The organism is Pseudomonas sp. BN515 (assembly GCF_029873155.1).
In the GTDB taxonomy this organism is placed as follows: Bacteria; Pseudomonadota; Gammaproteobacteria; order Pseudomonadales; family Pseudomonadaceae; genus Metapseudomonas.
Window position 1 is genome coordinate 1 of record NZ_SSOH01000018.1, and the last position, 56677, is coordinate 56677.

50 protein-coding genes and 1 pseudogene (1 of these 51 cut by a window edge) are annotated in these 56677 nt (G+C 64.5%); 28 read left to right on the forward strand and 23 right to left on the reverse strand.

Annotated features, from left to right (window positions below; genetic code table 11):
* Positions 1 to 60 precede the first annotated feature (60 nt).
* Positions 61 to 1236 (forward strand): annotated as a pseudogene (locus tag E8E91_RS04260) (IS3 family transposase).
* A gap of 49 nt (positions 1237 to 1285) precedes the next feature.
* Here E8E91_RS04260 and E8E91_RS04265 read toward each other — a convergent pair.
* On the reverse strand, positions 1286 to 2146 hold the full coding sequence (locus E8E91_RS04265; protein ID WP_190827877.1) for a MurR/RpiR family transcriptional regulator: 861 nt from the start codon (positions 2144 to 2146) through the stop codon (positions 1286 to 1288).
* Positions 2147 to 2328: 182 nt separating this feature from the next.
* Here E8E91_RS04265 and zwf point away from each other — a divergent pair, with 182 nt between their 5' ends.
* The 5 genes from zwf to E8E91_RS04290 all read left to right on the forward strand — a co-directional run bounded on the left by zwf (position 2329) and on the right by E8E91_RS04290 (position 8050).
* A complete protein-coding gene (gene zwf / locus E8E91_RS04270) occupies positions 2329 to 3798 on the forward strand; it encodes a glucose-6-phosphate dehydrogenase (protein WP_280374742.1) in 1470 nt (489 codons plus the stop codon).
* Complete coding sequence (gene pgl, locus E8E91_RS04275; protein ID WP_280374743.1) at positions 3785 to 4498, forward strand: 6-phosphogluconolactonase; 714 nt, start codon at positions 3785 to 3787, stop codon at positions 4496 to 4498. Before zwf ends, pgl begins: the two co-directional genes overlap by 14 nt.
* 16 nt (positions 4499 to 4514) lie before the next feature.
* Positions 4515 to 5204, forward strand: coding sequence for a bifunctional 4-hydroxy-2-oxoglutarate aldolase/2-dehydro-3-deoxy-phosphogluconate aldolase (locus E8E91_RS04280; protein WP_280374744.1), 690 nt, complete (start codon positions 4515 to 4517; stop codon positions 5202 to 5204).
* A 278-nt stretch (positions 5205 to 5482) separates the two neighbouring features.
* On the forward strand, positions 5483 to 7105 hold the full coding sequence (locus E8E91_RS04285; RefSeq protein ID WP_280374745.1) for an NADP-dependent glyceraldehyde-3-phosphate dehydrogenase: 1623 nt from the start codon (positions 5483 to 5485) through the stop codon (positions 7103 to 7105).
* 126 nt (positions 7106 to 7231) lie between these two features.
* The gene (locus tag E8E91_RS04290; protein WP_280374746.1) at positions 7232 to 8050 is read left to right on the forward strand and encodes a shikimate 5-dehydrogenase; all 819 of its coding nucleotides are present in this window, start codon (positions 7232 to 7234) and stop codon (positions 8048 to 8050) included.
* 179 nt (positions 8051 to 8229) lie between these two features.
* Here E8E91_RS04290 and E8E91_RS04295 read toward each other — a convergent pair whose 3' ends face one another.
* The 7 genes from E8E91_RS04295 to E8E91_RS04325 form a co-directional block, all read right to left on the reverse strand.
* Positions 8230 to 10662, reverse strand: coding sequence for an autotransporter domain-containing protein (locus E8E91_RS04295; RefSeq protein ID WP_280374747.1), 2433 nt, complete (start codon positions 10660 to 10662; stop codon positions 8230 to 8232).
* A gap of 210 nt (positions 10663 to 10872) precedes the next feature.
* Positions 10873 to 11349 (reverse strand): MarR family transcriptional regulator, encoded by a 477-nt coding sequence (locus E8E91_RS04300; RefSeq protein WP_077523620.1) that lies wholly within the window; start codon positions 11347 to 11349, stop codon positions 10873 to 10875.
* A gap of 131 nt (positions 11350 to 11480) precedes the next feature.
* Positions 11481 to 13031, reverse strand: a complete 1551-nt coding sequence (locus tag E8E91_RS04305) for a methyl-accepting chemotaxis protein (protein ID WP_280374748.1) — start codon at positions 13029 to 13031, stop codon at positions 11481 to 11483.
* Positions 13032 to 13080: 49 nt separating this feature from the next.
* Positions 13081 to 13872, reverse strand: coding sequence for an ABC transporter ATP-binding protein (locus tag E8E91_RS04310; protein WP_280374749.1), 792 nt, complete (start codon positions 13870 to 13872; stop codon positions 13081 to 13083).
* The gene (locus tag E8E91_RS04315) at positions 13872 to 15671 is read right to left on the reverse strand and encodes a branched-chain amino acid ABC transporter ATP-binding protein/permease (RefSeq protein WP_280374750.1); all 1800 of its coding nucleotides are present in this window, start codon (positions 15669 to 15671) and stop codon (positions 13872 to 13874) included. The genes E8E91_RS04310 and E8E91_RS04315 overlap by 1 nt, the downstream gene beginning before the upstream one ends.
* Positions 15668 to 16705 (reverse strand): branched-chain amino acid ABC transporter permease, encoded by a 1038-nt coding sequence (locus tag E8E91_RS04320; RefSeq protein WP_280374751.1) that lies wholly within the window; start codon positions 16703 to 16705, stop codon positions 15668 to 15670. Before E8E91_RS04320 ends, E8E91_RS04315 begins: the two co-directional genes overlap by 4 nt.
* A gap of 119 nt (positions 16706 to 16824) precedes the next feature.
* A complete protein-coding gene (locus E8E91_RS04325) occupies positions 16825 to 17976 on the reverse strand; it encodes an ABC transporter substrate-binding protein (protein WP_280374752.1) in 1152 nt (383 codons plus the stop codon).
* A gap of 738 nt (positions 17977 to 18714) precedes the next feature.
* Here E8E91_RS04325 and E8E91_RS04330 point away from each other — a divergent pair.
* The 11 genes from E8E91_RS04330 (at position 18715) to E8E91_RS04380 (ending at position 28879) form a co-directional block, all read left to right on the forward strand.
* Positions 18715 to 19827, forward strand: coding sequence for an amidase (locus E8E91_RS04330; RefSeq protein ID WP_280374753.1), 1113 nt, complete (start codon positions 18715 to 18717; stop codon positions 19825 to 19827).
* 25 nt (positions 19828 to 19852) lie between these two features.
* Positions 19853 to 21025: an acyl-CoA dehydrogenase family protein gene (locus E8E91_RS04335; RefSeq protein WP_077523627.1), complete on the forward strand. Its 1173-nt coding sequence runs from the start codon at positions 19853 to 19855 to the stop codon at positions 21023 to 21025.
* Positions 21026 to 21052: 27 nt separating this feature from the next.
* The gene (locus E8E91_RS04340; protein ID WP_280374754.1) at positions 21053 to 21415 is read left to right on the forward strand and encodes an IacB protein; all 363 of its coding nucleotides are present in this window, start codon (positions 21053 to 21055) and stop codon (positions 21413 to 21415) included.
* Between the two features lie 5 nt (positions 21416 to 21420).
* On the forward strand, positions 21421 to 21927 hold the full coding sequence (locus E8E91_RS04345) for a nuclear transport factor 2 family protein (protein ID WP_280353052.1): 507 nt from the start codon (positions 21421 to 21423) through the stop codon (positions 21925 to 21927).
* A 154-nt stretch (positions 21928 to 22081) separates the two neighbouring features.
* A complete protein-coding gene (locus E8E91_RS04350) occupies positions 22082 to 23356 on the forward strand; it encodes an aromatic ring-hydroxylating dioxygenase subunit alpha (RefSeq protein WP_280374755.1) in 1275 nt (424 codons plus the stop codon).
* Between the two features lie 88 nt (positions 23357 to 23444).
* Positions 23445 to 23921: an aromatic-ring-hydroxylating dioxygenase subunit beta gene (locus E8E91_RS04355; RefSeq protein ID WP_179059314.1), complete on the forward strand. Its 477-nt coding sequence runs from the start codon at positions 23445 to 23447 to the stop codon at positions 23919 to 23921.
* A gap of 153 nt (positions 23922 to 24074) precedes the next feature.
* Entirely contained in the window at positions 24075 to 24815 is a 741-nt protein-coding gene (locus E8E91_RS04360) for an SDR family NAD(P)-dependent oxidoreductase (RefSeq protein ID WP_280374756.1), read from the forward strand.
* Positions 24816 to 25038: 223 nt separating this feature from the next.
* On the forward strand, positions 25039 to 25998 hold the full coding sequence (locus E8E91_RS04365; RefSeq protein ID WP_280374757.1) for a PDR/VanB family oxidoreductase: 960 nt from the start codon (positions 25039 to 25041) through the stop codon (positions 25996 to 25998).
* A gap of 18 nt (positions 25999 to 26016) precedes the next feature.
* Complete coding sequence (locus E8E91_RS04370) at positions 26017 to 26517, forward strand: flavin reductase (RefSeq protein WP_280374758.1); 501 nt, start codon at positions 26017 to 26019, stop codon at positions 26515 to 26517.
* 401 nt (positions 26518 to 26918) lie between these two features.
* Positions 26919 to 28196, forward strand: coding sequence for an OprD family porin (locus tag E8E91_RS04375; protein WP_280374759.1), 1278 nt, complete (start codon positions 26919 to 26921; stop codon positions 28194 to 28196).
* A 59-nt stretch (positions 28197 to 28255) separates the two neighbouring features.
* On the forward strand, positions 28256 to 28879 hold the full coding sequence (locus E8E91_RS04380) for an NIPSNAP family protein (RefSeq protein WP_280353035.1): 624 nt from the start codon (positions 28256 to 28258) through the stop codon (positions 28877 to 28879).
* Positions 28880 to 29132: 253 nt separating this feature from the next.
* Here E8E91_RS04380 and E8E91_RS04385 read toward each other — a convergent pair whose 3' ends face one another.
* Positions 29133 to 30017, reverse strand: coding sequence for a LysR family transcriptional regulator (locus E8E91_RS04385; protein WP_151132313.1), 885 nt, complete (start codon positions 30015 to 30017; stop codon positions 29133 to 29135).
* 135 nt (positions 30018 to 30152) lie between these two features.
* On the opposite strand from E8E91_RS04385, the gene E8E91_RS04390 reads away from it, so the two are divergent.
* From E8E91_RS04390 to E8E91_RS04405, 4 genes are all read left to right on the forward strand, one after another.
* Positions 30153 to 31274: a muconate cycloisomerase family protein gene (locus E8E91_RS04390; RefSeq protein WP_280374760.1), complete on the forward strand. Its 1122-nt coding sequence runs from the start codon at positions 30153 to 30155 to the stop codon at positions 31272 to 31274.
* A 15-nt stretch (positions 31275 to 31289) separates the two neighbouring features.
* Positions 31290 to 31580, forward strand: a complete 291-nt coding sequence (gene catC, locus E8E91_RS04395; RefSeq protein ID WP_028628792.1) for a muconolactone Delta-isomerase — start codon at positions 31290 to 31292, stop codon at positions 31578 to 31580.
* A 39-nt stretch (positions 31581 to 31619) separates the two neighbouring features.
* Positions 31620 to 32546, forward strand: coding sequence for a catechol 1,2-dioxygenase (gene catA, locus E8E91_RS04400; RefSeq protein ID WP_280374761.1), 927 nt, complete (start codon positions 31620 to 31622; stop codon positions 32544 to 32546).
* 375 nt (positions 32547 to 32921) lie between these two features.
* Positions 32922 to 33785 carry an alpha/beta hydrolase gene (locus tag E8E91_RS04405; RefSeq protein ID WP_280374762.1) on the forward strand — a complete coding sequence of 288 codons (864 nt, stop codon included), beginning with the start codon at positions 32922 to 32924 and terminating at the stop codon, positions 33783 to 33785.
* Positions 33786 to 33986: 201 nt separating this feature from the next.
* Here E8E91_RS04405 and E8E91_RS04410 read toward each other — a convergent pair whose 3' ends face one another.
* The 9 genes from E8E91_RS04410 to antA all read right to left on the reverse strand — a co-directional run bounded on the left by E8E91_RS04410 (position 33987) and on the right by antA (position 43149).
* Positions 33987 to 35240, reverse strand: coding sequence for an OprD family porin (locus tag E8E91_RS04410; RefSeq protein ID WP_280374763.1), 1254 nt, complete (start codon positions 35238 to 35240; stop codon positions 33987 to 33989).
* A gap of 133 nt (positions 35241 to 35373) precedes the next feature.
* Positions 35374 to 36063 (reverse strand): ABC transporter ATP-binding protein, encoded by a 690-nt coding sequence (locus E8E91_RS04415; protein WP_271470408.1) that lies wholly within the window; start codon positions 36061 to 36063, stop codon positions 35374 to 35376.
* The gene (locus E8E91_RS04420) at positions 36056 to 36805 is read right to left on the reverse strand and encodes an ABC transporter ATP-binding protein (RefSeq protein ID WP_280374764.1); all 750 of its coding nucleotides are present in this window, start codon (positions 36803 to 36805) and stop codon (positions 36056 to 36058) included. Before E8E91_RS04420 ends, E8E91_RS04415 begins: the two co-directional genes overlap by 8 nt.
* Entirely contained in the window at positions 36802 to 37821 is a 1020-nt protein-coding gene (locus tag E8E91_RS04425) for a branched-chain amino acid ABC transporter permease (RefSeq protein ID WP_280374765.1), read from the reverse strand. Before E8E91_RS04425 ends, E8E91_RS04420 begins: the two co-directional genes overlap by 4 nt.
* Before the next feature lie 10 nt (positions 37822 to 37831).
* Positions 37832 to 38743: a branched-chain amino acid ABC transporter permease gene (locus E8E91_RS04430; protein WP_190827747.1), complete on the reverse strand. Its 912-nt coding sequence runs from the start codon at positions 38741 to 38743 to the stop codon at positions 37832 to 37834.
* Positions 38744 to 38804: 61 nt separating this feature from the next.
* Positions 38805 to 39968 carry an ABC transporter substrate-binding protein gene (locus E8E91_RS04435; RefSeq protein ID WP_280374766.1) on the reverse strand — a complete coding sequence of 388 codons (1164 nt, stop codon included), beginning with the start codon at positions 39966 to 39968 and terminating at the stop codon, positions 38805 to 38807.
* Positions 39969 to 40221: 253 nt separating this feature from the next.
* A complete protein-coding gene (gene antC / locus E8E91_RS04440) occupies positions 40222 to 41247 on the reverse strand; it encodes an anthranilate 1,2-dioxygenase electron transfer component AntC (protein ID WP_280374767.1) in 1026 nt (341 codons plus the stop codon).
* 19 nt (positions 41248 to 41266) lie between these two features.
* Complete coding sequence (gene antB / locus E8E91_RS04445; protein ID WP_190827751.1) at positions 41267 to 41758, reverse strand: anthranilate 1,2-dioxygenase small subunit; 492 nt, start codon at positions 41756 to 41758, stop codon at positions 41267 to 41269.
* Positions 41755 to 43149 (reverse strand): anthranilate 1,2-dioxygenase large subunit, encoded by a 1395-nt coding sequence (gene antA / locus E8E91_RS04450; RefSeq protein WP_280374768.1) that lies wholly within the window; start codon positions 43147 to 43149, stop codon positions 41755 to 41757. The genes antB and antA overlap by 4 nt, the downstream gene beginning before the upstream one ends.
* 702 nt (positions 43150 to 43851) lie before the next feature.
* On the opposite strand from antA, the gene E8E91_RS04455 reads away from it, so the two are divergent.
* Both E8E91_RS04455 and E8E91_RS04460 read left to right on the forward strand, forming a co-directional pair.
* On the forward strand, positions 43852 to 44865 hold the full coding sequence (locus E8E91_RS04455) for an AraC family transcriptional regulator (RefSeq protein ID WP_280374769.1): 1014 nt from the start codon (positions 43852 to 43854) through the stop codon (positions 44863 to 44865).
* A gap of 108 nt (positions 44866 to 44973) precedes the next feature.
* The gene (locus tag E8E91_RS04460) at positions 44974 to 45714 is read left to right on the forward strand and encodes a thioredoxin family protein (RefSeq protein WP_280374770.1); all 741 of its coding nucleotides are present in this window, start codon (positions 44974 to 44976) and stop codon (positions 45712 to 45714) included.
* 325 nt (positions 45715 to 46039) lie between these two features.
* On the opposite strand, the gene E8E91_RS04465 is transcribed toward E8E91_RS04460, so the two are convergent.
* Entirely contained in the window at positions 46040 to 49123 is a 3084-nt protein-coding gene (locus tag E8E91_RS04465) for an efflux RND transporter permease subunit (RefSeq protein ID WP_280374771.1), read from the reverse strand.
* A gap of 1 nt (position 49124) precedes the next feature.
* Positions 49125 to 50222, reverse strand: coding sequence for an efflux RND transporter periplasmic adaptor subunit (locus tag E8E91_RS04470; protein ID WP_280374772.1), 1098 nt, complete (start codon positions 50220 to 50222; stop codon positions 49125 to 49127).
* A gap of 143 nt (positions 50223 to 50365) precedes the next feature.
* Here E8E91_RS04470 and E8E91_RS04475 point away from each other — a divergent pair, with 143 nt between their 5' ends.
* The gene (locus E8E91_RS04475; protein ID WP_280374773.1) at positions 50366 to 50506 is read left to right on the forward strand and encodes a hypothetical protein; all 141 of its coding nucleotides are present in this window, start codon (positions 50366 to 50368) and stop codon (positions 50504 to 50506) included.
* Positions 50503 to 51702, forward strand: a complete 1200-nt coding sequence (locus E8E91_RS04480) for an MFS transporter (RefSeq protein WP_280374774.1) — start codon at positions 50503 to 50505, stop codon at positions 51700 to 51702. Before E8E91_RS04475 ends, E8E91_RS04480 begins: the two co-directional genes overlap by 4 nt.
* A 234-nt stretch (positions 51703 to 51936) precedes the next feature.
* Here E8E91_RS04480 and E8E91_RS04485 read toward each other — a convergent pair whose 3' ends face one another.
* Positions 51937 to 52809 (reverse strand): WYL domain-containing protein, encoded by an 873-nt coding sequence (locus E8E91_RS04485; RefSeq protein ID WP_280374775.1) that lies wholly within the window; start codon positions 52807 to 52809, stop codon positions 51937 to 51939.
* Between the two features lie 115 nt (positions 52810 to 52924).
* On the opposite strand from E8E91_RS04485, the gene E8E91_RS04490 reads away from it, so the two are divergent.
* A complete protein-coding gene (locus E8E91_RS04490; RefSeq protein WP_280374776.1) occupies positions 52925 to 53173 on the forward strand; it encodes a hypothetical protein in 249 nt (82 codons plus the stop codon).
* Between the two features lie 152 nt (positions 53174 to 53325).
* Here the strand turns inward: E8E91_RS04490 and E8E91_RS04495 are convergent, their stop codons facing one another.
* A complete protein-coding gene (locus tag E8E91_RS04495) occupies positions 53326 to 53889 on the reverse strand; it encodes a carboxymuconolactone decarboxylase family protein (protein ID WP_280374777.1) in 564 nt (187 codons plus the stop codon).
* Positions 53890 to 53899: 10 nt separating this feature from the next.
* Positions 53900 to 55228, reverse strand: coding sequence for an aspartate aminotransferase family protein (locus E8E91_RS04500; RefSeq protein WP_280374778.1), 1329 nt, complete (start codon positions 55226 to 55228; stop codon positions 53900 to 53902).
* 388 nt (positions 55229 to 55616) lie between these two features.
* Between E8E91_RS04500 and glnH the strand changes: the two genes are divergently transcribed.
* Both glnH and glnP read left to right on the forward strand, forming a co-directional pair.
* On the forward strand, positions 55617 to 56360 hold the full coding sequence (glnH, locus tag E8E91_RS04505) for a glutamine ABC transporter substrate-binding protein GlnH (RefSeq protein WP_280374779.1): 744 nt from the start codon (positions 55617 to 55619) through the stop codon (positions 56358 to 56360).
* A 30-nt stretch (positions 56361 to 56390) separates the two neighbouring features.
* Positions 56391 to 56677: the start of a glutamine ABC transporter permease GlnP gene (gene glnP, locus E8E91_RS04510; protein ID WP_280374780.1), read on the forward strand. The gene runs 370 nt beyond the window's last position; only the first 287 of its 657 coding nucleotides appear in the window; it begins with the start codon at positions 56391 to 56393; the stop codon falls past the right edge of the window.

The following is a 56677-nucleotide window of genomic DNA, read 5'->3' on the forward strand; positions in this document are numbered from 1 at the left end:
TGAAGTGGCCTAATGATTCTGGACACCCCGATAGGGCGTTAAGCTGCGCCCAAGCAAGAGGTGTTCATGAGCAGAAGATCATTCAGTCCGGAATTCAAACTCGAGGCCGCCAGCCTGGTGGTCGATCAAGGCTATTCCATACCGGCAGCCTGCAAGGCGATGGGGGTAGGCCCAACTGCCATGCGGCGCTGGGTCGAGCAATTGACCCTGGAGCGCCATGGCAAGACGCCGGAGCACAGCAAGGCCATGACGCCGGAGCAGCGGCGAATCCAGGAGCTGGAGGCCCAGGTGCGGCGGCTGGAGCGGGAGAAAGAGATCTTAAAAAAGGCTACCGCTCTCTTGATGTCAGACGCCCTCGATTAGTGCGCTTAGTCGAGTCATTGGGTGAGCACTATCCACGGGCAGAGCTTTGCCGGCTGTTCGGCATCAATCGCAGCAGTGTCTATGCCGCCGCTAAGTCAGCAGCTCGCGGTAATCAGCCGCACGCCAGGTTGCGACAGCGCTTGGTGGAGCTGCATGTCCAGAGTCGGCGTTCGGCAGGCGCCCGGACGCTCGCGGCGGCTTTGCGCCAGGAAGGCTGGGCAGTGGGTCGATTCCTGGCCGGCCGTCTGATGAAAGAGGCCCAGTTGTTCAGCTCGCAACGCCGTCGACACCGTTACCGCCCAACTGAGGGTGAGAGTGCCAAAGCGTCGAACGAACTGGACCGGCAATTCCGCACCCACGGCCCCAATCAGGTGTGGTGCGGTGACGTGACGTACATCTGGGCCGGCGGGCGCTGGATCTACTTGGCCGCGATCATGGACCTGTATGCGCGGCGGATTGTGGGTTGGGCAATGTCCGATCGTCCGGACTCGCAGCTTACCGGACGTGCTTTGCGCGTGGCCTATGAGGCTCGCGGTTGCCCCGCCGGCGTGCTGTTTCACTCCGACCAGGGCAGCCACTACAGCAGTCAGGAATTTCGACAATTGCTCTGGCGGCATCGAATCCGCCAGAGCATGAGTCGTCGCGGCAATTGCTGGGACAACGCCCCGATGGAGCGTTTCTTCCGGAGCCTCAAATCCGAATGGATACCGGCTTCGGGTTACGCCAGCCAAGCCGAAGCAGAGGCTGATGTACTGCGCTACCTGACCGACTACTACAACCACCGACGGCCACACAGCTACAACAGCTACCAGACACCGGCACAGCGCGAAGCGCTGGCTGGATAGACCTAAACCGGTGTCCAGTTTTACTTGACCACTTCACCCTCTCCTCTTCAGGGAGAGGGGACGGGGGTGAGGGGGCGTCAGGACGGCTCCTCATCCGCCGGATACCGGCTGGCATTGAGGCTTTCCTTGATCTTGCGCAGGTGCGGCTGGAAATCGACGCCACGGCGCAGGGTCATGCCGGTAGCGAGCACGTCGAGCACGGTCAGCTGGATGATGCGCGAGGTCATCGGCATGTAGATGTCGGTGTCTTCCGGCAGCGGGATGTCGAGGCTCAGGGTGCTGGCTTTGGCCAGCGGCGAACCTGCGGCGGTAAGGCCGAGCACCGAGGCGCCGTTCTGTCGCGCCAGGCGCGCCACTTCCACCAGTTCGCGGGTGCGGCCGGTGTAGGAAATGATCACGAAGAGGTCGCCCGTATGGGCCACCGAGGCCAGCATCCGCTGCATCAGGACATCGGAATGGGCGGATACGGCGAGGTTGAAGCGGAAGAACTTGTGCTGGGCGTCCAGGGCCACCGAGGCCGAGGCGCCGAGTCCGAAGAAATGGATCTGCCGGGCCTGGATCATCAGGTCCACCGCGCGGCTGATCAATTGCGGGTCGAGGCTCTGCAGGGCGCTGTCCAGGGAGGCGATGGCGCTGCCGAAGATCTTCCGGGTGTAGGCCTCGGGACCATCGTCGGCGGCGACCGCCTGGCTCACGTAGGCGGCACCGCTGGCCAGGCTTTGCGCCAGCTGCATCTTCAGTTCCGGGTAGCCGTTGACGCCGAACGAGCGGCAGAAGCGGTTCACTGTCGGCTCGCTGACCTGAGCCGCCTGGGCCAGGGCCGCGATGCTGTAGCGGGTGGCCTGCTGCGGGTCGCGCAGGATGACTTCGGCGACCTTGCGCTCGGCCTTGTTGAGTTCGTCGAGGCGGTTCTGGATCTGCTCCAGCAGATTGTGCACGCGGTCCATTGGAATTCCTGGGAAGGGGCCTGCAATCGGTGGCCTATCGTACTGAGCGCACCCAGGCTGGGCCACCGTAATCTCGTATGTCGGTAAATGTAGTTTTATTACTACATTTTGTCTTGCTGTAACGGCTAACTGGGTGTATTCATAAGCTTATGTTTGATAGAAGAACAAATATCATGGCCTCACAACCTGTCGAACCCTGCACTCTGGCCCTGTTCGGCGGCCTCGGTGACCTGGCACTGCGCAAGCTGTTCCCCGCGCTCTATCAACTGGACCGTGCCGGCCTGCTGGCCGCCGATACGCGCATCCTCGCCCTGGGCCGTGAAAGCGGCGAGCCCGCCACCCATATCGCCGACATCGGCGAGCACCTGCGCCGCTACGTGCCGGCCGGGGAGGTGGAGGAGGGCGCCATGCAGCGCTTCCTGGCCCGGCTCGACTACCTCGCCATGGACTTCCTCGACGCCAATGCCTACCCGGCCCTGGCCGACAAGCTGGGGCCGGTGGCCAGGCTGATCGCCTACTTCGCCACGCCGGCCGCCGTGTACGGCGCCATTTGCGAGGGGCTCGCCGCCACGGGACTGGCCGAGCGCACCCGTGTGGTGCTGGAAAAACCCATCGGCCATGACCTGGATTCCTCCCGCGCGGTGAACGAAGCGGTGGCGGCGCACTTCCCGGAGAACCGCACCTACCGGATCGACCACTACCTGGGCAAGGAGACGGTGCAGAACCTGATTGCCCTGCGCTTCGCCAACAGCCTGTTCGAGACGCAGTGGAACCAGCACCACATCTCCCACGTGGAAATCACCGTGGCCGAGCAGGTGGGCATCGAGGGCCGCTGGGGCTATTTCGACCAGGCCGGCCAACTGCGCGACATGATCCAGAACCACCTGCTGCAACTGCTCTGCCTGATCGCCATGGACCCGCCCAGCGACCTCTCCGCCGACAGCATCCGCGACGAAAAGGTGAAGGTGCTGAAAGCCCTGGCGCCCATCGCCCCGGAACAGCTCGCGCAGCAAGTAGTGCGTGGCCAGTACGTGGCCGGCAACATCCTCGGCAAGACGGTGCCCGGCTACCTGGAGGAAGAACACGCCAATACCCACAGCGACACCGAGACCTTCGTCGCCCTGCGTGCGGAGATCCGCAACTGGCGCTGGTCCGGCGTGCCCTTCTACCTGCGTACCGGTAAGCGCATGCCGCAGAAGCTCTCGCAGATCGTCATACACTTCAAGGAACCGCCGCACTACATCTTCGCCCCCGAGCAGCGGCCGTTGATCAGCAATCGCCTGGTCATCCGTCTCCAGCCGGACGAAGGCATTTCCCTGCAGGTGATGACCAAGGAACAGGGCCTGGACAAGGGCATGCAGCTGCGCAGCGACCCGCTGCAGCTGAGCTTTTCCAACACCTATCGCAGCGCGCGGATTCCAGACGCCTACGAGCGTCTGCTGCTGGAAGTGATGAAGGGCAACCAGAATCTCTTCGTGCGCAAGGACGAAATCGAATACGCCTGGAAATGGTGCGACCAGCTGATCGCCGGGTGGCGGCAGCAGGGCGACGCGCCCAGACCCTACGCGGCGGGAACCTGGGGGCCGACGGCCTCCATTGCATTGATCACCCGTGATGGCAGGAGCTGGTATGGCGATCTTTAATCTCGACCTGCCGACGCAGGTCACCGGGCTCAGCCTCAGTAGCCCCGAACAACTGGCCGGTGAACTGGCCATCACCGTTGCCAACGCGCTGCGCGCGGCCATCGAGGCCCGCGGTTCGGCCGTGCTGGTGGTGTCCGGCGGGCGCAGCCCGATCACCTTCTTCGAGCGCCTTTGCGGCCAGACCCTGGACTGGTCGAAGGTCACCATCAGCCTGGCCGACGAACGCTTCGTGCCGGTCCGCCACGCCGACAGCAATGAAGGCCTGGTGCGCCACCATCTGTTGAAGGGCGAGGCCGCCAGCGCGCGCTTCCTCGGCCTCTACCACAGCGCGCCGAGCCTGGATGAGGCTGCCCGCCTGGCCCATGTGGCCCTGGCCGAACTGGGCGCTATCGACGTGCTGGTGCTGGGCATGGGTGAGGACGGCCACACCGCTTCGCTGTTCCCCGGCAGCCCGAACCTCGAACAGGCGCTGAGTGCCGACTGCGAACGCCGCTGCCTGCCGATGCAGGCCCCCAGCGTGCCGCGCCAGCGCCTCACCCTGACCCTGCCGCTGCTGGCCAGTGCGCAGCTGACCCTGCTGGCCGTGCAAGGCCAGGCCAAGCTGGCCACCCTGGCCGCCGCCCTGGCGGGAGAAGACGTGTCGGCCATGCCGATTCGCGCCTTCCTCCGCCGTCCCCTGGAAATCCACTGGTGCCCCTGAGCCCGAAGGAACGCCCATGACCAGCCTCCCCACCAATCGGGCCACCAGTCGCGAAGCCGTGCCGAGCATGGCCGACAAGGCTGCCCTGATCGACATTCTCTGCGGTGCGGCACGCATCCTTCCGGTGATCACCATCGAGCGCGAGCAGGACGCCCTGCCGCTGGCCGATGCCCTGGCCGCCGGTGGCCTGCGTACCCTGGAAATCACTCTGCGCTCCGAGCACGGCCTGTCCGCGATCCGCACCCTGCGTGAGCAGCGCCCGGAGCTGTGCGTCGGCGCCGGTACCGTGCTCGACGAGTGGATGCTCGCCGAGGCCGAAGCCGCCGGTTCGCAATTCATCGTTACCCCCGGCTGCACCGCCGAACTGCTGCGGGCCGGCGTCTACAGCCCGCTGCCGTTGCTGCCGGGCATCAGCAGTGCCTCGGAAATCATGCTGGGCTACGCCCTGGGCTATCGCCGCTTCAAGCTGTTCCCGGCGGAAGTCTGCGGCGGCATCAAGGCTCTCAAGGCCTTCGGCGGCCCCTTCCCGGGCATCCGCTTCTGCCCGACCGGCGGGGTCAATCCCGACAACCTGCGCGACTACATGGCCCTGCCCAACGTGATGTGCGTGGGCGGCACCTGGATGATGGACAAGGAATGGATCCGCAACGGCGACTGGCAGCGCATCCAGGAAGCCACGGCAGCGGCGTTGGAGCTGTTGCACTGACGTCGGGCAATGCATTCCTGCTTCACCTGTGGGAGCGAATTCATTCGCGATTGGACACGCAGTGTCCCGGCTACCTTCCCGGCAGGCCTTCGGCCTGCTTCGCGAATGAATTCGCTCCTACAAGGGCGTTTCTCTGGCCTTTTCGTGCCGTGACCCTGAACTCCCGCCACGCAATCACTCGCAAGGGATTCCGCCAAACGGTTTGCTGAAACGATTTACCAAGTAACGAAACCGCGTTAAAACCGACTTTCAGTGGTCCCGATCCTGAGGAAAGCGCAATGACCAACAACAACCTCGAAGCCCTGTTCCCCACTGCCGACCAGATTCCCGAGCGTTACCGCCCCGGCGCGCCCATCGAGCAGCGCGAGTACCTGGTGAATGGCGAACTGCTGAGTTGGCAGGGCCCGCTGGCGGCCGTGCGCAGTCCGGTGTTCCTGGCGGGCGAGAAGGGCGATGAACAGGTGGTGCTGGGCAGCACGCCGCTGCTGGATGCCGATGCCGCGTTGGCGGCACTGGATGCCGCCGTCGCCGCCTATGACCACGGGCAGGGTGCCTGGCCGACCATGCGCGTGGCCGAGCGCATCCAGCATGTAGAGAAGTTCCTCGCCCGCATGCGCGAGCAGCGTGAGGCGGTGGTCAGGCTGCTGATGTGGGAGATCGGCAAGAACCTCAAGGATTCCGAGAAGGAGTTCGACCGCACCTGCGACTACATCGTCGACACCATCGAAGCGCTCAAGGAGCTGGATCGCCGTTCCAGCCGTTTCGAGCTGGAGCAGGGTACCCTCGGCCAGATCCGCCGCGTGCCGCTTGGCGTGGCGCTGTGCATGGGGCCGTACAACTACCCGCTGAATGAAACCTTCACCACCCTGATCCCGGCGCTGATCATGGGCAACACCGTGGTCTTCAAGCCGGCCAAGTTCGGGGTGCTGCTGATCCGGCCGCTGCTGGAAGCCTTCCGCGACAGCTTCCCGGCTGGCGTCATCAACGTCATCTACGGCCGTGGCCGTGAGACCGTCAGCGCCATCATGGCCAGCGGCAAGGTGGATGTGTTCGCCTTCATCGGCACCCATTCCGGCGCCGCCGACCTGAAGAAGCTGCACCCGCGCCCGCACCGCCTGCGCGCGGCACTGGGCCTGGACGCCAAGAACCCCGGCATCGTCCTGCCCAAGGTTGACCTGGACAACGCGGTCAACGAAGCCATCACCGGCGCCCTGTCGTTCAACGGCCAGCGCTGCACCGCGCTGAAGATCCTCTTCGTCCATGAAGACGTGCTCGAACCCTTCCTCGACAAGTTCTGCGCCAAGCTGGCCGCGCTCAAGCCGGGCATGCCCTGGGAAGATGGCGTGGCCCTGACGCCCCTGCCTGAGCCGGGCAAGGTCGATTACCTCAATGCGCTGCTGGAAGACGCCGTGGCCAAGGGCGCCAAAGTGGTCAATGCGGGCGGCGGCAGCCACCGGCAGAGCTTCTTCTACCCCGCCGTGTTGAGTCCGGTGAGCCCGGCGATGCGCCTCTACAACGAAGAGCAGTTCGGTCCGCTGATTCCGGTGGTGCCGTATCGCGAGGTGGAGGAGGTGATCGACTACGTGCTGCATTCCGACTACGGCCAGCAGCTCAGCCTGTTCGGCAACGACCCGGCCCAGGTCGGCCGGCTGGTGGACGCCTTCGCCAATCAGGTGGGGCGCATCAACATCAACGCCCAGTGCCAGCGCGGCCCGGATACCTTCCCCTTCAACGGTCGCAAGAACTCGGCGGAAGGGACGCTGTCGGTACATGACGCCCTGCGGGTGTTCTCCATCCGCACCCTGGTGGCGACCAAGTTCCAGGCGGATAACAAGGAACTGGTCAGCGAGATCATCCGCAACCGCGAGTCGAACTTCCTGACCACGGATTACATTTTCTGAGGTAGGTGGGATAGCTGCTTTTCTGTGGGAGCGAATTCATTCGCGATTGGGGATTTCCCGGTCAGGCCGTTGGCCTGATTCGCGAATGAATTCGCTCCTACAAGGTTATTGATCGGAGATTTACCCATGCCTCGCCCCATTAGCCGTGACACCCGGCTCTGCATGTCGCTGTCCGGCCGCCCCGGCAATTTCGGCACGCGCTTTCACAACTACCTCTACGAAGCCCTCGACCTGGACTTCGTCTACAAGGCCTTCACCACCACCGACTTGCCGGCGGCCATCGGCGGCATTCGCGCCCTGGGCATTCGCGGTTGTGCGGTGTCCATGCCGTTCAAGGAGGCCTGCATTCCATTGCTGGATGAGCTGGACGCCTCGGCTTCGGCCATCGACTCGGTGAACACCATCGTCGCCGACAACGGCCGGCTGAAGGGCTACAACACCGATTACAGCGCCGTGGCCAGCCTGCTGGCGAGCCACGCAGTGCCGAGCGACATCCGCTTTGCCCTGCGGGGCAGCGGCGGCATGGCCAAGGCCGTGGCCAGCGCCTTTCGCGACAGTGGTTTCCGCCACGGCACGATAGTCGCTCGCAACCCGGAAACCGGCCCGGTGCTGGCTCGTGGCTGTGGATATCTGTGGCTGGCGGAGCTGGGCGACGAGAAACCGCGGATGCTGGTCAACGTCACCCCACTGGGCATGGAAGGCGGCCCGGAAGCTGACACCCTGGCCTTCACCCGCGAGCAGGTGGAAGCGGCCGATTGGGTTTTCGATGTGGTGGCCCTGCCGGTGGAAACCCCACTGATCCGCCTCGCCCGCGAGCTGGGCAAGCCGGTGATCACTGGCGCCGAAGTCATCGTGTTACAGGCCGTGGAGCAGTTCGTGCTCTACACCGGCGTGCGGCCTGACGCGGACTTGATCGAGAAGGCGGCGGAGTTCGCGCGGGGGTAGTGGGCGGAAGCTTTTGTAGGTTGGGCAGAGCGCAGCGAAGCCCAACAAGGCCGCCTCACATGGCGTCCTTTGTAGTTCGTCTTAAACGTGAATTCGAGGCGAAAGCATCTCGCGATGCAGTCGCCTCATAGGAAATGGATAGAAAAGCGAGGCCAGGCAAGCCTAGCCTCTCCGTTGCTTTAGAACGAGAAGCTCATAGAGGCGTAAGCGGTTCTCGCATTTGCGTCATTGCGTAAGGTGTAGCTGTATCCGGTACCCAAGGTCAGCGCGCCGCTCTGGTAGCGCAGTCCAAGCGTTCCTTCATAACTGTCCCGCCCTGGGAGCACACCACGAGTCGCGAAGCTGGTCCCGCCATTCAGGAATGTGCTGGTGACACTGGTGCGGTCACCGACATTGTCGTACCACCCCATAAGAGTTGCCTCTGGCAGCAAGGTACCTGGGCCTGCCGCGTAGCGGCCCGTCAGCTTCAGTCCGGCTCCTAGCTCGCCACTCTGATAGCGAGTTGAGTTCACTCGTAAAGCGGCGGAGCTGCCTTTCTCCGAGTAGCTGTCCAGCCGCACTTCCGAATACCGAGCGGCCACGCGAGGCTCCAACGTCATGCTGTCCTGCATGGGGAATCGATAGCCTGCCAGGAGGGTCGCGCCAAATTCGCGGCCGTCACCTTCACCTTTGGCACGGGTGCCAGCGATATAGCGACGGTGATCGTTTTCGAGCCAGCCGAGGGTCAGGTCGCCGGAGACGAAGAAGCGGCCCCAGTGGTGATTACCAAAAAGTCCGAAGAGATGTCCGCGGCTATCCAGTTTGTTTCCGTTGTGGCTGGAGGCATCGCCGCGGTAGTGACCGTAAGCCAGGCCGGCAACGCCGTTGGCGCCAATGCCCCAGTCGATGCCGAGCGCAATCCCGCGATTATCCAGGTCGAAGCCTCGGACGCCTTGGCGAGTGCCACTTTTCAGCTTGCTGCCGATCACCTGGACCCAGGGCTGGACGCCTTCCCTGACGAGGCTGCTGTCCGGGCGGTCGAGAAGGGCGGCTTCGAAGCGACGCAACCCATCCAGAGCGCCCAGAGACGCGGCGCCGTTGGCCTCCGGCGAGAGCTGCTCGGCGATGCGTGCGGTCTGCAGAGTGTCGCTGTTGGCCAGAGCCTGGAATACCGGGTCATTCGAATCGAGCTGACCCAGTTGAGTTGAAAAGGCCAGCATGGCGTTCTGGGCATTAAGAGAGGCGCCAGAGTAGGCCACCAGGTCGGCCGCGGCCTGGCCCTGTAGCGGGGCCACCTCAGCGCTGAGGATGCCATTGTCCAGGCTGTAGCGGTTGATCTGCAGCAGGCCTGAGGTACTGACAACCTGGAAATCCTCGGAAGTCAGCGAAGTGTCTTCAGTGTCCAGAGGCGAGGCGCCCAGGTGGTACCAATTGCTGGCTTGGACGAGTTGATAGCGCAGTGTGTCTGCCAAACTGAAGTCATTAGGCGTTGGGGTAACGAGCACGCTGGCACCCGCGCCGGCGTAGACGCTTCCCTGCACATCGAGATAGGGGCGAGCGGTATCTGTGTTGGTATTGAGCATCAGCTCCAGTTGACCGGCTTCTTCGATGTAGAGGCTTCCAGTAAGGGTTCCGTGGGGGCGAGTCAGAGTCAGCTTGCCGTCGATTATGTTGAAAAAGTTCGTATCGATTCGGGATGCGTCCAGCGTGCTGTTTCCATAGACCCGGACAGCTCGCAAGTGCTCCAGGTCGCCATTTACCGAACCGCCGATAAGGTCCAGTTGCTGAGTACCAGTGCCCCTGAAGGCCACGGGAGCTTCGATCAGGCCTTCGTGTTGCACTGTGGTGGCGAAGAGATCCGTCATTTCCACAGCGACCTTGTCGGAGCGGATCGTGCCGAAGTTGTTCAGTACTGCGCCGTTATCGATTCGGACCGCGATGGCACCCGCGCCGGTGGCGTCTGTGGCGCTGATGGTCCCCGTGTTGTCGATGCGTTGATTCTCCAGAATTACATCGTCCCAGACATGCAAACCAATCGAGTTGGAGCCGCTCGCTTGGATCAGTCCGCTGTTGCTGAGGCTACCGAGGCGGGAGTTAATGATTTCGATCGTCGCTGTATCAGGGCCGCTCGCGCTGATGGTCCCTTCGTTTGTGAATCCGCCCAGGATATTGGAGACGTACACCGAGACAGCGGGCAGGTCAGGGTAGCGCTGGTTGCTCTGCTCGATAAGGCCATTGTTGATGAATTGACCATCCACCTGCGCAAGAGAAATCGACACATTGGCGTCGTCGATGTTCGAGGTGATCAGGTTGGCATTGTTGAGGACATTACCGCCGACGTGACTGCCGTATTCGAGGAACAGGGTTCCATCAAGAATCTCCGAATGGCTGCCATCCAGAAACATATCTGCGTCGTTGATCAGGTTCCCTGCTACCGAGCCGTAGAGGACGGTGACGGCGTCTGCGTTCGACTCGACGGAGCCCACGAGCTGCAAGTCGCCGTCATAGTGCTGCGAAAGGATGTTCTTTTTGGCATTGCTGATATCCAGCACTGTCGATGCCTGCACCGCAGTGGGCAACAGGGCAGTGGCAATGGCTATCGCCAGGTAGTGTTGGGTAAATCTGTCGGGCATTTGAGCCTCCTTGCGAACGAACGGTGGTGTCGAACGCCGGGGAGGCTAGTGATCTTGCGAGGGGGCGGCCTAGAGGCCGGTGAGGGGGCTGATGCAAAAAGGAAGGTTCCCAACAGGAGGCGTCTTTTTTCTCAGAATCCGGTCATGAAGGGCTGACAGAGATTGGGCGGCGACCTACAAGCAAGAGTCGGACGCCCAATCCCGCCCGCCTCAACCCTCCGGCAGATTTGCGTAGATCTTTTCCAGCGTGCCGTTGAGCTTGGCGATCTGGGCTTCGGTGAGGTCCTTGAAGCTGTTGGTGAAGATGTGCGCAGTGTTCACCTGGATCTCTTCCACCATGTGCCGGCCCTTCTCGGTGATGGTCACCTGGGTCACCCGGCCATCGTTGCTGCAGGGGGCGGTGTCTACCAGGCCGTCATCCTTCATGCGGTAGACGATCTTGGTGACGGTGGAGAGCTTGGCGATGGCGTGCTCGGAGATCTCCGAGATGCTCGACTGGCCGTTCTCCTTGAGGATGAAGAGGATGCGCCAGCGCGGGATGTCCAGGTCGATCTTCTTCAGGGTCTTTTCCATGGCCATGTTGTAGCGGCCATAGACGCGGGCGATCCAGTAGAAGGGGAATTCCTCCTTCTTGAAATCGTCGCTGGCGGGGTTGTATCGGTTGAGGCGCTTTTTCGGGGTGCTCATGCGTGTGGGGCAAGATTCGTGCTGACAGGGGGAGAGTTATAGGGCGTTGCGCGTGGGCTGTCGACAGCCGCGTGGCGCCTCCTTGATCCCGGTCAGCCGGGCGGGCCGCTTCGGGGAGCGGCCCGCCGGTTTCAGCCGTGCAGGAACCGCTGGGCCAGGTCGAGCTGGGAGTGGGCCAGTTGGTGCAGTTCCTCGCCGATCTGGGTGCTGCGCTGGGCCTGGCCGGCGCTCTGTTCGGCGAGTCCGGCGATCCTCGCGATCTGCCGGCTGACCTCCTCGGCCACCTGGCCCTGTTCCTCGATGGCCGTGGCCATCTGCAGGCTCATGCCGCTGATCTGGCCGACCTCGCCGCTGATTCGCCGCAGGGCTTCGCGAACGTCCGCCACATCGGCGCTGGATTGCTGCGCCGCCTGTTCACCCCGTTGCGCGGTGGCCAGGGCCTGGGCGCTGCCGTTGCGCAGGCGTTCGATGGACTGCTGGATCTGTCCGGTGGAGTCGCGGGTGCGCGAGGCGAGGGTGCGCACTTCATCCGCTACCACGGCGAAGCCACGACCGGACTCGCCGGCGCGGGCCGCTTCGATGGCGGCGTTCAGCGCCAGCAGGTTGGTCTGCTCGGCGATGCTCTGGATCACCTCGGCGATACCGCTGATGGAGTCGATGGACTCGGCGAGGTGGCCGACGGCCTGACCGATATCCTCGACTGAGCCGCGCAATGCCTGCATCGACACCTGGCTCTGGCCGGCCAGCCGTTCGCCGTCGCGGGCCAGGTCGTCCACCGCCTGGGTGGCGCCGGCGCTGTGCTGGAGATTGCGCGACAGCTCCTGAATGGTGCTGCTCATCTGCTGGATGGCCGCTGCCGACTGTTCGGTTTCTTCCAGCTGGCGTTCCAGTTGACCGGCCTCGCTGGCCACCAGGGTCGAGGACTCTCCGGCGCGGCTGCGCAGGATGTCGCCGTTGATATGGATGCGCGCCATCACCGTGCGCAGGCGCAGTTGCAGGTTGCCCATGGCCATGTCCAGCAGGGCGTCAGCACCGCCGTGCGGGCTGTAGGCCGGTGCCAGCAGCGGATCGCTGTAGACCTGTGGATAACTCTCCAGGCTCCGGGTCACGCCGCGTTGGCGTACATGGGCGGCCTGCAGGCTGATGGCGCCAAGCCCACCGAGCAGGGCCAGGCCGAGACCGGTGCTAAGTTGTCCGGCCAGGGTGGCTGCGCCCAGCAGCAGGGCGCCGAGTGAGGCGATGCTGTGTTCGCCCAGCAGACGCCATACCCGTGTCGCGATGGGCTCGGCCGGCTTGCCCTGGCGCAGGCGCGCATAAAGGGCGTCTGCGCGCAGGCAACTGGCGCGGTCCATGGGGTGATAGACGGTGCCGAGCGCCACCAACTGGCCGCCCTCGAACAGCGGCACCACGTAGAGGTCGCTCCAGAACACACCGCCTTCCTGATGGCGGCCCATCAGCGGACCGTTCCACGGCACGCCGGCGCGCAGGGTTTGCCACATGCGCTCGATGACCACGGCGGGCATGCCGGGGTGGTTGATGAAGCTGAAGGGCTGGTTCAGCAGCGCTTCGCGACGGTAGCCGCACATGTCCAGGTAGGCGTCGTTGCAGTGCAGCAGTCGGCCTTCCGGGTCGAGGCGGGAAATCGGGGGCTCCGCAAAAACCGGGGCAGGGGATGGTTCCATGTTGTCCTCCGTGGACGGGGCCCGGCCTTGCGGCCGGGCCTAAGCATCGTCAGCTGGCGAGCATCTCCTGGTGCTTGCTGGCAAGGCCCAGGTAGGCCTCGATCACGCGCGGGTCATCGGCCAACCGCGCGGCGGGGCCCTGCATGGCGATCTGGCCGGTCTCCAGCACGTAGGCGTAGTCGGCCACACGCAGGGCGGCGCGGGCGTTCTGTTCCACCAGCAGGATGGAAACCCCCTGCTGGCGCAGGGTGGTGATGATGCGGAAGATCTCGCGGGTGATCAGCGGCGCCAGGCCCAGGCTGGGTTCGTCCAGCATCAGCAGCTTTGGCTTGGCCATCAGCGCACGGCCCACGGCGAGCATCTGCCGCTCACCGCCGGATAGGGTGGCGGCCAGTTGGTCGCGGCGTTCCCACAGGCGCGGGAACAGGTCGTAGACCTCCTTCAGCGTTTCGCCATGGTCGCGCTTGCCGCTGCGATGGCGCTGGAAGGCGCCCAGCAGCAGGTTGTCGGCCACCGTCATGCTGCCGAACAGCTCGCGCTTTTCCGGCACCAGGCCAAGCCCGCGCGACACCATCACTTCTACCTCCGGCACTGCCTCCAGGCTGCCGTCGAAGGCGACCCGGCCACGGGAGCCGAGCACGCCCATGATGGCGGAGAGCAGGGTGGTCTTGCCGGCGCCGTTGGGGCCGATCACGGTGACGATCTGCCCCTGGCCGACCCGCAGGCTGGCGTTGGACAGGGCTTCCACCTTGCCGTAGGCGACGCTCAGGTCGCTGACTTCCAGCACCGGGTTGGCGGCGAGGTTTTCCGGCTGCTTCAGGTCTTGAATCGGCATGTTCATCACTCAGCACCTCCGAGATAGGCTTCCAGCACCGCCGGGTCTTTCTGTACGTCGGCTGGCAGGCCGTAGGCGATGCGCTGGCCGAATTCCATCACCACGACCCGGTCCACCAGGCCCATGACGAAGTCCATGTCGTGTTCCACCAGGAGGATCGCCATGCCTTCGCTGCGCAGGCGGCTGAGGAGGATGCCGAGGGCTTCCTTCTCTTTGTGGCGCAGGCCGGCGGCCGGTTCGTCGAGCAGCAGCAGGCAGGGGTTGGCGCACAGGGCGCGGGCGATTTCGAGGATGCGCTGCTGACCCAGGGCCAGGCTGCCGGCTTCCACGTGCAGGTAGTCACCGAGGCCGACCCGTTCCAGCTGGCGGCGGGCTTCGGCGAGCAGTTCGGCTTCCTCGCTGCGGTCCAGGCGCAGGGCTGCACTGAGCACGCCCTTGTGGCCACGAAGGTGGGCGCCGATGGCGACGTTCTCCAGCACGCTCATTTCCGGCAGCAGCTTCACATGCTGGAAGGTGCGGCTCATGCCCATGCGGGCGATCGCGCGCGACGGGATACCGTTGATGCGCTGGCCACGGAACAGCACGTCGCCCGAGGTGGGGGTGTCCACGCCCGACAGCTGGTTGAACAGGGTGCTCTTGCCGGCACCGTTGGGGCCGATCAGGGCGAGGATTTCCCCGGCGCGCACATCCAGGTTCATCTCGTTGTTGGCCACCAGGCCACCGAAACGTCGGGTGACGTTGCGGGCTTCCAGCAGCACTTCGCCGGCTGTCGGCAGCTCGCGGCGCGGCAGTTCGGCTGCGTCGTCCAGATTGCGGGCGGCCTTGCGCGGTTTCCAGGCATCCGGCACCAGGCGCAGCAGCAGCGGCCAGAGACCGCCCGGCGCGCGCTGCATCAGCAGCACAATGACGATGCCGAAAACAATCACCTCGTAATTACCGGTGCTGCCCAGCAGCTGCGGCAGCAGGTCCTGCAGCCACTGCTTGAGCATGGTCAGCACGCCCGCACCGAGCAGGGCGCCCCAGACGCTGGCTACGCCGCCGATCAGCGCCATGAACAGGTAATCGATGCCCATGTGCAGACCGAAGGGGGTGGGGTTCACGAAGCGCTGGGTGTGGGCGTAGAGCCAGCCGGAGACGGCGGCGAACAGGGCGGAGATGAGGAAGATCACCATCTTTGCGCGGAAGGTGTTTACGCCCATCGACTCGGCCATCAGCTGGCCGCCCTTGAGGGCACGGATGGCGCGGCCTTCGCGGGAGTCCAGGAGGTTCTGGGTGATCAGCATGGCGCAGAGCATCACGGCCCAGATCAGGTAATAGATCTCCTCGCCTTTGTTCAGCTCCCAGCCGAACAGGGAGATGGACGGCAGGCCGCTGACGCCGGTGTGGCCGCCGAGGGATTCCAGGGTGCCGAACAGGTAATAGAGCGACAGGCCCCAGGCGATGGTGCCCAGCGGCAGGTAGTGCCCGGAGAGCTTGAGGGTCAGGGCGCCCAGCAACAGGGCCACCGCACCGGTCAGTACCAGGCCCACCAGCAGGGTCAGCCAGGGCGAGGCGCTGGCCCAGGCCAGCCAGCCCGGCAGGTCCTGCACCGTGGTCAGGTAGGCGCTGGTGTAGGCGCCCAGGCCGACGAAGGCTGCCTGGCCGAAGCTGGTCATGCCGCCGACGCCGGTCAGCAGCACCAGGCCGAGGACCACCAGCGTGTATAGGCCGATGTAGTTGAGCAGGGTGACGTAGTAGGGCGGCAGCACCAGCGGCGCAACGCCGAGCACGGCCACCAGGGCGAGGATCAGGTAACGCGGTTTCATTCATCGTCCTCCACGTGACGGCTGGTGAGGGAGCGCCAGAGCAGGAAGGGGATGATCAGCGTGAAGACGATGATTTCCTTGTAGGTGCTGGCCCAGAACATCGAGAACGCCTCGATCAGGCCCACGCCCAGCGCGCCGAGGGCAGCCACCGGGTAGCTCACCAGGCCGCCGATGATGGCGCCGACGAAACCCTTGAGGCTGATGACGAAGCCCGAGTCGAAGTAGAGGGTGGTGATGGGGGCGATGAGGATGCCCGACAGCGCACCGATGAAGGTGGCCAGGGCGAAGGTGGCCTTGCCCGCCAGGGTCGGCGAGATGCCCATCAGGCGTGCGCCCAGGCGATTCACCGCGGTGGCGCGCAGGGCCTTGCCGTAGAGGCTGCGTTCGAAGAACAGGAACAGGCTGATGATCAGCGCCAGGGACACGGCGATCACCCACAGGGTCTGGCTGTTGAAGGTCACAGGGCCGAGGGTCAGGCCGGCTTCGGAGAAGGGCGCGGTGCGTGCGCCTTCAGGGCCAAACATCAGCAGGCCGAGGCCGACCATGGCCACGTGCACGGCGATGGAGACGATCAGCAGTACCAGCGAACTGGCCGAGGCAATCGGCTGGAACACCAGGCGATAGAGCTGCGGACCGAGCGGTACCACCAGGGCGAGGGTGAGCAGCGCCTGGACCGCCATGGGCAGGTCGGCCAGCGGCAGGCTACGCACCAGGCCGAGCATGGCCAGGGCATAGGCGAGCTTGGGGAGTATCCGTTTCGGGAAGCGGAAGCCGCGGCTGGAGCGGGTCGCGTCAAACAGGTCCATGGCGCAGTCGGCCAGGGTCAGGGCGAGCAGCAGCCAGACCACGGCGGTGGGCTGGCCGGCCTGCAGACTGGCCATGGCCAGGGCGCCGTAGGTGACGAACTCGCCCTGGGGGATCAGCAGGATGCGCGTGACGGTGAAGACCAGCAGGAGCGACAGGGCCAGCAGCGCATAGATGGCGCCGTTGGTGATGCCGTCCTGGCCGAGCAGCAGGGCTATCTGGAGATTCATGGTGGGAACTCTTGTTGCGAGGTAGATAGCCCCGGCAGGCCCGGTAGGGTGGGCTTCAGCCCACCAGGCGGAGGTGGGCTGAAGCACCACCCTACGGAGCGGCGCGGGGCTTGCGGCGATCAGTTACGGCCGAGCAGGGTCCAGTTGCCGTTCTTCACCTGGATCAGCTCACGGCCGCGCTCGTCGAAGCCGCTGTGGTCTTCCGGGGTCATGTTGTAGACGCCCTGGGTGGCAGGCAGCTCGTGGCTCGCCTCAAGCGCGTCACGCAGGGCGGCGCGGAACTCCGGGGTGCCCGGTGCGGCTTTGGCGGCAGCTTGCGGAATGGCCTTCTGCAGCAGCAGGCCGGCGTCGTAGGTGTTGGCGCCGAAGGTGGCCGGCTTGCTGCCGTTCAACTTCTCGTAGGCGGCCACGTATTCACCGGCGACCTGCTTGGAGGGATGGCTGTCGGGGATCTCGTCCAGTACCAGCATCAGGCTGGCGGCGAGGATGGTGCCTTCCACCTTCTTGCCACCGAGCTTGAGGAAGTCCGGCAGGGCGGCGCCGTGGGTCTGGTACATCTGGCCGCGATAGCCCTGGTCGAACAGGGTGGTTTGCGGCAGCACCGCAGCACTGCCCGGCGCGGCGACCAGTACGGCGTCAGGACGGGAGGCCAGTACTTTCAGGCTCTGGCCGGTGACGGAGGTGTCCTGGCGCTGGAAGCGCTCGTTGGCCACCAGCTTGATGCCGTGCTCGGCGGCCAGCGCGCCCATCACCTTGGACCAGTTTTCACCATAGGGATCGGCGGTGCCGATGAAGCCCAGGGTCTTCACGCCGCGTGCGCTCATGTCCTCCACCAGGGCCTTGGCGATCAGGTCATCGTTCTGGGTGGTCTTGAACACCCACTTCTTCTGCTCGTTCATCGGCAGCACCACCGAAGCGGTACCCACCGGCGCCAGCAGCGGCACACCGGCTTCGGCGACGAACTGGATGACGCCCATCGCGTTGGGCGAACCGCTTGGGCCGATGATGGCATCGACGTTTTCTTCGCTGATCAGTTTCTTCAGCGCCTTCACGGTAGCGGTGGGATCGCTGCCGTCATCCAGGGCGATGTACTTCACCTGCTGGTCGCCAGCCTGGGTAGGCAGCAGCGGCGTCGAGTTCTTCTGGGGAAGCCCGACCAGGGCGAGAGGGCCGGTGGAGGAGGTAATGACACCGACTTTCACTTCGGCCTGGGCATTGGCCAGGACGGCGGCGCTGAGAAGCAGGGTGGACACGGCTTGTTTGAAGAGCATGACGTTCTCCGAGGGTTGCAAGGCTATTCGAGGGGCAGTGGTCCGCAGGGGGCTCCAGGTCCCGAAGGGCATGGATGTGCGGATGGCTTGCCGCCTTTTTGTTGTTCTGGCGCCTTGTGGCGCTACCGGCGGGTATCCCGCTCGGCGGGAAGCGAAATTGCAGCTCCCGTGCCAGAAAAACCTGCGCCATGCCGGTGCAGCGCCGAGGCGGCCCCGTTGAACCCTCCCGCTTTCCCCTCAAGTCAGTGCTTGCTGCTTTCCCATCGGACCTTTCTGCCAACCGACGTCATGCCAGTGGCAATCGGCTTTCCAGCGTCCTTTGCAGGGCGTTTTCCTGGCTGATTCTTGTGGTTTTTCAGGATAAAAAATCACCTATTTATCGCTAAAAAATCCGCAATAAATTTCAAATATTCCGTTCGATAATCGATCAGGTTTGAGGAGGGAATATGCGACTGAATTTTCTTTGTGTGCGATGTGAATAGTTCTTATCTGATGGATAAATGATTGAAAATAAAGAATTTATTTATGAGATTTTCATGAAATATCTAATTTCTGACTGTTACCTAAATGCACGCAAATGGTGCTCTGTTACGTGAAAATGCACCTAATCTACACACTCCTTTTCCAGTGATAATTCAATTGACATTTCACGTAATTCTTTCGATTCTGGATTTACGCAATCGACACCCCCCCGACGGGGCAGTCGAGCACCAACAAGAACGCCAATGGGTGATGCAGATGACGATAGTGGTCGAGCGACTGGAGCTGGGTGGCGCGGGGCGAACCGTGATGGTGAAAGACACCATCGATATCGCCGGCCATCCCACCCGCGCTTCCAGTCGCGCGCTGGAAGAAGCGCCGGATGCCCTGCGCCATGCCGATGTGGTCCAGGCGCTGCTGGATGCGGGCTGCCGCATCACCGGCAAGACCAGCCTGCATGAGCTGGCGTTCGGCACCACCGGCCTGAATGCCTGGATCGGCACGGCGGAAAACCCGCGTTATCCCGGCCGCGTGCCTGGTGGTTCCTCCAGCGGTTCGGCTGCTGCCGTCGCTGCCGGTCTCTGCGACTTTTCCCTGGGCACCGATACCGGTGGCTCGGTGCGCGTGCCGGCCGCTTGCTGCGGCGTGTTCGGCCTCAAGCCCACCTTCGGCCGTGTCAGCCGTAATGGTGTGATGCCGGCACAGACTTCCCTGGATTGCGTCGGCCCCTTCGCCGCCAGCATTCAGATGCTGATCGAGGCCATGGCTGCCATCGATCCTTCCTTTGATGCGCTACCGGCGGTGAGTGGCGTCCGTATCGGTGTCGTGCCGGTACAGGCCAATCCGGAAGTGCAGGCGGCGCTGGATGCCGTGCTGGAAGCCTCTGATTTCGAATTGCTCAGTGCGCCGCTGCCCGGCATGCAGGCCGCCTATGACGCGGGCCTGGCCATCATCAACCGGGAAACCTGGAACGCCTGCGGTCACCTGGTGGAAACCGGGCTGGTGGGCGCTGATGTCGCCTCGCGCCTGCTGGCTGCCAAGGACACCTCCGACGCCGCCGTGGCCGACGCCGAGGCCGTCCGCGCCGCCTTCACTGCTGAGGTGGATGCCGCCCTGGCGCGCTGCCCGATCCTCGCGCTGCCGACCATGCCGGACTACCCAGCGTTGGTGGCGGATGCCGCCGACACCCGCGCGGCCATCGGCATGACCGCCTTCGTGCGGCCTTTCAATCTCACTGGCCACCCGGCGCTGAGCATTCCATTCGAGGGCGCCTCGAAGCTGCCGGTGGGTCTGCAACTCGTTGCCGCCAAGGGCGCGGACGAACTGCTGCTGGCAGTCGCCCGCGAGCTTGTGCAGCGCCTCGAACAATAACCAAGAAGCCCACCTGGAGAGCCCCATGTCTTCGCTAAGCGAGCTGGATTACCAGCGCCCCACCCCGATTACCGCGAGTGAAGGATTCCAGGCGCTGCTCGCCGATATCCGCGAGCGTGCCCGGCGCGAGGAATTCGACCGGCAGAAATTCATTTCCCAGGACGTGATCGAGCGCTTCAAGGAGCTGGGCGTCTATCGCGCACTGGTGCCTACCCGCTTCGGTGGCGACCAGCGCTCGCCCATGGAGTTCTGCCAGATGGTGGAGGACATCTCCGCCGCCGACGGTTCGGCCGGCTGGGTTGCCAGCTTCGGCATGAACCCGGTGTACCTGGCCGCGCTGCCCCTGGCGACCCTGGAAAAGGTCTACGCCAATGGCCCGGACGTGGTGTTCGCCGGTGGCATCTTCCCGCCGCAGCCGGCCGCCTTCGTCGAGGGCGGGCTGGAAGTGAACGGGCGCTGGAAATTCTCCAGCGGCTGCATGGGCGCCAACCTGATCGGCGTCGGCATCAGCCCGAAGAACGGCGACACCGTCGGCCTGCCGCGCCTGGCCGTGATGCCGCGCGAGAAGGTGAAGATCGAGGAGACCTGGGACGTGATCGGCCTGATCGGCACCGGCAGCCACGACGTGGTGATCGAAGGCGTGGTCGTGCCCGAAGAGTGGACCTTCGTCCGCGGTGGCCCGGCCAACCTCGACGAGCCGATGTTCCGCTACCCGTCGCTGTCCTTCGCCACCCAGGTGCTCTCGGTGGTGGGCCTGGGCGTCGCCCGCGCCGCCCTGGATTACCTCTCCGGCATGGCCACTGGCCGTTTCTCCGTTACCGGTGCTCCGGCCCTGTCCGACCGTCCGCTGGCGCAGATGCAGATGGCCAAGGCCGAAGCCGAACTTCGCGCTGCCCGCGCCTGGTTCTACGAGGCGATGGAAAACGCCTGGGCCAGCCTGCTGGCCGGCGACCCGGTGAGCGTCGAGCAGACCAACCTGCTGCGCCTGTCCTCCACCCACGCCACCCGCGTGTCCGCCGAAGTGGCGCGTACCGCGCAAATGCTCTCCGGCATGACCGGCGTGTACCGGGACAACCCGTTGTCGCGCTTCGTCAACGACACCCTGGTGGTCACCCAGCACGCCTTCATGGGCGACATGACCTACCAGAACGCCGGCGCGATCTTCTTCGGCAACAAGCCGCTGCCCGGCTACCTGTGAATTCCAACTGACTGATCGGTGATTTCGATGAGCGATAAAAAAGCCCTGCGCGTCCTGTTCTGCATGGGTATCAACCAGAACTTCTTCGACGCCCCGCGCGAAGAACAACTGCAGGTCTGGGCCGCCTTCAGCCAGATGTGGAACGGCATCCACGACCTGCCTGGCGTGAAGGTGTTCGGCAACATGGACGACGACCAGAGCATGGTTGGACCAAGCACCGGCTACCCCTGGACCACCTACCTGCTGGCCGACGTACCGGATATCGAGACCGTGCACGCCGCCTGCAACCTGTTCCGCACCACGCCGGTGGGTGATGGCACCTACAAGCTGTGGCGCTACGCCAAGGTCGAGGCCCGCACCGGCCGCGAACTGATCATCCAGCGCGCGTGACCGCCATGACCGAAGCCCTTGAGCAACGCCTGCGCCAACTGGAAAGCGAACACGCCGTGCGCGCCTGCATGAACCGTTACATGGAGCTGTGCGACGCGCTCGACGCCCGTACGCCCCTGGACGAGTTGGCCGGCCTGTTCACCGCCGATGCGGTGTGGGAAGGCAAGGGCGCCAAGTACGCCAAGAGCTTCGGTGGCTACCAGGGCCGTGAGGCGATCCGCGCCATGTTCGCCACCTACATGGTGGAGCCGGCGCACTTCGCCCTGAACGTGCACTTCCTCTGCTCCGAGCTGATCCGCGTCGAAGGCGCGCAAGCGGTCGGCAGCTGGGTGATGTTGCAGACCTCCACCTTCGCCAGCGGCGCCTCGCACCTCAATGCGGCGCGCCTGACGGTGAAGTTCCGCGAGGAGGAGGGCGCCTGGCGCATGGCGCATTTCCAGACCGAGAACCTGTTCAGCCGTCCGGTGGAAGCGTGGAACAGCGACGCGCACCTGCCGGTTCCGGGCAAATGAAGACACCTGCCTGCCTTTGCGTAGGAGCGAGGGGGACGCCGAGTTCTTGCTCGCGAAAGGGGAGCGACCGGGGTTCGCGAGCAAGCTCGCTCCTACGGAAGCCGCCAACAAGAAATTTGAGTGAGTCGGCGCTTTGCGTCGACGAGGAGTGATCGTGACCAACCTGATCGAAACCGTGAACCTGGCCAGCTCGCCGGCCGACCTGGTGCTGCACGACCGCGTGCACACCTCCCTCTACACCGACGCCCGCATCTTCGACGAAGAGCTGGAGAAGGTCTTCTACAGCACCTGGATCTGGGTGGCGCACGCCAGCGAGATTCCGGAAGGCGGCAGCTACAAGAGCACCTACATCGGCAAGCAGCCGGTGATCGTCGTGCGCGACCGCAAGAAGGACGTGCACGTGCTGCTCAACCGTTGCCGCCACCGTGGCGCAACTGTTTGCGAACACAAGAAGGGCAAGGCCAACAGCTTCGTCTGCCCGTACCACGGCTGGAGCTACGCCCTGGATGGCAGCCTGCGCGGCGTGCCGCACCCGGAGAGCTACGCCGACTGCCTGGACAAGGGCGAGCTGCCGCTTGTGAGCCTGCGTGTCGAGGAATACAACGGCATGATCTTCGCCACCTTCAAGGACGACATCGAACCGCTGGTGGACTTCCTCGGCCCAGCCAGGAAGTGGATCGACCTGTTCATGAAGCAGGGTGCCGGTTACGGCGTGAAGGTTTCCGGTGAGCACCGTTTCCGCTTCCCCGGCAACTGGAAGATCCAGCTGGAAAACACCACCGACGCCTACCACTTCCCGCTGGTGCACAAGTCGTTCCTGTCCTCGGTGGACGAGCAGACCCTGGAACTCTTCGACTTCGTGAAGGGCCCGGGTTACGTCGAGGACCTCGGCAACGGCCACAGCGTGATGGTGATGATCCCCGAGCTGGTGGACCTGGAAGCCAACCTCGACCAGCCGATCCCCGAGCGTTTCGAGGCCCTGGCCGATGATCTGCGCGCCGAGGGCATCGAGGAGCAGCAGGTGCGCCGCATCGTCCGCGCCGTGGGCGGTTCCGGCTTCAACCTCAACCTGTTCCCCAACGTGGCCTGCTCCATGGCCTTCTTCCGCGTGCTGCAACCGATCTCGGTGAACGAGACCGAAATCCACCACGCCGTGATCACCATGGACGGTGGCCCGGCCGTGGCCAACCGCTACCGCCTGCGCCTGCACGAGCACTTCCAGGGCCCCATGGGCTTCGGCACCCCGGACGATTCCGAGGCCTGGGAGCGCGTGCAGAAGGGCGCCCAGGCGGGCACCGACCTCTGGATCATGCTTAACCGTGGCCTGCCCGGCGAGAAGCCGAGCGAGGACGGGCTGATCAGCGACGTGAGCGCCGAGACCGGCATGCGCGCTGCCTACCAGCAATGGAAAAAGATGATGTCGGTCTGACCCTCATCCGGCGCTTCGCGCCACCTTCTCCCGCAAGCGGGAGAAGGGAAAGGGTTGGCTACGCAACGCACTTTCTAAGAGACGAACCATGAACCTTGAATTGCTCAACCACGTCAGTGCCTTCATCTGGCAGGAAGCGGACATGCTCGACCACGGCGACTTCGACGCCTGGCTGAACCTGTGGACCGAGAAGGGCACCTACATCATCCCGATCGATCCGAACGAGACCGACTTCGAGAACACCCTGAACTACGCCTACGACGACCACCACATGCGCCAGCTGCGCGTGCAGCGTCTGATCGGCGGCGAGTCCATCTCCACCAGCCCGCGTGCGCGCACCGTGCGTGCCCTGTCGCGCTTCCGCGTGCTGGGTGAGGAAGACGGCGTGGTGACCGTGCGCTGCGCACAGAACCTGCGGGAGTTCCGCAAGGACGTGCTCAAGCACTACACCGCCGACATCACCTTCCAGCTCAAGCGCGAAGGCGACTGCTTCAAGATCCAGCGCAAGCTGATCCAGCTGATCAACTCCACCGATACCCTGGCAGGTATCGGCTACATCCTCTGAGGGTCGACCCATGAGCTGCTGCGCGTCGGCGATACCGCGTCATCAATGGCTTCGAGATGCTCATTTACGGCACGTAAACTCCGCTCTCTCAGCCATTTCTTCCTTGTCTCGCTCTAGCTCGCGAGCCCATGGATCGACCCTGGGGAGCGCGCCATGAGCCAGATTGCACTCGTCACCGGCGCCGCCCAGGGCCTCGGCCTCGCCATCGCCAGCCGCCTGTTCGCAGCCGGTTACGCCGTGGTGATCACCGACCTGTCGCTGGAAGGCGCCCAGGCCGCCGCCGACAGGCTCGACCCCAGCGGCGAGCGCAGTCTGGCGCTGAAGCTCGACGTAGCCAGCAAGGCCGACTTCGAGCTGGCCCTGGCGGCGACGCTGGAACGCTTTGGCGGCCTCCAAGTGGTGGTGAACAACGCCGCCATGACCATGACCACCCCAGTCATGCAGATCAGCCCCGAGGAGTTCGACCGCGTCCTCAGCCTCAACACCCGCAGCGTCTTCGTCGGCTGCCAGGTGTTCGGTGCGCACATGGCGGCGGCCGGCTACGGGCGCATCGTCAACATGGCCTCCCTGGCCGGACAGAACGGCGGCACCGCCACGGGCGCGCACTACGCCGCGTCCAAGGGCGCCATCGTCACCCTGACCAAGATCTTCGCCAAGGAGCTGGCGGCCGGCGGCGTCACCGTCAATGCCATCGCTCCGGGTCCGATCGAATCCCCGGCGGTGCGCGCGGCCGTGCCGGCCGAGCGCATGGAAGGGCTGCTGGCCAACATCCCGGTCAAGCGCCTGGGCGATGCCGATTTCCTCGGCGATCTGGTGGTGCAGCTGGCGCGTCCGGAAGCCTATTTCACGACCGGGGCGACCTGGGATGTCAACGGCGGGCTGTTCATGCGCTGATCGTCTGTCCAGGGTCAGCTGCGCGTCGGGGAAGCAGCGTTGAAAGTGCCTTCGAAATGCTCATTTACAGTCGTAAATTCCGCTTTCTCAGGCCCTTTCGCCTCGCTTCGACCTAGCTCGCAAGCCCCTGAATCAGACGATTCCAAATGATGTCGTGCGTGCAGTGCGGCAAGTAACAACGAAACAGAACAAGCAGCACCTCGAAAGGTGCGGGAAGGCCGGTATGAGTGAGCAAGTGTTGAATCTGGTGGTCCGCAAGCGGGTGGAGCAGGGCGAGGGCGTGGTGATCCTCGACCTCGCCGACCCGTCGGGCAAACTCCTGCCGGCGTTCGAGGCCGGCGCCCATGTGGATATCCACCTGAAATCCGGCCTGGTGCGCCAGTATTCCCTGTGCGGTGACCCGGCCAATGCCTCCGTCTATCGCCTGGGCGTGCTGCGTGATCCGGCTTCCCGTGGTGGTTCGGTCGCGGTCCACGAACTGCTGCAGGAAGGCAGCGAGGTCGCCATCGGCGCACCGCGCAACCTCTTCCCGCTGGCGGCCGGCGCGAGCCGTTCGATCCTCATCGGCGGCGGCATCGGCATCACTCCGATGATCGCCATGGCCCACGAGCTGACCGCGAAGGACAGCGCCTTCGAACTGCACTACTGCGGCCGTTCGCGCAGCCGTACTGCCTTCCTCGAAGAGCTGGAAAGCGCCGATTTCGCGGCCTGTGTGCGTACCCACTTCGACGACGAAGACGCCGCGCAGAAGCTCGACCTGCCCGCCGTGCTGGGTCAGCCGGCCGACGACGTTCACGTCTATGTCTGCGGCCCGGCCGGGTTCATGGACTGGGTGATCGCCGAGGCGCGCCAGGCCGGCTACGCCGACGATCACATCCACCGCGAGTACTTCCAGGTGGAAGTGGACGCCAGTGGCGAAAGCTTCGAAGTCGTCGCTTCGCGCAGCGGCAAGACCGTGCAGGTGGCCGAGGGTCAGAGCATCGTCGATGCGCTGGCCGGCGTGGGCATCAAGATCGAGATCTCCTGCGAGCAGGGCGTTTGCGGTACCTGCCTGTGCGATGTACTGGAAGGTGAGCCGGACCACCGCGACGTCTACCTGACCGATGAAGAGAAGGCCGCCAACGACCAGATCCTGGTCTGCTGCTCGCGTGCCAAGTCGAAAAAACTGGTGCTGGACATCTGACAGCAGAGGGGCAAGACCATGGTCGATACCAATGGATTCCGTAATGCCATGGCGCTGCTGGGCGGCGCCGTTTCCGTCATCACCACCGATGGCGCTGCAGGCCGCTGGGGCTTCACAGCTTCAGCGGTGTGCAGCGTCACCGACCAGCCGCCGACGCTGCTGGTGTGCATGAACCGCTCCTCGTTCGCCAACGGCCACTTCAAGCAGAACGGCGTGCTCAGCGTGAACGTGCTGACCGCCGAGCTGAAAGAGATTTCCGCCGTGTTCGCCAACCGCGAACTGGACTCCGAGCAGCGCTTCGCCCGTGCCAGCTGGAGCACCCTGGAGAGCGGCTCGCCACTGCTCGACGATGCCCTGGTGAGCTTCGATTGCCGCATCGCCCAGGCCCATGAAGTTGGCTCGCACACCATCTTCTACTGCGAGGTGCTGGGCATCCGCCACGGCAAGAACCAGGAAGGTCTGGTGTATTTCAACCGCGCCTATCACCGCCTGGGCGACGCCTCGCGTTCGGCCTGCTGATTTGGGTTGGTGGGCTGGGTTCATGTAGGAGCGAGGGGGACGCCGAGTTCTTGCTCGCGAAAGATCGTCGCAGGGGGTGTTCGCCAGCAAGCTGGCTCCTACGGCGAACTTCGTAGGTTGTGGCTGAGCTACGCGAAGCCCAACGCGCGGTGTTGAAAAGAATTTCGGAGTCATTCCGGAATATCGGATGAAGTTGTAATTCATCCGTTTAAAAGTTTTACCCATAACTAGAAATCGAGGGCGCCCGTACATGTTCGGGTGGCGGGCCTTGCTACAACTTTTTTGCAGTAAGTGGTTATAAAAACAACAGTGTGGATTAACTGCCGAAGTTGCACTTCTTGCTAATTAATCTGCTCCCACTCGATGTGCCTTGCATGCACGTGTAAGAAAGGATTACTTCCATGTTTCAGAAAAGCTGGCTGGCCAGCGGCGTAGCTGCCGCAGGCCTGATGGGGATGTTCATGCCGATGTCTGCCCAAGCGGACTTCGTGAAGGATCGGCAAATCAGCCTTGGCCTGCGTAACTTCTATATCGATCGTGACTTCAAACAGGAAGGTGCGCCGAAATCGCGTCTCGGAAGTTGGACCCAGGGTTTCGACTTCCGCGCTATCTCCGGATATACCGAAGGCACTGTGCAGTTCGGTCTGGATGTTTCCGGGCAATATGCTTTCCGCCTCGATGGCGGCGGTGGCCGCGGCCCGGACACCATCATTCCCTACGATGACAGCAAGGGAGAGCAGGCCCACGAATATGGCCGCGCCGCGCTGACCGGCAAGATGCGGTATTCGAAGACCGAACTGAAGGTGGGCGAGCACCGCCCGATGCTGCCGGTGGCCTTCTACGACGACACCCGCCAGCTGATCACCACCTACCACGGTTTCCTGCTGGAATCCCGCGAGGTGGACAAACTCACCCTCACCGGCGGGCGCTTCACCGAGATTAGCAGTCGCGAATCGTCCGGCCGCGAAAAGATGTACCTGTTCAACGGCCCGGACATCAAACGTCGCAGCGATGGCCTCAACTTCGGGGGCGCCACCTACGCGTTCAGCCCCGCGCTGAATGCCAGCTACTTCTACGGCCAGTTGGAAGACATCTACCAGCAGCACTACCTGGGCGTGACCCACAACGCCGATCTGGGGGGCGGTTACGGCCTGAAGACCGACCTGCGCTACTTCGACAACAGCGAAGACGGCAAGGCGCTCTACGGCGACATCGACAACCACTCCTACGGCGCCATGACCACCCTGCGCAAGGGCGCCCACGCCATCGGCGTCGGCTACCAGCGCATGCTCGGCGAGAGTGTCTTCCCGACGCTGAACGGATTCGCCCCCCAGCCCTACCTGGTGAACTGGTCCACCGTCGGCTTCGTGAAACCCAACGAAAGCTCCTGGCAGCTGCGCTACGACCTCGACTTCGCCGCCTACGGCGTGCCCGGCCTGAAACTGATGACGCGCTACCTGCGCGGCACCGGCATCGACCGTGGCAACAACGCCCTGGACCAGAACGTGGAGAGCGAACGCAACTTCTTCCTCAGCTACGTGGTGCAGAGCGGTCCGCTCAAGGGGGTGGGCCTCGAGTGGCGCAACATCGACGTCAAGACCCGCTTCGGTACTGGCACTGCCTCCGGGCCGGACTATCAGGAGAACCGCCTGATCACCACCTACACCTTCAAGTTCTGAGCCAACGGGGCCGGCTGATGATGGCCGGCCCCTTTTTCAAACCTGGCAGCGAGACCCTGATGCGACTCTACGAACTCATCACCTTCACCCTGCGCGTGCGCACTCCGGCTGCAGCGCTGGCGCGCCTGGAATCGACACTGGCGGAGGCGGCGCCGGGATGCACCCTGGTGGGCTGCTGGGCCTCGGAAATCGGGCCTCTGAACCAGATCGCCGTACTGCGTGGCTTCGCCGACGAGAACGCCCGCCAGACCGAGCGCGAGCGCTTCCTGCTGGCGCGGGATGCCTTCGGTATCGAAGAATTCATGCTGGACATGAAGGTAGAGAACTACAGCCTGTTCCCCTTCCTCGAACCTCTGGCGCCGGGTGCTCATGGCCCCTTCTACGAACTGCGCGAATACAACCTGATTCCCTCCGGCCTGACCCCCACCCTGGAAGGCTGGAAGAAAGCCGTCGGTCCGCGCACCACGGAAAGTTATTCACAGGTCTACGCGGCCTTCTACGCCACCGACGGCCGCACGCCGCGCTACCTGCACATCTGGCCCTACGCGACCCTGGAACAGCGCCTGGACGTTCGCACGCGGGCGGTCGAAGACGGCGTCTGGCCGCCGGAGAACTCCGGGCCGCAATTGCGGGAAATGCATTCCACCGCCTACCTGCCGGCTAAGTTCTCGCCGTTGCAGTAGCGCCTTTTTTCACGCTTTACCTCAGCCCGTTCCACTCCTTTGCGGGCTTTTTTTCTATGCACGATGGTTGGCCTTGTTGTGGGAGCGAATTCATTCGCGAATAAATTCGCTCCCACAAAGAGCGAACAGGACTGCGCCTGAGATGAGCCCAGAGTCACCCCTCTACCTCCGGGAGAGGGGCCGGGGGTGAGGGCGGTTTGGCTCTGCAGGGTGTCGATGCGCCCCCTCAGAAATGACCGGCTCACCAGATGAGCTAGCCGATATGCCCCTCGGCCAGCTCTTCGATCAGCGCAAGGCAGTGGGTCAGCGCCGGCGATGCGTCGCCCACGCGGCGGCTGATGATGATGGGCGAGGTGGCCTGGGCTTCCTGCAGGCTGGCATAGCCGATGTCGATGCGGTGCAGGACCTGCACCGAGGCCGGCACCAGGGTGATGCCGATGCCGGCGGCCACCAGGCCGATGGCGGTCTGCAGTTCGTTGGTCCATTGCGCCACTTCGATCTGCAGGCCATAGGCGGCGAACAGTGACAACACATGGTCGGCGTAGCTCGGCCGCGGGTTGCCCGGATAGAGCACGAAAGGCTCCTGGGCGAGATCGGTGAGGCTCACGGGACCTGGCAGCAGTGGGTGTCCGGCGGGGAGGGCGGCTACCAGCGGGTCGAGGGTGAGCACCTCTTGCTGGATGGCCGGATCGTTGATGTGGATGCGGCCGAAGCCGACATCGATGCGGCCGGCCTTGAGGGAGTCCACCTGTTGCAGGGTGGTCATCTCGGAAAGGCCCAGCTCCAGGCCGGCATCGCTGCGCAGGCGGCGGATCAGGTCGGGTAGGACACCGTAGAGGGTGGAGGGTGCGAAGCCGATGCCGAGCCAGGCTTTTTCCCCCGATCCAATGCGGCGGGTATTGTCACAAACCTTGCCCAGCTGCTCGAGCAGGGTGCGGGAATGCTCGTGGAAAAAGCGTCCGGCTTCAGTCAGGCGCAGGGGTCTGCCACGGTCCAGCAAGGCCACCCCGAGTTCTTCCTCGAGCTGCTGAATCTGGCGGCTCAGCGGGGGTTGAGCAATGTGCAGACGCTCGGCGGCACGGGTGAAATTGAGGGTTTCGGCAAGCGCTTGGAAGTAGCGCAGATGGCGAAGCTCCATGGTGACTCCGGGGCGGTGGCTGTGCGAGGTATTCGATACCCTGTGGGTATCGTGCTAGACAAACTCTATATTGGACCCCGCGATTTGTCGCGGCCACTATCGGGACCAGATGAAACGAACCTGATGGGTATTGAAGTGAGCCAAGTCCTGATCGAAAGCGTCGAGGCGATCATCGTCGACCTGCCGACCATCCGCCCGCACAAGCTGGCCATGCACACCATGCAGAACCAGACGCTGGTGGTGATTCGCCTGCGCTGCTCCGATGGCATCGAAGGCCTCGGCGAGTCCACCACCATCGGTGGCCTGGCCTACGGCAACGAGAGCCCGGAAAGCATCAAGCAGAACATCGACAGCCACCTCGCTCCGCTGCTGATCGGCCAGGACGCCAACAACATCAACGCCGCCATGCTGCGCCTGGACAAGGCTGCCAAGGGCAACACCTTCGCCAAGTCCGGCCTGGAAAGCGCGCTGCTGGATGCCCAGGGCAAGCGCCTCGGCCTGCCGGTGAGCGAGCTGCTCGGCGGTCGTGTGCGTGACGGCCTGGAAGTGGCCTGGACCCTGGCCAGCGGCGACACCGCCAAGGACATCGCCGAAGCCGAGCACATGCTGGAAATCCGTCGCCACCGCATCTTCAAACTGAAGATCGGCGCGGGCGAAGTGAACCGCGACCTCAAGCACGTGATCGCCATCAAGCAAGCCCTGGGCGACAACGCCAGCGTGCGTGTCGATGTGAACCAGGCCTGGGACGAGTCCGTTGCCCTGCGTGCCTGCCGCATCCTCGGTGACAACGGCATCGACCTGATCGAGCAACCGATCTCGCGCATCAACCGTTCCGGCCAGGTGCGCCTGAACCAGCGCAGTCCGGCGCCGATCATGGCCGACGAATCCATCGAAAGCGTCGAAGACGCCTTCAGCCTGGCCGCCGATGGCGCCGCCAGCATCTTCGCCCTGAAGATCGCCAAGAACGGTGGCCCGCGCGCCGTGCTGCGTACCGCGCAGATCGCCGAAGCCGCCGGTATCGCCCTGTACGGCGGCACCATGCTCGAAGGCTCCATCGGTACCCTGGCGTCGGCCCATGCCTTCGTCACCTTGAAGCAACTGACCTGGCACACCGAGCTGTTCGGGCCGCTGCTGCTGACCGAGGAAATCGTCAGCGAAGCGCCGGTCTACCGCGACTTCCAGCTGCACGTGCCGCGTACCCCGGGCCTTGGCCTGGCCCTGGACGAAGAGCGCCTGGCGTTCTTCCGCCGCAAGTAAACAGGAGACCTTTCCATGCTGTTCCACGTGAAGATGACCGTGAAACTCCCGGTCGACATGGACCCGGCCAAGGCTGCCAAGCTCAAGGCCGACGAGAAAGAACTGGCCCAGCGCCTGCAGCGCGAGGGCAAGTGGCGTCACCTGTGGCGCATCGCCGGCCACTACGCCAACTACAGCGTCTTCGACCTCGCCAGTGTCGAAGAACTGCACGACACCCTGATGCAGCTGCCGCTCTTCCCCTACATGGAGATCGAGGTGGACGGTCTCTGCCGCCACCCGTCATCGATTCACGAAGACGATCGCTGATCGATTCGCGCCCGATAACAACAAGATGAGGAAATAGCCATGACTATCAAACTGTCCAGCACCGAAAGCGTCCAGAAGTTCTTCCAGGAAGTGAGCGGTTTCAACAACGACCAGGGCAGCCAGCGCATGAAGAAGCTGGTGAACCGCATCCTGCTCGACTCCATCAAGATCATCGAAGACCTGGAAGTCACCACCGAAGAGTTCTGGAAAGCGGTGGACTACTTCAACCGCATGGGCGCCCGTGGTGAGGCTGGCCTGCTGGTTGCCGGCCTTGGCCTGGAGCATTACCTCGATCTGCTGCTGGATGCCCAGGACGAGCAGGCCGGTCTGTCCGGCGGCACCCCGCGCACCATCGAAGGCCCGCTGTACGTGGCCGGCGCGCCGCTGTCCGAAGGCGAAACCCGCATGGACGACGGCACCGACGCCGGTACCGTGATGTTCCTCCAGGGCCAGGTGAAGGACGCCGATGGCAAGCCGATCGCCGGCGCCATCGTCGACCTGTGGCACGCCAACACCAAGGGTACCTATTCCTACTTCGACACCACCCAGTCGGACTACAACCTGCGCCGTCGCATCGTCACCGACGCCGAAGGCCGCTACCGCGCCCGCAGCATCGTGCCCTCCGGATACGGCTGCCCGCCGGATGGCACCACCCAGGAAGTGCTGAACCACCTGGGCCGCCACGGCAATCGTCCGGCGCACATTCACTTCTTCATCTCCGCGCCGGGTTATCGCCACCTGACCACCCAGATCAACCTGTCGGGCGACGAATACCTGTGGGACGACTTCGCCTACGCCACTCGTGATGGCCTGGTGGGCGAGATCCGCTTCACCGAAGACGCCGCCGCTGCCGCCGCCCGTGGCGCCGTGGACCGCTTCGCCGAAATCGACTTCGACTTCCAACTGCAAAAGGCCCCGAGCCCGGAGCAGGAAGCCATCCGCGACCGCGTACGCGCAGAAGCCTGAGTTGTGATTGTGGCGGGGGAGGCTGGTTCTCCCGCCATTTGAGCCGGCCGTTTGGCCGGCTTTTTTATGGGCGGCTGTTTAGCCTGGATCGGCCGTCTGGGCGTCGTTGAACTCCGCTTCCCTCACCCCAACCCTCTCCCAGAGGGAGAGGGGGCTGTCCGTGCAGGATGGCTGGTGAGTGCCCGGCGCGAGTCACCCCTCTACCTCTGGGAGAGGGGCCGGGGGTGAGGGTGGTTGACCCCCGCGCTCGGCCTTTCATGAATGAATTCCCCCCATAACGGCCCCCCCAACTCCCCGGATAACCATCCCCGACTATCCGGATTTCCCGGTTCCCCCGATTGCCGCCTAATCGACGGACAACCATCGGAGGTGCCCATGACCCGCCCCAGCGATCCGGCCGAACTGGCCGCCTACTACGACGTGCAGTACAACGCCCGCGCCAGCGTCGCGGACTTCGACCAGTACCCGCGCCAGTACCGCGCGCTGAGCGACGACGCCCACGCCGCCCTGCGCTGCTTCAAGGATGTGCCTTACGGTCCGGGCGCCACTGAGCGGCTGGATATCTTCCCCGCCAGCAAGGCGGATGCACCGGTGTTGCTGTTCATCCACGGCGGATACTGGCGCGCGCTGTCCAAGGCCGACTCGGCTTTTTTGGCGCCGGCGCTGACTGCTGCCGGGGCGTGCGTGGCGGTGATGGATTACGACCTCGCCCCGGCCGTGACCCTCGATCACATCGTCGACCAGACCCGTCGTGCGCTGGCCTGGCTGCATCGCCATATCGCCGAGTTCGGCGGTGATCCGCAGCGGCTGTATGCCAGCGGCAGCTCTGCCGGCGGGCATCTGACAGGCATGCTCCTGGCCGGCGGCTGGCAGGGGCGTTATGGCGTGCCGGACAACGTGCTGCGCGGCGCACTGCCCATCAGCGGGTTGTTCGACCTGCATCCGTTGCTGGAGACCCATATCAACGGCTGGATGGGGATGGACGAAGTGGCGGCGCTGCGCAATAGCCCGGCCTTCCACTTGCCGACGCGGGGGGCGGAACTGGTGATCAGCTACGGGGCACTGGAGACGGCGGAGTTCGCCCGCCAGTCCCATGACTTCCTAGAGGCCTGGCGCACGAGCGGGCTGCCGGGGCGCTTTGTCGAGGCGCCCGGCAAGAACCATTTCGATGTGGTGCTGGAGTTGGGCCAGCCGGGGACGCCGTTGTATCGGGCGATGTGCGAATTGATGGGGTTGTAGCCTGCGCCCTGTTCTTCTTTTGTGGGAGCGAATTCATTCGCGAAAGCAGGCCGAAGGACTGCCTCGGGAGGCTCGGCACGTTCTGGCTGCCCTCTCCCCAACCCTCTCCCGGAGGGAGAGGGGGCTGTCCGTGCGGGCCTTCAGGCCTGTGCCCCCACAGGTAAAGCAGGCCCTGCCTATACCAGGCAACGGCGCTCGGTCTTAGAACAGTGCCAATGTGTAGTTGAGGATCAGGCGGTTCTCGTCGATGTCGGTGCGGTAGTTGGAGCGTGCGGTGACATTACGGATGCGCACGCCCAGGCCCTTGAGCGAGCCGCTCTGGATCACGTAGCCGATGTCCAGGTCGCGCTCCCAGTCCTCGCCTTCGAAGCCCTTGCCGGTGTCGACGTTATCGCCCTTGATGTAGCGCAGGGTGGTGGTCAGGCCGGGGATGCCGAGGGCGGCGAAATCGTAGTCGTGGCGCACCTGCCAGGAGCGCTCATCCGCCGAGGCGAACTCGTAGGTGGGGACCTCGTTGCCCAGCGGGGTGATGTTGGCGAACACCTTCGGGAAGCCCTGGTCGCCGAACATGCCCTGGTAGCCGACGAAGAAAGTGTGGCCGCCGCGCTTGGCCGAGAACAGCGAGTAGAAGGCCTGGTTGTCGACTTCGCCGATCAGCTTCTTGCCGTCTTCGCTGGAGTCGTAGAAGCCGGCATTGACGCCCAATACCCAGTCGCCCACAGGTTCGGCGTGCTTGAGGCTGATCAGGCGCTGGTCGTAGATGTCTTCCAGTTGCGCGTACCAGGCGCCCACCGTGGTGCGGTTGCTGTTGAACGCGTAATCCGCGCCCGCGTAGTTGAAGGCGTCGCTGGAGGCCTGGCGTTGTGGCTGGTAGCCGATCTGGGCCTGGATCTTGTCGTCGCCCGCTTCGTTGCGCAGGCTGGTGCCGGTCAGGTGGCCGCCTTGCAGGGTGAGGCCGGCGATCTCGCTGGAGGTGACGCTGGCGCCCTGGTAGCTGGGCGGCAGCAGGCGGATGTCGCTGAACATCAGCACCGGCAGGTTGGGCTGCAACTCACCCACTTTCAGCTCGGTTTTCGACACGCGCATCTTCCCGGCCACGCCCAGGCGGCTGTAGTCGTCGGCGGCCTCGCCATCCTCCTGCACCGGCAGCAGGCCGGTGTTGACCCGGTCGGGGCTGCTGTCGAGCTTGATGCCGAGGGTGCCGATGGCGTCGATACCGAAGCCCACGGTTCCCGGTGTGTAGCCGGACTTGAAGTTGAGGATGAAGCCCTGGGCCCATTCCTCGGCCTTGGACTGCTTGTTCGGTCCGACGATGTCGGAGAAATCGCGGCTGAAGTAGTAGTTGCGCAGCTGCAGGGTGGCGGTGGCGTCCTCGATGAAACCGGATTCCGCGGCCAGCGCGCTGAGGGGGAGGGTGCTCAAAAGGAGGGGTAACGCACGGGACTTATCGATCATCGCAAGGCTCTTCTTCTTCTGGTTTTTGGGCGCAACCGTCCGCCGCCGGCTTTTTGCGAAGCCGGCGGGAGGCGGGTTGCGTCGGGGTTGCCGGTCCGTCGTGACCACGGACCGGGCGGATCAGGGCGGTGCTCTAGACGCCCAGATATCGGTGGGAAAGCTCGGGGGCAGCCGCCAGCTCCGCTGGCGTGCCCTGCCAGACCTGGCGGCCCTTCTCGATGATGTGATGGCGGTCCACTACGCGCGCCATCTCCTTGAGGTTCTTGTCGATCACCAGGATGGTCTCGCCCTCGGCCTTGAGGGTGGCCAGGCAGTTCCAGATGGTCTCGCGGATCACCGGCGCCAGGCCTTCGGTGGCTTCGTCGAGGATCAGCAACTGCGGGTTGGTCATCAGCGCGCGGCCCACCACCAGCATCTGCTGCTCGCCGCCGGAGAGGGTCTTCGACAATTGCTCCTGGCGTTCCTCCAGTCGCGGGAACAGCGCGTAGATGCGCTTGAGGTCCCACTTGCCGCCCTTGCTGGCGGTGGCCAGCAGGTTCTCCTTCACGCTCAGGGTGCCGAAGGCGCGGCGGCCTTCCGGCACCAGGCCGAGGCCGGCCTGGGCGATGCGGTAGGGCGTGGCGCCGCGCATCTCCCTGCCGTGGATGCGGATGTTCCCGGCGCTCGGCTTGAGCAGGCCCATGATGGATTTCACCGTGGTGGTCTTGCCCATGCCGTTGCGGCCGATCAGCGACACCACTTCGCCCTGTTCGATCTTCAGGTGCATGTCGAACAGCACCTGGCTCAGGCCGTAGCCGGCCTGCAATCCACTGACTTCAAGCATGTTCTTCCCCCAGGTAGGCGGCGCGGACCTGCGCGTTGCTGCGGACTTCTTCGACGGAGCCGGTGAGGATGGTCTGGCCGTAGACCAGCACGGTGATGCGGTCGGCCAGCGCGAACACCGCGTCCATGTCGTGTTCCACCAGCAGGATGGCGTAGCGCCCCTTGAGCGACATGAGCAGCTCGGTCATGCGTGCGGATTCCTCCGCCCCCATACCGGCCATGGGTTCGTCCAGCAGCAGCACCGAGGCTTCCTGGGCCAGTGCCAGGGCCAGTTCCAGCTGGCGGCGCTCGCCGTGGGACAGCTCGTTCACCCGGTCTTCGGCGCGCGGGCCGAGGCTGACCTGCTCCAGATAGCCGCGCGCCGGGTCCAGCAGGCTGCGGTCGCGGGACAGCGGCTTCCACATGCCGAAGCTCTTGCCTTCGCGGGCGGCGATGGCCACCGCGACGTTTTCCAGCAGGCTGAAGTCCGGGTAAAGCTGGCTGACCTGGAAGGACCGCGCCAGGCCCAGGCGTGGACGCTCGTGGGCCGGAACATCGGTGATGTCCCGGCCGGCGAAGAGGATCTGCCCCTTGTCCGGACGGATTTCCCCGGCGATCTGCGAGATCAGCGTCGACTTGCCCGCGCCGTTGGGGCCGATGATGGCGTGCAGCTCGCCAGCGGCCAGTTCCAGGTTGGCGCCATTGGTGGCCTTCACCGCGCCGAAAGCCTTCTCCAGGCCACGGATGGACAGTTGCGCGCTCATGGGTGCACCTCGCGGGTGGTGACGACGGGGGCGGGCCTGGTTGGGGACTTGCGCGGCCGACTGCCTGCCAGCAGCAGGCCGAGGATGCCCTGGCGGCCGAACAGCACGACCAGCAGGAGCAGCGGTCCGAAGATCAGCAGCCAGTGCTCGGTCCACAGGCTCAGCAGTTGCTCCAGGCCGAGGTAGACGGCAGCGCCCAGTACCGGGCCGAGCAGGGTGCCGACGCCACCGAGGATGACCATGGCCATCAGCTCGCCGGACTTCTGCCAGGACGCCATGTCGGGGCTGACGAACAGCGCGTAGTTGGCCCAGAGCAGACCGGCCAGACCGGCACCGAGGCCGGCGATGACGAAGGTGGTGAGGCGATAGCGCAGGGGTTTCAGCCCCAGGCTGACGGTGCGCCTTTCGCTCTGCTTGAGGCCGCGCAGGACGAAGCCGAAGCGCGAGCCCACCAGGCGCCGGCAGACCAGCAGCCAGGCCACCAGCAGGGCCACGCAGAGGTAATAGAACGCGTTGGCGTCGTTCAGATCGAGGCCCGGAACCGTGTTGCGCTCGTTCATCAGGATGCCGTCGTCGCCGCCATAGAGCGACAGCGAGCCGAGGATGAAATAGAGCATCTGGCTGAAGGCGAGGGTGATCATGATGAACTGCACGCCGCTGGTGCGCAGCGACAGGTAGCCCATCACCAGACCGAGCAGGGCGCAGCAAAGCAGGGCCAGCGGCCAGACCACCAGTGCGCTGTTGCTGCCCTCCCAGCCCCACAGCGGCATGCCCTGGGACGTATGGAAGGCGATGATGCCGACCACATAACCGCCCAGGCCGAAGAACGCGGCGTGGCCGAAGCTCACCATGGCGCCGTAGCCGATCAGCAGGTCCAGGCTGGCGGCGGCCATGCCGTAGATGGCCAGGCGGGTGAACAGGCTGACCAGGAAGGGTTCGTCGAGCAGCGCCGCCAGCAGCGGCATCAGCGCGAAGGTGGCCAGGCAGGCCAGGTCGATAATCAGTCGACGGGACATGGGATTCTCCTCAGGCACGGGCCGGCAGCAGGCCGCGCGGACGCACCAGCAGCACGAGGGCCATGACGATGTAGGCGCTGGCGGAAATCAGGCCGCCGCTCAGTGCGCCGCTGACGTCGGCGGGCAGCAGCTGGTCCAGCAGCGGTGGGATGTAGGCGCGGCCGAGGCTGTCGACCATGCCGATCAGCAGGGCACCGACCAGGGCGCCACGTACCGAACCGACGCCGCCGACGACGATGACCACGAAGGTGGTGATCAGCACCTTCTCGCCCATGCCGATCTCCACCGAGAGCAGCGGCGCCGCCATGAAACCGGCCAGGCCGCAGAGCACGCAGCCGAAGACGAACACCAGGGTGTAGAGGCGGCTGATGTTGACGCCAAGGGCACCGACCATCTCGTGGTCGTCGGCACCGGCACGGATCAGCATGCCCAGGCGGGTGTGGTTGATCAGCAGCCACATGCCGAGGGCCACCAGCAGGCCGGCGCCGATGAACAGCAGGCGGCTGACCGGGTACATCAGGCCGGGCAGCACTTCGACGAAGGCGTTGTACCAGTCCGGCGTGGGCATGGCCGGCGGGCTGCGGCCGAACAGCAGGGTGATGAGTTCGTTGGTGAAGAACACGACGGCCAGCGTCGCCAGCACCTGGTCGAGGTGATCGCGGTTGTAGAGGCGGCGGATGATCCCGGTCTCGATCACCAGACCATAGAGCGCGGCACCGGCCAGGGCGGCCAGGCCACCGAGCCAGAAGGAGCCGCTGGCGATGGCGGTGTAGGCGGCACAGAACGCACCGACCATGTAGAAGGCGCCGTGGGCCAGGTTGATGACGCCCATGATGCCGAAGATCAGCGTCAGGCCGGAGGCGAGCAGGAACAGCAGGGCGCTGTACTGCAGGCCGTTGAGAAGTTGTTCGAGCAACAGCATGGCGAAGTCCTGCGGTGATGGCCCGCCGGGTTGGCCGGCGGGCTGGCGGTTCAGGTCGGGATCAGAGCGCGCACTGGGCCGCGTAGCTGTCCACCTGGGCCTTGGCGATGGTCTTCACCGGCACTTCAGTGAGCTTGCCGTCGGCGCCGGCCTGGACCTTGAGCAGGTGCCAGTCGATCACGGCGTGCTGGTTGCTGCCGAAGCGGAAATCGCCACGTACCGAGTCGAAACGGGCATTTCGCAGGGCGCTGCGGAAGGCTTCAGCGTTCTTGATGTCGCCGTTGGTGGCCTTGAGGGCGGAACCGATCAGGCGCGCGGTGTCGTAGCCCTGGGCGGCGTACATGGTGGGCGCGCGGTTGTACTTCTCGGTGAACGCCTTGACGAAGGCCTGGTTGGCCGGGTTGTCGGACTGCGGGTTCCAGCCGCTGACCACGTTGACGCCCTCGGCCACGTTGCCGGTGGCGGCGAGCATGCGTTCGTCCATGGAGAACACCGGCACCACCATCGGGATGCTCTTGGCCAGGCCCGAGCTGCCGTACTGCTTGGCGAAGTTGATGCCGCCGCCGCCCGGATGGAACTGGAACACCGCGTCCGGGTTCAGCGAGCGGATGCGCGCCAGCTCCACAGAGAAGTCCAGCTGGTTGAGCTTGGTGTAGATCTCGGTGACCTCGCCCTTGAAGGTGCGCTTGAACCCGGCCAGGGCGTCGCGGCCGGCCTGGTAGTTGGGGGCGAGGATGACCATTTTCTTGTAGCCCAGGTCGTTGGCGGCGACGCCGGCCATCTCGTGGGGGACGTCGTTCTGGTAGGAGGCGGCGAAGTAGTTCGGCTTGCACTGGGCGCCGGCGAGGTTGGAGGGCGCGGCGTTGGTGCTGATGTAGAAGCGGTCACCCTGGGTGGCGCCGTTGACCACGGCGGCGAGGACGTTGGAGAACATCACGCCGGTGTAGAGCGAGATGCCGTCGAGGCTCATGCGGTCGATGATCTGCTTGCCCTTGGCGGGCTGCAGGCCGTCGTCCTCGACCACCAGTTCCACCGGCACGCCACCGAGCTTGCCGCCTTCCTGGTCCATGGCCAGGCGGAAGGCGTCGCGGGCGTCTTCGCCCAGGTAGCCAGCGGGGGTGGAGAGGGTGGTGATGAAGCCGATGCGCACAGGGTCCTGTGCCAGAACGGGGAGGGAAGAGGCCAGCGCGGCCCCCAGCATCGCAAGGTTCAGGGTTTTTTTCATGGTTACCGCCTTGGTTGCGCAGTGCCGGCGTGACCCGGCCTGCATAGTTGTTGTTTGGGCAGTTGGTGAAGCGGGTGGAGCGTGTTTGTTGTGGTTATGGGCGGCGCCGGGATGGGCGTGGCGCTGGACTCTGTAGGATGGGTGGAGCGGAGCGATACCCATGCTGTCCGGTGTCCGGGCAATGAACCCGAGTACACCTGACGTTGCGAATTGATGGGTATCGCAAGCTCCACCCATCCTACGAAGAGCCCGTTCAGGTATTGCTCTCGGTGAACTTCTCGAAATACAGGTGGCCGTTGTCGATGCCGTTATCCGTGAGCCAGGTCTTCACCGACTCGACCATCGGCGGCGGGCCGCAGAGGTACATGTCGAAGGGGGCTTCGCGCAGGGCCGCTGCATCGAAATGCTCGGGGACGTAGCCGCGCTTGCCTTTCCAGTCCTGGCCTTCGTCGCTGATCACCGGCGTGAAGTTGAAGTTTGGGATGCGCTCGGCGTAGCCCTGGATGCGCTCCAGCTCGCAGAGGTCCGCCACCTGGCGCACGCCGTAGAACAGGTGCACCGGCTGGCCGCAGCCGCCGCGTTCGGCGATTTCGTCGAGCATGCCGAGGAAGGCCGAGAGGCCGGTGCCGCCGGCTACCAGCAGCAGCGGTTTCTCGATGTGGCGCATGTAAAAAGCACCCAGCGGGGCTTCGAAGCGGATTTCGTCACCCACCTTGCAGCGTTCGCGGATGTAGTTGCTCATCACCCCGTCCGGTAGCAGGCGGATGAGGAACTGCAGCTTGTTCTCCGCATTCGGCCGGTTGGCGAAGGAGTAGGAGCGATTCGAGTCCGTGCCCGGCACCTGCAGGCGGGCGTACTGCCCCGGCAGGAAGTCCAGCTGCTGGCCGTCGACACCGGCATCCAGGTGGAGGATGGCGGTGGTCGGCGAGACCTGCTCCACGAAGGTGACGATGCCGCGCTCCTGCACCGTCTTCGACGCGCCGCAGAGGGCGGAGTCGAAGTCGAAGTAGAAGGACGCATCGGACTGCACGCGGGTCTGGCAGGTGAGCATCTTGCGCTGCTCCAGGTCCTTGGCCGACAAGGCCTCCTCGTCCACGTAGTCCATGGCGTAGCGGCCGGACTCGCAGCGGCCCATGCAGGTGCCGCAGACGCCCTCGCGGCAGTCCAGCGGAATGTTGATGCCGTTGCGCAGGGCGGCATCGAGGAGGATCTCGTTGCCCTGCACGGGGAAGAACAGGGTTTTGCCATCGGCAAAACTGAAGGCGACCTTGTGGTTCATGGCGCGTACATCCGGGCAATCAGAGGTGGTAGAAATCGAGCACCGAGTTGATGGTGTCGTTGAGCAGGACCATGTGCTTGCGGGTGATCTTCCAGCTCTCACCCACGGGCTTGAGGTGGTAGGTCGCATGGCCGAAGAACTGCTCGCTCTGGCCCAGGCGGAAGTACAGGGTGTGCCAGTTGGCCTTCACTTCCAGTTGGCCGTCGTCACGCTCCTTGACGCGCACGTTGCTGATCTGGTGCAGGGTGCGCGGCATCGGGATGGTCGAGGCGGCCTTGCCGGTGCGGATGCGGAATACGCGGTCTTCAAGGCCCGAACGGTTGCTGTAGTAGATCAGCGACATGCCGCGCTTCGGGTCCCGGGTGTACTCGTGCTCGGAGTCCCACTGGGGCAGGTGGTATTCGCACTGCTCGTCGAACAGATCCAGGTAGGCGTCCCAGTCCTGGGCGTCGCACAGGGCGGATTTTGCGTAGAGGAATTGCTCGATCTGGTATTGCAGCTGCGGGTTCATGCCTGCACCTCCTGCAGTTTCAGGGCTTTCTGGTCCAGGCCCTGGAGCAGGAAGCGCTGCCAGTTGGCGTGCTGGTTCACGTACAGGCCTTCATGGGTGAATTCGGTGCCGGTCATCACCGGGGCGATGCCCAGGGTCTGGCTGTTCGACGTGGCACCGGTGACCCACTTGCCGTAGCCGCGGGAGATGTCGCTCCAGCGTTCCAGGCGGCCCTGGAAACCGCGCTGCTGTTCGCGGAACTCCACCAGGTCGTCGGGGGTGCCCATGCCGGAGACGTTGAAGAAGTCCTCGAACTGGCGGATGCGGCTTTCGCGGTCGGCGTCGGATTCGCCTTTCACGCCGATGCACTGGCTGATGATCTCGGTCTTGTTCCAGGCCAGCGGACGCACGATGCGCAGCTGCGAGCTGATCTGGTCCATGAAGAACAGGCTGGGGTAGATGTTCAGGTTGCGCAGGCGGTGCATCATCCACTCCGCCTTGCCCTGACCGTGCTCCTCCACCAGGCGCGGCATCACGGTGGCGTAACCGGGGCGCACGGTGGGGTTGGGCATGTCGCTGAACAGCACGCTGTGGCCGTTGTTGAAGGAGAACCAGCCGTCGTCGGTTTCGGCATCGCCAGCGCCGAGCTTGCTGTAGTCCAGGGTGCTGCCGGCGCTGCCCTTGCTGGCGTTGACCTGCTGGCGGTGCTGCACGGTGGCCACGTAGTTGTAGTGCACGGTGCTGACGTGATAACCGTCCAGGCCGTTCTCGTTCTGCAGCTTCCAGTTGCCGTCGAAGGTGTAGGTGGACTTGCCTGGCAGGACTTCCAGCTCACCGGTGGGCGACTGGGCGACCATCATGTCGAAGAACACCTTGGCGTCGCCGAGGAAGTCTTCGAGGCTGTCGGTGCCCGCGACATCGAGGCTGATGAAGACGAAGCCCTTGTAGCTCTCGATGCGTGCCTTCTTCAGGCCACGGGTGGCCTTGTCGAAACCTTCCGGGTACTCGCCGGGTGCCTTGACCTTCACCAGGCGGCCATCGCTCTTGTAGCACCAGGCGTGGAAGGGGCAGGTGAAGGTGGACTGGTTGCCCTTGCCGACGCGGGTGAGAGTGGCGCCGCGATGCTGGCAGGCGTTGATCAGCGCGTTCAGCTGGCCGTTGCCGTCACGGGTGATGATCATCGGCTGGCGGCCGGCGCGCAGGGTCATGAAGTCGTGGGCATTGGGGATCTCGCTCTCGTGGCAGGCGTAGATCCAGTTCTTCTCGAAGATCAGTTCCATCTCCAGGTCGAACAGTTCCGGCTCGGTGAACATGTCGCGGGCAATGCGGTACACGCCTTCGTCCGGACGGAAGTCCAGGCAGCCGCTGACGTACTCTCTCCACTGCGCAATGTTTTTATTCGAAGTATTCATGGGTGGCACCTTCCACATCGGGCGAAACAGTGGAGGTCATTAGAAGGAGCCACGGCCCGGCTGGTCTATCCGCTTGGTTGGCGAAGAAACGCCGAAAATTTTGACGGCTCACCGGGCGCTTGAAAGGCCCGGGTGACGGGGCTTTCAAAGGATTTCTGGCAGTCTGAATAAGCGGATAGCTTTCGCCAAAAAAGCGGATGGCCAACAGGTGCCGGAGAGGATTGAAATCTGCCTTCGCCATGGCGCCCGAGGCCGCAGTAACGGTCTGCGATGCGGGGTAACGCTTTTTCGCGCGGCTAGCAGAAGCGCACCTGGCGCGCTATCCGGAAAGTTGGTGAAGGCTGTCCGCTTGCTTCGGTGTCGGCGTCTTCGGTGCGGTGTCCGGTCAATGGCGGTAACACTGGTGATTACCAAAGGCCATCGGTTTGCTCTCGAGGTGAGGGCAGGCCCCTTTCGGGGAGCATTCGAAGCGTTTTTGCCACGCTGCGCCGTGGCGAGGCGGGTTGCTCCGTACTGGGGCGGCGAATCGCTCTGGAACAGGCCTGACGGGCCCTCCAGACAGAGGCGGGTATCCACGAATTTCGACAATGCTATCCTTTTGTTTCGAATCGCGACGGACCGCAGGGGCGTGGCACGGAGCTTGCCTTGTCCATGTTGACGCGCCGCAGAGCGCGCATCTCCAGAAGCCGTTTTGGGTGCCGCGTGATGAGTACGAAGAACCATCAATTCCGAGACATTTCCGCCGATCGCTACGACCTCGCCGGGGCTCGTTCCTGGATGTCGAACATCTGTGGCCCTCACCACCTGAAGGCTGCAAAGCCCGAGCGGATCCAGTTCCATCACAGCGGCAACGTGCTGCCCTCGATGTCGACGACGATGGGCTACGTCGAGTACGGCACCGACGTCACCATCGGCGTCGGCGACGAGATGAACCTCAATTGCTACAGCCTCAGCCTGCCGCTGGCCGGTGAGCAGGAGCTGGCCAAGTCCGGCCATCTGCTGCGTTCGGATCGCGACTGGGGGGTGATCGTGTCGCCCCACGAGTATCAGGAGCTCACCATCGCCGGTGACTGCCACAAGTTGCAGGTAGCCATTCCCCGTGCCGCCATGCAGCAGACCCTGGAGGACCTTCTGCAGCGCAGCGTGGACACACCGTTGAGCTTCCAGGCGGAGATGAACGCGGTGGAGGGCGCCGCGGCGTCCTGGTGGCGCATGGCGCGGCACCTGATCGACGAGCTGGAGCGCAGCCGTGACCTCTACGGCCAGCTGTTCTTCACCCGCGACCTGGAAAGCGCGCTGATCAAGGGGCTGATCCTGGCGCAGCCGAACAATTATTCGGAGGAATTGCGCGGACGGTTGGAGATCAAGCTGCCCCATTACCTGGTGCGGGCGCGGGACTTCATCCACGTCCATGCCCGCGAGGAAATCTGCCTGGAAGACATCGAGCGGGCCGCGGGCGTCTCGCGCTTCAAGCTGTTCGAGGGCTTCAAGCGATATTTCGGCCAATCGCCCATGGCTTACCTGAAGAAGCACCGCCTGACCGCCGTGCGCCAGGAGCTGCTGGAAGACCGCAGCGCCCGGAATATCTCGGTGATCGCCATGGGCTGGGGCTTCAACCATCTCGGCCGCTTCGCCAGCGAGTACCGCAAGCTGTTCGACGAAACCCCGAGCATGACCATCCAGCGCCTGGAGGAGCGGCGCGGGCGTTCTCTCTGAACCAGTGCCGCCTGTCGAGAAATGCGCGGGTGATTGTCGAGCGGGCCTGAATTAAGACGACTACCAGGGGCGAGTCCCTTATTTCCGTCTGGTTCAGGAGATTGCGACATGAAAATCGACAAACACCCCGTGGTTTCCCGCGAGGAATGGCTGCATGCCCGCGAGGAGCTGTTGCGCAAGGAAAAGGCCTTCACCCGTGAACGCGACCGGCTCAGCGCCGAGCGGCGGGCGCTGCCCTGGGTTCGAATCGAGCAGGTCTACGCCTTCGAGGGACCGGACGGTTGGGAAACCCTGGCCGACCTGTTCGACGGGCGCAGCACCCTGGTCGTCTACCACTTCATGTTCGGCCCCAACTGGAAGGAAGGTTGCCCCGGCTGCTCCTTCCTCGCCGACCACATCGACGGGCCCAACCAGCACCTCAAGCACCATGATGTGACGCTGCTCTGCGTGTCCCGTGCGCCCTTGCAGGAGTTCCAGGCCTTCCGCAAGCGCATGGGCTGGAAGTTCAAGTGGGTGTCGTCCCAGGGCAGCTCCTTCAACCAGGACTTCGGCGTGGCCGCCCGGCCCGAGGACATCGCCGCCGGCACCGCCCGCTACAACTACGGCACCAGCAAGGACCCGGGCGAGGACATGCCCGGCCTCAGCGTGTTCTATCGCAACGAGGCGGGGGAGATTTTCCACACCTATTCCACCTATGCCCGTGGCCTGGACCTGCTGGTGGGCGCCTACAACTTCCTCGACCTGCTGCCCAAGGGACGGGACGAGCAGGAGATCATGGACTGGATGACCTACCACGACCGCTATGAGGACGAGCCGGCCAAGGCGGTGCATAGCTGCTGCGCGGAATAACGCGCTCCAGTGTCTCGCCCGGCCTGTGGGAGCGAATTTATTCGCGAATGAATTCGCTCCCACAAGGAGCGGCTGATATCCCTGAGGAGGTGAGCAGCAGTGGCGTAGGGTGGATGTCGCTCTTTACATCCACCAGCGAGGTCCGGCTGGAACACGCATGGTGGATCGGTGAAGCGTGATCCACCCTACGAAGAGCTCCCGGATTGCACCGGGTTACGAGTGCCTCGATTGTAGGTTGGGTCGGGCGGCGTTCCGCGAGCGCAGCGAAACCCAACGCGGGGGCCATGAGGCCTGAGTGTTGGGCCGCGCTGCGCTTGGCGCCAACCTACGTCAAGGCCATGTGCTCCTTGGGGCTGGCCACCGGTTTGCTCGCCCGCAACACCAGCGCGCACAGTGCCGGCAGGAACAGCAGGGTCAACACCGTACCCACCAGCACGCCGCCGATCAGCACATAAGCCAGGGACGACCAGAACACCGAGAAGGTCAGCGGGATGAAGGCCAGGGCGGCAGCCAGGGCAGTGAGTAGTACCGGGCGGGCGCGGCGTACCGTGGCTTCGATGATGGCCTCGCGCAGGGGGCGGCCGTGGGCCAGTTCCTGGTCGATCTGGTCGGTGAAGATCAGCGTGTTGCGCATCAGGATGCCGCCGATGCCGATCAGCGCCAGGATGGCGTTGAAGCCGAAGGGCTGGTTGAACAGCAGCAGCGCCGGCATGGCGCCGATCAGGCCCAGGGGCGCCGTGGCGAAGACCATGAACATCCGGCTGAAGGAACGCACCTGGAACATGATCACCACCAGGGTCAGCAGGATCATCACCGGGAACAGCACGGCCAGGGCCTTGTTGGCCTTGGCGCTTTCTTCCACCGGGCCGCCGATGGTCACCTTGTAGCCGGCCGGCAGCTTGGCGATCAGCGGTTGCAGGTCGGCGTACACGGCTTTTTCCACATCCGGCGGCTGGGTGCCCTTGATGATGTCGGCGCGCACTTCGAAGGTCAGTTCGCGGTCGCGACGCTTGAGAATGGGCTCTTCCATCAGCGGCTGGAAACGGCCGACCTGTTCCAGCGGCACCGAGACGCCGGCGGCGTTGGTAATGGTCAGGCCCTCGATACCGCCGAGGTTTTCCCGCTGGGTGTTCTGCGCACGGACCGTCACGGCCACGGTGCGGGTGCCCTCGCGGACTTCGGTCACCGGGTTGCCGGTGAGCAGGGCGTTGAGCTGGCTTTTCACCTCATTGGGGGTGAAGCCGAGCAGGCGCAGGCGGTCCTGGTCCAGCACCAGGCGATAGGAGCTGCTGCGCTCGCCCCAGTCGACGAAGGTGTCGCGGGTCATGGCGTTGGCGGCGACCACGGCACGCACCTCTTCGCTGATCTGCCGCAGCTGGTCGAGGTTGGGACCGGACACACGGAACACCACCGGGAACGGCACCGGCGGGCCGAATACCAGTTGGGTGACGCGCACCCGTGCCGAGGGGAATTCGCCGGCGGCGATGCGCGCCTGCATGCGCGCCCTGAGGGCATCGCGGGCCTTGGAGTCGGCGGTCTGCACGATGATCTTGGCGAAGGCCGGGTCCGGCAGCTCGGGGTTCAGCGACAGGAAGAAGCGTGGCGCCCCACCGCCCACATAAGCGTTGACCAGCTTGGTCTGGGGTTCTTCCAGCAGGGCTTTTTCCACCTGGGCGACCACGGATTCGGTGGCCTTGAAGGCGCTACCCGGCGGCATGTAGACCTCAACCAGCAGTTCGGAACGGTCGGAGTTGGGGAAGAACTGCTTCTTCACGATGCCCATGCCCAGGCCGCTGGCGACGAACGCCGCCACCACCAGGGCAGTGACGGTCTTGCGGTGGTTTACGCACCAGGTGACCAGGGCGCGCAGGCGCTGGTAGAGACGGGTGGCGTAGAGCGCTTCATGGCCACCGGCGACGGGTTGGATCTTCGGCAGCAGCTTCACCCCCAGGTAGGGTGTGAAGAACACCGCCACCACCCAGGAGGCGAGCAGGGCGAAGCCGACGATCCAGAAGATGTTGCCGGCGTACTCGCCCGCGCCGGACTTGGCGAAGCCCACCGGCAGGAAACCGATGACGGTCACCAGGGTGCCGGTGAGCATGGGCGCGGCGGTGGAGGTCCAGGCGAAGGTGGCGGCCTGGATGCGGTCGAGGCCTTCCTCCAGCTTCACCACCATCATCTCGATGGCGATGATGGCGTCGTCCACCAGTAGGCCGAGGGAGAGGATCAGCGCGCCGAGGGTGATGCGGTCGAACTCGCGACCGGTCATCAGCATGATCACGAAGACGATCGACAGGGTCAGCGGCACGGCGGCGGCGACCACCAGGCCGACACGGAAGCCCAGGGCTAGCAGGCTGATCAGCATCACCACGCCGAGGGCGACGAAGAACTTGATCATGAACTCATTCACCGCGATGCGGATCTTCTCGGCCTGGTCGGAGACCTTGTCGAACGTCACGCCCAAGGGCAGTCCGGCGTGGATGCGGTCTTCCTCGGCCTGGAGGGACTTGTCCAGCTCCAGGCCGTTGAAGTGCTTGTCCATGATCACGCCGAGCATCAGTGCCGGCTCGCCCTGGTGACGGATGCGGTAGGTCGGCGGGTCCTCGTAGCCGCGCTTGACCGTGGCCACGTCGGCGATGCGCAGCAGCTTGCCGTTGGCATTGATCGGCACGTTCTCGATCAGCTTCAGGCTGTCGAAGGCGCCATCCAGGCGGATGTAGGCGCGTGGGCCGCTGGTTTCGACGAAGCCGGCCGGTGCCACGCCGTTCTGCTTGCCCAGGGCTTCGAAGATCTGTTCGGGTTTCAGGCCGAGGGTGGCCAGGCGCTGGTAGGAAAACTCGACGAAGATGCGCTGGGCCTGTTCGCCGAGGATGTTGACCTTCTTCACGCCGGGCAGGTTGAGCAGGCCCTGGCGCAGGTCCTCGGCCATCTGCACCAGTTGGCGGTGCGGCAGCTGTTGGGCCTCCAGCGCGTAGAGGGCGAAGTAGACGTCCGAGTATTCATCGTTGAAGAAGGGGCCGACGACGCCTTGCGGCAAGCGTTTGGCTTCGTCGGAGAGCTTCTTGCGGGTCTGGTAGAAGAGCTCCTGGATGTCGCCAGGGCGGGTGGAATCCAGGTACTGCAGCTTCATCGAGACGAAGCCCGGCTGGGCGATGGTTTCCACCCGGTCGTAGAAGTCCAGTTCCTGCAGGCGCTTCTCCAGGCGGTCCGCCACCTGTTCCTGCATCTCCCGCGCGGTGGCGCCCGGCCAGGCGGCGGTGATGGTCATGGTCTTGACCGTGAAGGACGGGTCTTCGGCACGGCCCAGCTTGTTGAAGGCGATGGCGCCGGCGACCAGGGTGGCGATGATCAGGAACAGGGTCACCGCCCGATTGCGTACCGCGAAGGCGGAAAGGTTGAAGCGGCTCATCTCAGTGCTCCAGGGCCAGCGACGGCGCCGGCAGTTCACGCACGCTGTCACCGGGGTTCAGCAGGTGGGCGCCAAGGGCGACGATGCGTTCACCCGGCTGCACGCCGCCTTCCAGAACCGCCTCTTCCTGTTCCAGGCGCACCACGCGAACAGTGCGCAGCTCTACCTTTCCGTCGGTCTTGATGACCCAGACGCCGGTGCCCTGACCTTTGTCATGCAGGGCACCCAGGGGGACGCGCACCAGTTGCTCGCGGGCCGTGCCGTCCAGGCGCAGGGTGATGGTGGAGCCGATGGCCAGGGCGCTGGAGTCGCCACCCAGGGTGTAGCGGGCGCGGAAGGTGCGGGTGGTGGTGTCCGCGGCAGCGGAGAGCTCGCGCAGGGTGGCCGGCACTGCGTCGGCCGAGGCGCCGTAGGGATAGGCTCGGGCCGGGTGGTTGGCCAGGGAACGCTGGGTTTCCGGGATATCGATCACCGCCTCGCGGGCGCCGTCATGGGCCAGGCTCGCGACGATCTGGCCTTCGGCGACCACCTGGCCGCGGTCCACGCGCACGTCGGTGATCACGCCGTCGACGTCGGCCTGGAGGGTGGAGTAGGTGCGGCGATTTTCCACCTGGGCGGCTTCCGACGTCGCGGCGGCCTGTTCGGCCTGGGCCACCCGCAAGCGGGTGTTAGCCTGATCGTAGATTTGGCGAGACACGGCGCCGGTACCGGACAGGCGGCGGTAGCGGGCTTCGTCGTCGCGGGCCTGGCGCAGTTCGGCCTCGGCGGCGGTCACGCGGTTGCGCGCGGCGCGCAGGGCCAGTTCGAAGTCGGTGTTGTCCAGCACCAGCAGCACGTCGCCACGCTTGACCCGGGTGCCCGGGTCCACCTTGCGGGCGATGACCTTGCCGCCGACGCGAAAGCCCAGGTCGCTGGCGGTACGTGCAGCCACCACGCCGGTGTAGAGCGCGTCCTGCTGGGAAGCCGCCTGCACGTCTGTTGCGAGTACCGCCCGTGGCTGGGGCGCGGTGACCGAGGTGTCGGCTTGGCTGTTGCAGCCGCTCAAGGCCACCAGGGCCGCGGGAATCAGGGCGAGAAGGGCAAGGTGCGGACGATTCATGGAGCGATCCTCGGGTAGGGCGGCGACGGGGCGGAGTACCGCAGGTCGAAAATATGATAGGCATAATCTAATTTTGTGTATATATGTCACTCGTCATTTAATTCGTCAGCCCAAGGGCGAAGCGACCAACGGAGATGCCTGCGATGAACCAAGAGCAACAAACCGTGCAACGCGATGCGGATTGCGGCGCCCCGTCTGCCGTCAGCAATGATGACTGGCAGGCCCTGGAATGGCAGCTGATGGCCCTTGTGCTGGAAGCTGAAGCAGAAGGAGTCCGGTCATGAGCCCGTCGCGTCTGCTGCTGGTCATCCTCATGGCGCTGACCGCCCTGGGCGAGATATCCACCCAACTGCTGATTCCCGCCCTCGGCAGGATCGAGCAGGGCCTGGGCGCGGTGCATGGCGCCAGCCTTGCCGCGCTGTCCGGTTTCGTCGCCGCCTTCGGTATCGGGCAACTGCTGATGGGGCCGCTGTCCGACCGCGTCGGCCGCCGGCCGGTACTGATCGGCGGTCTCGCCCTTTACCTGGCCGCCACCGCCTGGATGCTGCTGGCCGACAACATGACCGGCTTCATCCTCGGACGTGTCGCCCAGGGCTTCGGCGCCTGCGCCGCGCTGGTGCTGGCGCGAGCCATCGTTCGCGATGTGTGGAAGGCCCAGGCCGCGCCGGCCCTGGCGCTGACCGTGATCGGCATGCTCAGCGCCATCGCCCTGGCACCGATGGTGGGCGGCCTGTTGACCCAGTGGGGCGGCTGGCACGCCCCCGTCCTGGCTTCGCTGACCATCGGCAGCGTCGCGCTGTTGGCGGTGCTGGCCTTCTATCGCGAATCCAATCCCAGCCTCGACCCCAAGGCCGGGCATCCGGCGACCCTTGCGCGCGACTACTTCGACCTGCTCAAGCAGCGCTCCAGCCGCGCCCTGGCCCTGACCCTGGCGGGCACCTACGGGGCGATGTTCGCCGTAGTGGCTGGTTCATCGGCGGTCTATATCGGCTTGCTGGGGCTGAACTCGGCGCAATACGGCATGGCGTTCGGCGCCACCATCTCCGGGCTGATCGCCGGGGCGCTGTTCACCCAGCGCAAGATCATGCAGCTGGGGCCGCAGCGTATCGTCGGTATTGGCATCAGCCTCGTGGCTACCGGCGCCACCCTCACCGTGCTGGTGCATGCCACCCTCGGGCTGTCGGTGCTGGGCCTTTCCCTGCCGCAGGTGCTGGTGACACTGGGCGGCGGCATGCTGATCCCCGCGTCGGTGGCTGGCGTGGTCATGCCCAACGCCCACCGCGCGGGGCTGGCCGCCGGTCTGATGGGCTTTTCGCAGATGCTCGGCGCCACGTGCAGCGGCCTGCTGCTGGGTGCCCTGCAGGATGGCACCGCCTGGCCGATGATCGGTCTGCAGGGCGTATTCGCCCTGAGCGCGTTCAGCCTGTTCAATCTGATGACCCGCAAGGCCCGGAACGCTGCGGTTTCAGCGGCGGGGTAGGGGGCGGAAAGGCCTGAAAGGGCGACGCGAAGCGGATGCAGCCCCTAGGAGAGGGCAAATTGCACCTTCCCAAAGAAGGCCGCCGAAGCTTCGCGATCACTCGCGGATGGGGAAGGTGCCGCGACGGCCAGAGGCTCTTCTCTTTGGGGCCTTAATGGAAGTCTAGTTCGTGGGATCGCGTGACGAATGAAGTGCTGCCCGATCGGTCCCTTTCTCGATCGGGCAGGGCTGCAATCAGCTGTACAGCCAGCGCTGCAGTTCCTCCAGGTTGGCTGCCACGATCTGCTGGGCCGCGGCCTTGGCCTGCACCTTGTTCTGGTCGATCTGGTAGCGCTGCAGCACGTACTGCACCAAGGCGCCACGGGTATCCAGCACCAGACGGCCGTCCTGCATGCCGTAATCGACTTCGATCAGCGCCTTCTGCGCCGGCTTGAGGCGCGGGTCCGGCTCGATGATCACCTGTACCTGGGTGTTCCAGCCTTCATCCTGCTCACGGCCGAAGTCCGATTTGTCCAGCAACTCCGGCACGCCGCGCAGGCGGCTGAGGACGAAGTCACGGTAGGCACGGTTCTTTTCGCAATAGGCGCGCACGTGCCAGCGCATGCCGGTGTAGATCAGCGTGTGCGGGGCAATCAGGCGAATCTCCGGGGCAGGGTTGGCCAGGGAAACGTACTCGGTCTCCAGGCGCAGCCCCTCGCGGCAGGCGCGCAGCAGCGGGCGCAGCACTTCCGGGCGCACCGAGCGGTCCGGCACCTTGAGCACTTCGGTGTGGGCATAGGCCAGGGCCAGGCCTTCGATATGGGGGGCGCGCTCGTGGTTCTGGTTGAGCAGGTGGAGATAGGCATCGGCGCTGTCGTCGATGAACAGCGGGCGGAACTGCTTGCTGGGGACGTAGCCCTTCAGGTGCTTGTCATATGTCAGGTTCCTGGGCGCATGTTCACCAATGTAGGTGTTGATGTCCTTGGACGCCTGCTGGCGGCTGATGCCGAAGCTCTGCATCAGGTGATTGGTGGTCAAGCGCCCTTCCCACCAGGCCACGGTCTCGATCAGGCGGTAGCGCAGGGCCAGGTCCCAGCGCACGTGTTCGATCGACTGCTTGCGTTTCATGGCGTGCCTCCATCCGTGCCAAATGTTTACCTGTACACATCTACATTCTAGACCTGTCGTCTGACGCTACATATGTTTGCAGCGTCGGGCAAGACTGCCCATTCTGGAGTGGGGAATGAGTGCCATGGAACTGATCTGGGCCTTGCTCGGCGGTGCGATCCTGCTGATTGCGTTGCTGATGCTGGCCCTGTTCTGGCAGGAGCTGCGGGTGCGCTACTGGCAGGAGGCGCTGGCCGACATGGGGCGCCGGTTGCATGAGTTGCAGACTGCCAATGATGCCCTGCGCCGGGAGAACCGCCGGCTGCAGGAGGCTGGCCGGTACCTGGCCCGGCCGGCGGGGTCGGCGGACCAGGCGCTGCGCTGACCGGCGCGGGATGACCGTTGCGCAAGGCTCGACTGCCGGTGCGTACAGCGCACCCTGGCTGCATATCTGCGCACGAGACCGACTGTAGGGGGGGGCGCCGCGTGTTCACCAATTGCGGCGCAGGTCGAAACCATCGCGCAGCCAGCGCTGTATCAGGGCTCGGCAAAAGGCAGTGGCGTATCGGTGCCGCGTCTTACCTGGAACACGTTCAGCGTCATGGCTACCAGGGCGTAGTAACCGAATACGCCCACCAACTCCACCACTGCCGGCTCGCCAAAGGCCGCGATGGCTTCGGCGTAGAGGGCGTCGTCGATACGGCGGGTGGCGTAGAGCGAGTGGCCCAGGCGGTAGATGAGGCGTTCGTCTTCCTGCTCGAAGGCCGGCTCCAGCCCCTGGCGCAGGGCCTCGATCACCGCATCGCTGACGCCGGCCTGGCGGGCGATAGGCTCGTGGATCTGCCATTCCGCCTGGGATTGCCACCAGGATGCGGTGAACAGAATCGCCAGCTCGGTCAGGCGCAGCGGCAGACGCGTGCCATAGCGGCAAAAGGCACCCAGGCGCTGGGCGTGGTCGGCCAGCTCGGGGCTGTGGATCCAGGCCAGGAAGGGGCCGTCCAGATTGCCACGCGGGCCGCTGAGGATGGCCTTCAGCACGTCGCGCTGGGCGTCGCTCATCTGTCCTTCGTCGAGGGTGGTCAATCGCGATTCGATCTTCATCGGCGCGTCCTCAGATTCCAGCCAAGGCGCTGCCCAGGGCGGCGTCCAGCTTGTCCACCAGCTCATCCAGGTGGCTCTCTTCGAGGATGAAGGGCGGTGCCAGGAGGATGTGGTCACCGCGCCGGCCATCGAGGGTGCCGCCCATGGGGTAGCACATCAGGCCATGGGCCATGGCGGCCTTCTTCACTTTGGCGTGGAATTTCAGGGCGGGATCGAAGGGCTCCTTGCTGGCACGGTCCTGGACCAGTTCCAGACCACGGAACAGCCCGCGGCCACGTAAGTCGCCCACATGAGGATGGTCGCCGAAGCGTGCCTGCAACCGGGCATGCAGGGCATCACCCAGCTCGCGCACGCGTGGCAGCAGCTGGCGTTCCTCGATGCTCTTCTGCACGGCGAGGGAAGCGGCGCAGGCGGTGGCATGGCCGATGTAGGTATGGCCGTGCTGGAAGAAGCCCGAACCCCCGCGGATGGCGTCGACGATGCGGCCACTCACCAGGGTTGCGCCTATGGGCTGGTAGCCGGCGCCAAGGCCCTTGGCGACGGTGATCAGGTCGGCGCTGATACCTTCCTGTTCAGCGGCGAACAGGGTGCCGGTACGGCCCATGCCGCACATCACCTCGTCGAGGATCAGCAGCACGCCGTGGCGGTCGCACACCTCGCGGACCCGCTTGAAATAACCGGGCACCGCCGGCACCGCGCCGAGGGTGGCGCCCACCACCGGCTCGGCAATGAAGGCCATCACGTTATCCGCGCCGAGGTTGAGGATTTCCGCCTCCAGCTCGGCGGCCAGGCGCAGCCCCAGGGCTTCCGGGGATTCGTCGGCGCGTTGCTCGCGGTAGGCGTAGCAGGGGCTGACGTGACTCACGTCGATCAGCAGCGGCTGGAACTGCTGGCGGCGCCAGGCATTGCCCCCGGCTGCCAGGGCACCCAGGGTGTTGCCGTGATAGCTCTGGCGGCGGGCGATCACATGGCGGCGCTGGGGCTGGCCGATCTCCACGAAATACTGACGCGCCAGCTTGAGCGCGGCTTCCACGGCCTCGGAGCCGCCGGAGACGAAGTACACCGATTCCAGCCCTTGCGGGGCTCGTTCGATGAGGAAGTCGGCCAGCGCTTCCATGGGTTCGGAAGTAAAGAAGGAGGTGTGGGCATAGGCGAGCTTGCCGACCTGGTCACGGATCGCCTCGATCACGCTGGCGTCACTATGGCCGAGGCAGGACACCGCCGCGCCGCCGCTGGCGTCCAGGTAACGCTTGCCCTGGCTGTCGATCAGGTAGGGACCGTCGCCCTGGACGGCAGTCGGGTAGCTCTGGGTGAGGCTGCGGTGGAATACGTGGCTCATGGTGCCCTCCGGTGCATTTCGGCAAAGAATATATGCAAATTGTGGTTGTGCAATGAATATTTGCCAATATTTCGGAAGGCGTGATGTCGGGTATGCAAGCGATGAATAGCTTGAATATGTTGATTTATAAGGGTTTTAATTGAGTATAAGGATTTTTGTGTGGGCAGAAGATTGCGCAAATCAATATTGCATTTGTGGAAAATGCATGCTTATCTTGCTCGAAAGCATGATGGCCGTGCAGCACATCGCTGACACAGTGGCCTAGCAGCTAACAACAACAAACCAGCCGGGTGCCTTCCTCGGGCCCTTGCTGAAACCTGACTGCCAGAAACGCCTGAAGCCGCACCGGCCAGGGCCCGTTCGTCCACGTCCGAGAGGAAGCATGCACATGAAGCACCTGCTCAAAGCAGCCCTGGCTGCACTCGCCATCGCCGCAACCACCCACGCCAATGCCACCGACAAGGAGTTGCTGGTCGCCACCGACACTGCCTTCGTGCCCTTCGAGTTCAAGCAGGGCAACGAGTACGTGGGCTTCGACATCGATCTCTGGGCGGCCATCGCCAAGGAACTGGGCTGGAAGTACACACTCAAGCCCATGGACTTCAACGGCATCATCCCCGCGCTGCAGACCCGCAACGTGGACCTGGCGCTCGCCGGCATCACCATCAAGGAAGAGCGCAAGCAGGCCATCGACTTCTCCGACGGCTACTACGACAGCGGCTTCCTGCTGATGGTCCGCAGCGACAACGACAGCATCAAGGGCGAGGCGGATATTGTTGGCAAGACTGTCGCGGTGAAGAGCGGCACCTCCGCCGCCGACTATGCCAAGGCCAACCTCAAGGCCAGCGACCTGCGCCAGTTCCCCAACATCGACAACGCCTACCTGGAACTGCGCACCGGCCGCGTCGACGCCGCCATGCACGACACGCCGAACGTCCTCTACTACATCAAGACCGCCGGCGAAGGTCAGGTCAAAGCCGTTGGCCAGCAGATGATGGCGCAGCAGTACGGCATCGGCTTCCCCAAGGGCAGCGAGCTGCGTGAGCCGGTCAACGGCGCGCTGAAGACGCTCCGTGAGAACGGCACCTACGCCGAGATCTACCGCAAGTGGTTCGGCACCGATCCGCAATAAGCCCACCCCGACTGAATCAGGAGCAGAGCCATGTCTTTCCAATGGGATGCCATCTGGAGCGCGCTGCCCGTGTTGCTGGAGGGTGCCCGGCTCACCCTCTGGATTTCCATCCTCGGGCTTCTGGGCGGGGTGGTCATCGGCCTGGTCGCGGGCTTTGCCCGCGCCTATGGCGGATTCCTCAGCAATCGGGTAGCGCTGGTGTTCATCGAGCTGATCCGCGGCACCCCGATCATGGTGCAGGTGATGTTCATCTATTTCGCCTTGCCACTGATGGTGCCTGTGCGCATCGATCCGTTCAGCGCGGCGGTGGTCACCAT

Bases quoted from the DNA above. Each gene is read 5' to 3' on its own strand.
- zwf (WP_280374742.1), top strand. From the start codon at position 2,329: ATGGCCTCACAACCTGTCGAACCCTGCACTCTGGCCCTGTTCGGCGGC.
- pgl (WP_280374743.1), top strand. From the start codon at position 3,785: ATGGCGATCTTTAATCTCGACCTGCCGACGCAGGTCACCGGGCTCAGC.
- E8E91_RS04280 (WP_280374744.1), top strand. From the start codon at position 4,515: ATGACCAGCCTCCCCACCAATCGGGCCACCAGTCGCGAAGCCGTGCCG.
- E8E91_RS04285 (WP_280374745.1), top strand. From the start codon at position 5,483: ATGACCAACAACAACCTCGAAGCCCTGTTCCCCACTGCCGACCAGATT.
- E8E91_RS04290 (WP_280374746.1), top strand. From the start codon at position 7,232: ATGCCTCGCCCCATTAGCCGTGACACCCGGCTCTGCATGTCGCTGTCC.
- E8E91_RS04295 (WP_280374747.1), bottom strand. From the start codon at position 10,662: ATGCCCGACAGATTTACCCAACACTACCTGGCGATAGCCATTGCCACT.
- E8E91_RS04300 (WP_077523620.1), bottom strand. From the start codon at position 11,349: ATGAGCACCCCGAAAAAGCGCCTCAACCGATACAACCCCGCCAGCGAC.
- E8E91_RS04305 (WP_280374748.1), bottom strand. From the start codon at position 13,031: ATGGAACCATCCCCTGCCCCGGTTTTTGCGGAGCCCCCGATTTCCCGC.
- E8E91_RS04310 (WP_280374749.1), bottom strand. From the start codon at position 13,872: ATGAACATGCCGATTCAAGACCTGAAGCAGCCGGAAAACCTCGCCGCC.
- E8E91_RS04315 (WP_280374750.1), bottom strand. From the start codon at position 15,671: ATGAAACCGCGTTACCTGATCCTCGCCCTGGTGGCCGTGCTCGGCGTT.
- E8E91_RS04320 (WP_280374751.1), bottom strand. From the start codon at position 16,705: ATGAATCTCCAGATAGCCCTGCTGCTCGGCCAGGACGGCATCACCAAC.
- E8E91_RS04325 (WP_280374752.1), bottom strand. From the start codon at position 17,976: ATGCTCTTCAAACAAGCCGTGTCCACCCTGCTTCTCAGCGCCGCCGTC.
- E8E91_RS04330 (WP_280374753.1), top strand. From the start codon at position 18,715: ATGACGATAGTGGTCGAGCGACTGGAGCTGGGTGGCGCGGGGCGAACC.
- E8E91_RS04335 (WP_077523627.1), top strand. From the start codon at position 19,853: ATGTCTTCGCTAAGCGAGCTGGATTACCAGCGCCCCACCCCGATTACC.
- E8E91_RS04340 (WP_280374754.1), top strand. From the start codon at position 21,053: ATGAGCGATAAAAAAGCCCTGCGCGTCCTGTTCTGCATGGGTATCAAC.
- E8E91_RS04345 (WP_280353052.1), top strand. From the start codon at position 21,421: ATGACCGAAGCCCTTGAGCAACGCCTGCGCCAACTGGAAAGCGAACAC.
- E8E91_RS04355 (WP_179059314.1), top strand. From the start codon at position 23,445: ATGAACCTTGAATTGCTCAACCACGTCAGTGCCTTCATCTGGCAGGAA.
- E8E91_RS04360 (WP_280374756.1), top strand. From the start codon at position 24,075: ATGAGCCAGATTGCACTCGTCACCGGCGCCGCCCAGGGCCTCGGCCTC.
- E8E91_RS04365 (WP_280374757.1), top strand. From the start codon at position 25,039: ATGAGTGAGCAAGTGTTGAATCTGGTGGTCCGCAAGCGGGTGGAGCAG.
- E8E91_RS04370 (WP_280374758.1), top strand. From the start codon at position 26,017: ATGGTCGATACCAATGGATTCCGTAATGCCATGGCGCTGCTGGGCGGC.
- E8E91_RS04375 (WP_280374759.1), top strand. From the start codon at position 26,919: ATGTTTCAGAAAAGCTGGCTGGCCAGCGGCGTAGCTGCCGCAGGCCTG.
- E8E91_RS04380 (WP_280353035.1), top strand. From the start codon at position 28,256: ATGCGACTCTACGAACTCATCACCTTCACCCTGCGCGTGCGCACTCCG.
- E8E91_RS04385 (WP_151132313.1), bottom strand. From the start codon at position 30,017: ATGGAGCTTCGCCATCTGCGCTACTTCCAAGCGCTTGCCGAAACCCTC.
- catC (WP_028628792.1), top strand. From the start codon at position 31,290: ATGCTGTTCCACGTGAAGATGACCGTGAAACTCCCGGTCGACATGGAC.
- catA (WP_280374761.1), top strand. From the start codon at position 31,620: ATGACTATCAAACTGTCCAGCACCGAAAGCGTCCAGAAGTTCTTCCAG.
- E8E91_RS04405 (WP_280374762.1), top strand. From the start codon at position 32,922: ATGACCCGCCCCAGCGATCCGGCCGAACTGGCCGCCTACTACGACGTG.
- E8E91_RS04410 (WP_280374763.1), bottom strand. From the start codon at position 35,240: ATGATCGATAAGTCCCGTGCGTTACCCCTCCTTTTGAGCACCCTCCCC.
- E8E91_RS04415 (WP_271470408.1), bottom strand. From the start codon at position 36,063: ATGCTTGAAGTCAGTGGATTGCAGGCCGGCTACGGCCTGAGCCAGGTG.
- E8E91_RS04420 (WP_280374764.1), bottom strand. From the start codon at position 36,805: ATGAGCGCGCAACTGTCCATCCGTGGCCTGGAGAAGGCTTTCGGCGCG.
- E8E91_RS04425 (WP_280374765.1), bottom strand. From the start codon at position 37,821: ATGTCCCGTCGACTGATTATCGACCTGGCCTGCCTGGCCACCTTCGCG.
- E8E91_RS04430 (WP_190827747.1), bottom strand. From the start codon at position 38,743: ATGCTGTTGCTCGAACAACTTCTCAACGGCCTGCAGTACAGCGCCCTG.
- E8E91_RS04435 (WP_280374766.1), bottom strand. From the start codon at position 39,968: ATGAAAAAAACCCTGAACCTTGCGATGCTGGGGGCCGCGCTGGCCTCT.
- antC (WP_280374767.1), bottom strand. From the start codon at position 41,247: ATGAACCACAAGGTCGCCTTCAGTTTTGCCGATGGCAAAACCCTGTTC.
- antB (WP_190827751.1), bottom strand. From the start codon at position 41,758: ATGAACCCGCAGCTGCAATACCAGATCGAGCAATTCCTCTACGCAAAA.
- antA (WP_280374768.1), bottom strand. From the start codon at position 43,149: ATGAATACTTCGAATAAAAACATTGCGCAGTGGAGAGAGTACGTCAGC.
- E8E91_RS04460 (WP_280374770.1), top strand. From the start codon at position 44,974: ATGAAAATCGACAAACACCCCGTGGTTTCCCGCGAGGAATGGCTGCAT.
- E8E91_RS04465 (WP_280374771.1), bottom strand. From the start codon at position 49,123: ATGAGCCGCTTCAACCTTTCCGCCTTCGCGGTACGCAATCGGGCGGTG.
- E8E91_RS04470 (WP_280374772.1), bottom strand. From the start codon at position 50,222: ATGAATCGTCCGCACCTTGCCCTTCTCGCCCTGATTCCCGCGGCCCTG.
- E8E91_RS04475 (WP_280374773.1), top strand. From the start codon at position 50,366: ATGAACCAAGAGCAACAAACCGTGCAACGCGATGCGGATTGCGGCGCC.
- E8E91_RS04480 (WP_280374774.1), top strand. From the start codon at position 50,503: ATGAGCCCGTCGCGTCTGCTGCTGGTCATCCTCATGGCGCTGACCGCC.
- E8E91_RS04485 (WP_280374775.1), bottom strand. From the start codon at position 52,809: ATGAAACGCAAGCAGTCGATCGAACACGTGCGCTGGGACCTGGCCCTG.
- E8E91_RS04490 (WP_280374776.1), top strand. From the start codon at position 52,925: ATGAGTGCCATGGAACTGATCTGGGCCTTGCTCGGCGGTGCGATCCTG.
- E8E91_RS04495 (WP_280374777.1), bottom strand. From the start codon at position 53,889: ATGAAGATCGAATCGCGATTGACCACCCTCGACGAAGGACAGATGAGC.
- E8E91_RS04500 (WP_280374778.1), bottom strand. From the start codon at position 55,228: ATGAGCCACGTATTCCACCGCAGCCTCACCCAGAGCTACCCGACTGCC.
- glnH (WP_280374779.1), top strand. From the start codon at position 55,617: ATGAAGCACCTGCTCAAAGCAGCCCTGGCTGCACTCGCCATCGCCGCA.